The 56,446-nt window shown below is 62.2% G+C and carries 51 protein-coding genes, 2 tRNA genes and 1 pseudogene (2 of these 54 only partly in view); 23 read left to right on the forward strand and 31 right to left on the reverse strand.

The window, feature by feature from the left end:
- From ettA to RVAN_RS19475, 3 genes and pseudogenes are all read right to left on the reverse strand, one after another.
- A protein-coding gene (gene ettA / locus RVAN_RS03565) for an energy-dependent translational throttle protein EttA (protein WP_013418396.1) crosses the window boundary here: on the reverse strand, window positions 1-166 show its 5' portion. The gene continues 1,493 nt to the left of window position 1, outside the view; the window shows 166 of its 1,659 coding nt (coding positions 1-166); the start codon lies at window positions 164-166; the stop codon falls past the left edge of the window.
- Window positions 167-651: 485 nt separating this feature from the next.
- A pseudogene (locus tag RVAN_RS03570) lies at window positions 652-1,724 on the reverse strand (IS630 family transposase).
- 37 nt (window positions 1,725-1,761) lie between these two features.
- Window positions 1,762-3,180 carry an ATP-dependent nuclease gene (locus RVAN_RS19475; RefSeq protein ID WP_013418398.1) on the reverse strand — a complete coding sequence of 473 codons (1,419 nt, stop codon included), beginning with the start codon at window positions 3,178-3,180 and terminating at the stop codon, window positions 1,762-1,764.
- A gap of 432 nt (window positions 3,181-3,612) precedes the next feature.
- Here RVAN_RS19475 and RVAN_RS03575 point away from each other — a divergent pair, with 432 nt between their 5' ends.
- Window positions 3,613-3,828: a hypothetical protein gene (locus RVAN_RS03575; protein WP_013418399.1), complete on the forward strand. Its 216-nt coding sequence runs from the start codon at window positions 3,613-3,615 to the stop codon at window positions 3,826-3,828.
- Window positions 3,829-3,911: 83 nt separating this feature from the next.
- Here the strand turns inward: RVAN_RS03575 and RVAN_RS03580 are convergent, their stop codons facing one another.
- The 4 genes from RVAN_RS03580 to RVAN_RS03595 all read right to left on the reverse strand — a co-directional run bounded on the left by RVAN_RS03580 (window position 3,912) and on the right by RVAN_RS03595 (window position 6,663).
- Window positions 3,912-4,085 carry a DUF1328 domain-containing protein gene (locus tag RVAN_RS03580; protein WP_013418400.1) on the reverse strand — a complete coding sequence of 58 codons (174 nt, stop codon included), beginning with the start codon at window positions 4,083-4,085 and terminating at the stop codon, window positions 3,912-3,914.
- 67 nt (window positions 4,086-4,152) lie between these two features.
- Window positions 4,153-4,950 (reverse strand): metallophosphoesterase family protein, encoded by a 798-nt coding sequence (locus RVAN_RS03585; RefSeq protein ID WP_013418401.1) that lies wholly within the window; start codon window positions 4,948-4,950, stop codon window positions 4,153-4,155.
- Window positions 4,947-5,861, reverse strand: coding sequence for a diacylglycerol/lipid kinase family protein (locus tag RVAN_RS03590; RefSeq protein ID WP_013418402.1), 915 nt, complete (start codon window positions 5,859-5,861; stop codon window positions 4,947-4,949). Before RVAN_RS03590 ends, RVAN_RS03585 begins: the two co-directional genes overlap by 4 nt.
- Window positions 5,862-6,135: 274 nt before the next feature.
- Window positions 6,136-6,663, reverse strand: a complete 528-nt coding sequence (locus RVAN_RS03595) for a response regulator (protein ID WP_155942338.1) — start codon at window positions 6,661-6,663, stop codon at window positions 6,136-6,138.
- A 71-nt stretch (window positions 6,664-6,734) separates the two neighbouring features.
- Here RVAN_RS03595 and RVAN_RS03600 point away from each other — a divergent pair, with 71 nt between their 5' ends.
- Window positions 6,735-7,859 (forward strand): zinc-binding metallopeptidase family protein, encoded by a 1,125-nt coding sequence (locus RVAN_RS03600; RefSeq protein WP_013418404.1) that lies wholly within the window; start codon window positions 6,735-6,737, stop codon window positions 7,857-7,859.
- A gap of 6 nt (window positions 7,860-7,865) precedes the next feature.
- On the opposite strand, the gene RVAN_RS03605 is transcribed toward RVAN_RS03600, so the two are convergent.
- Window positions 7,866-9,767 carry a potassium transporter Kup gene (locus RVAN_RS03605; RefSeq protein WP_013418405.1) on the reverse strand — a complete coding sequence of 634 codons (1,902 nt, stop codon included), beginning with the start codon at window positions 9,765-9,767 and terminating at the stop codon, window positions 7,866-7,868.
- 241 nt (window positions 9,768-10,008) lie between these two features.
- Here RVAN_RS03605 and RVAN_RS03610 point away from each other — a divergent pair, with 241 nt between their 5' ends.
- From RVAN_RS03610 to hemN, 3 genes are all read left to right on the forward strand, one after another.
- Window positions 10,009-11,931 (forward strand): hypothetical protein, encoded by a 1,923-nt coding sequence (locus RVAN_RS03610; protein ID WP_013418406.1) that lies wholly within the window; start codon window positions 10,009-10,011, stop codon window positions 11,929-11,931.
- Between the two features lie 541 nt (window positions 11,932-12,472).
- Complete coding sequence (gene bchJ / locus RVAN_RS03615; protein ID WP_013418407.1) at window positions 12,473-13,129, forward strand: bacteriochlorophyll 4-vinyl reductase; 657 nt, start codon at window positions 12,473-12,475, stop codon at window positions 13,127-13,129.
- Entirely contained in the window at window positions 13,126-14,484 is a 1,359-nt protein-coding gene (hemN, locus tag RVAN_RS03620) for an oxygen-independent coproporphyrinogen III oxidase (protein ID WP_013418408.1), read from the forward strand. Before bchJ ends, hemN begins: the two co-directional genes overlap by 4 nt.
- 153 nt (window positions 14,485-14,637) lie before the next feature.
- Here hemN and RVAN_RS03625 read toward each other — a convergent pair whose 3' ends face one another.
- From RVAN_RS03625 to RVAN_RS03680, 12 genes are all read right to left on the reverse strand, one after another.
- On the reverse strand, window positions 14,638-15,093 hold the full coding sequence (locus RVAN_RS03625) for a GFA family protein (RefSeq protein WP_013418409.1): 456 nt from the start codon (window positions 15,091-15,093) through the stop codon (window positions 14,638-14,640).
- Between the two features lie 320 nt (window positions 15,094-15,413).
- Complete coding sequence (thpR, locus tag RVAN_RS03630; RefSeq protein ID WP_013418410.1) at window positions 15,414-16,022, reverse strand: RNA 2',3'-cyclic phosphodiesterase; 609 nt, start codon at window positions 16,020-16,022, stop codon at window positions 15,414-15,416.
- A gap of 183 nt (window positions 16,023-16,205) precedes the next feature.
- On the reverse strand, window positions 16,206-17,021 hold the full coding sequence (locus RVAN_RS03635) for an alpha/beta hydrolase (protein WP_013418411.1): 816 nt from the start codon (window positions 17,019-17,021) through the stop codon (window positions 16,206-16,208).
- A 106-nt stretch (window positions 17,022-17,127) separates the two neighbouring features.
- On the reverse strand, window positions 17,128-18,129 hold the full coding sequence (gene thiL, locus RVAN_RS03640) for a thiamine-phosphate kinase (protein WP_013418412.1): 1,002 nt from the start codon (window positions 18,127-18,129) through the stop codon (window positions 17,128-17,130).
- Window positions 18,130-18,236: 107 nt separating this feature from the next.
- Window positions 18,237-18,794, reverse strand: a complete 558-nt coding sequence (gene nusB / locus RVAN_RS03645) for a transcription antitermination factor NusB (RefSeq protein ID WP_013418413.1) — start codon at window positions 18,792-18,794, stop codon at window positions 18,237-18,239.
- Between the two features lie 117 nt (window positions 18,795-18,911).
- Window positions 18,912-19,370, reverse strand: a complete 459-nt coding sequence (gene ribH, locus RVAN_RS03650) for a 6,7-dimethyl-8-ribityllumazine synthase (RefSeq protein WP_013418414.1) — start codon at window positions 19,368-19,370, stop codon at window positions 18,912-18,914.
- A complete protein-coding gene (gene ribB, locus RVAN_RS03655) occupies window positions 19,367-20,527 on the reverse strand; it encodes a 3,4-dihydroxy-2-butanone-4-phosphate synthase (protein ID WP_013418415.1) in 1,161 nt (386 codons plus the stop codon). Before ribB ends, ribH begins: the two co-directional genes overlap by 4 nt.
- Window positions 20,524-21,126, reverse strand: coding sequence for a riboflavin synthase (locus RVAN_RS03660; protein WP_013418416.1), 603 nt, complete (start codon window positions 21,124-21,126; stop codon window positions 20,524-20,526). The genes ribB and RVAN_RS03660 overlap by 4 nt, the downstream gene beginning before the upstream one ends.
- Window positions 21,127-21,129: 3 nt before the next feature.
- Window positions 21,130-22,326, reverse strand: a complete 1,197-nt coding sequence (gene ribD / locus RVAN_RS03665; RefSeq protein WP_013418417.1) for a bifunctional diaminohydroxyphosphoribosylaminopyrimidine deaminase/5-amino-6-(5-phosphoribosylamino)uracil reductase RibD — start codon at window positions 22,324-22,326, stop codon at window positions 21,130-21,132.
- Complete coding sequence (gene nrdR / locus RVAN_RS03670) at window positions 22,323-22,802, reverse strand: transcriptional regulator NrdR (RefSeq protein ID WP_013418418.1); 480 nt, start codon at window positions 22,800-22,802, stop codon at window positions 22,323-22,325. Before nrdR ends, ribD begins: the two co-directional genes overlap by 4 nt.
- Before the next feature lie 38 nt (window positions 22,803-22,840).
- Entirely contained in the window at window positions 22,841-24,142 is a 1,302-nt protein-coding gene (glyA, locus tag RVAN_RS03675) for a serine hydroxymethyltransferase (RefSeq protein WP_013418419.1), read from the reverse strand.
- 204 nt (window positions 24,143-24,346) lie between these two features.
- Window positions 24,347-25,915 (reverse strand): hypothetical protein, encoded by a 1,569-nt coding sequence (locus tag RVAN_RS03680; RefSeq protein WP_013418420.1) that lies wholly within the window; start codon window positions 25,913-25,915, stop codon window positions 24,347-24,349.
- 511 nt (window positions 25,916-26,426) lie between these two features.
- On the opposite strand from RVAN_RS03680, the gene RVAN_RS19480 reads away from it, so the two are divergent.
- The 4 genes from RVAN_RS19480 (at window position 26,427) to RVAN_RS03700 (ending at window position 28,940) form a co-directional block, all read left to right on the forward strand.
- Window positions 26,427-26,960: a septal ring lytic transglycosylase RlpA family protein gene (locus RVAN_RS19480; protein ID WP_013418421.1), complete on the forward strand. Its 534-nt coding sequence runs from the start codon at window positions 26,427-26,429 to the stop codon at window positions 26,958-26,960.
- Window positions 26,961-27,294: 334 nt separating this feature from the next.
- Window positions 27,295-27,687, forward strand: coding sequence for a hypothetical protein (locus RVAN_RS03690; RefSeq protein WP_013418422.1), 393 nt, complete (start codon window positions 27,295-27,297; stop codon window positions 27,685-27,687).
- A 162-nt stretch (window positions 27,688-27,849) separates the two neighbouring features.
- Window positions 27,850-28,689 (forward strand): DNA/RNA non-specific endonuclease, encoded by an 840-nt coding sequence (locus RVAN_RS03695; RefSeq protein ID WP_013418423.1) that lies wholly within the window; start codon window positions 27,850-27,852, stop codon window positions 28,687-28,689.
- Window positions 28,686-28,940 carry a hypothetical protein gene (locus RVAN_RS03700; protein WP_210160453.1) on the forward strand — a complete coding sequence of 85 codons (255 nt, stop codon included), beginning with the start codon at window positions 28,686-28,688 and terminating at the stop codon, window positions 28,938-28,940. The genes RVAN_RS03695 and RVAN_RS03700 overlap by 4 nt, the downstream gene beginning before the upstream one ends.
- A 217-nt stretch (window positions 28,941-29,157) precedes the next feature.
- Here RVAN_RS03700 and RVAN_RS03705 read toward each other — a convergent pair whose 3' ends face one another.
- Window positions 29,158-30,378 carry a hypothetical protein gene (locus RVAN_RS03705; RefSeq protein WP_049779210.1) on the reverse strand — a complete coding sequence of 407 codons (1,221 nt, stop codon included), beginning with the start codon at window positions 30,376-30,378 and terminating at the stop codon, window positions 29,158-29,160.
- Between the two features lie 404 nt (window positions 30,379-30,782).
- Here RVAN_RS03705 and RVAN_RS03710 point away from each other — a divergent pair, with 404 nt between their 5' ends.
- Entirely contained in the window at window positions 30,783-32,246 is a 1,464-nt protein-coding gene (locus tag RVAN_RS03710) for a patatin-like phospholipase family protein (RefSeq protein ID WP_013418426.1), read from the forward strand.
- Between the two features lie 339 nt (window positions 32,247-32,585).
- Here RVAN_RS03710 and RVAN_RS03715 read toward each other — a convergent pair whose 3' ends face one another.
- Both RVAN_RS03715 and RVAN_RS03720 read right to left on the reverse strand, forming a co-directional pair.
- Window positions 32,586-33,296, reverse strand: coding sequence for a LutC/YkgG family protein (locus RVAN_RS03715; RefSeq protein ID WP_013418427.1), 711 nt, complete (start codon window positions 33,294-33,296; stop codon window positions 32,586-32,588).
- Window positions 33,289-34,731: a LutB/LldF family L-lactate oxidation iron-sulfur protein gene (locus RVAN_RS03720; protein ID WP_041787262.1), complete on the reverse strand. Its 1,443-nt coding sequence runs from the start codon at window positions 34,729-34,731 to the stop codon at window positions 33,289-33,291. Before RVAN_RS03720 ends, RVAN_RS03715 begins: the two co-directional genes overlap by 8 nt.
- Before the next feature lie 198 nt (window positions 34,732-34,929).
- Here RVAN_RS03720 and RVAN_RS03725 point away from each other — a divergent pair, with 198 nt between their 5' ends.
- Complete coding sequence (locus RVAN_RS03725) at window positions 34,930-35,520, forward strand: Dps family protein (protein WP_013418429.1); 591 nt, start codon at window positions 34,930-34,932, stop codon at window positions 35,518-35,520.
- Window positions 35,521-35,586: 66 nt separating this feature from the next.
- Here the strand turns inward: RVAN_RS03725 and mog are convergent, their stop codons facing one another.
- Window positions 35,587-36,108 carry a molybdopterin adenylyltransferase gene (mog, locus tag RVAN_RS03730; RefSeq protein WP_013418430.1) on the reverse strand — a complete coding sequence of 174 codons (522 nt, stop codon included), beginning with the start codon at window positions 36,106-36,108 and terminating at the stop codon, window positions 35,587-35,589.
- A 348-nt stretch (window positions 36,109-36,456) separates the two neighbouring features.
- Between mog and RVAN_RS03735 the strand changes: the two genes are divergently transcribed.
- A complete protein-coding gene (locus tag RVAN_RS03735; RefSeq protein ID WP_013418431.1) occupies window positions 36,457-36,894 on the forward strand; it encodes a molybdenum cofactor biosynthesis protein MoaE in 438 nt (145 codons plus the stop codon).
- 56 nt (window positions 36,895-36,950) lie between these two features.
- On the opposite strand, the gene RVAN_RS03740 is transcribed toward RVAN_RS03735, so the two are convergent.
- A tRNA-Asn gene (locus tag RVAN_RS03740) sits at window positions 36,951-37,026 on the reverse strand.
- A 259-nt stretch (window positions 37,027-37,285) separates the two neighbouring features.
- Between RVAN_RS03740 and RVAN_RS03745 the strand changes: the two genes are divergently transcribed.
- Both RVAN_RS03745 and RVAN_RS03750 read left to right on the forward strand, forming a co-directional pair.
- Window positions 37,286-38,500 (forward strand): glycosyltransferase family 61 protein, encoded by a 1,215-nt coding sequence (locus RVAN_RS03745; RefSeq protein WP_013418432.1) that lies wholly within the window; start codon window positions 37,286-37,288, stop codon window positions 38,498-38,500.
- Window positions 38,500-39,144 (forward strand): DNA-3-methyladenine glycosylase family protein, encoded by a 645-nt coding sequence (locus tag RVAN_RS03750; protein ID WP_013418433.1) that lies wholly within the window; start codon window positions 38,500-38,502, stop codon window positions 39,142-39,144. Before RVAN_RS03745 ends, RVAN_RS03750 begins: the two co-directional genes overlap by 1 nt.
- Before the next feature lie 172 nt (window positions 39,145-39,316).
- Here RVAN_RS03750 and RVAN_RS03755 read toward each other — a convergent pair whose 3' ends face one another.
- Entirely contained in the window at window positions 39,317-40,060 is a 744-nt protein-coding gene (locus tag RVAN_RS03755; protein ID WP_155942339.1) for a TorF family putative porin, read from the reverse strand.
- A 364-nt stretch (window positions 40,061-40,424) separates the two neighbouring features.
- Between RVAN_RS03755 and RVAN_RS03760 the strand changes: the two genes are divergently transcribed.
- From RVAN_RS03760 to RVAN_RS03780, 5 genes are all read left to right on the forward strand, one after another.
- Window positions 40,425-41,102 carry a Crp/Fnr family transcriptional regulator gene (locus RVAN_RS03760; RefSeq protein WP_013418435.1) on the forward strand — a complete coding sequence of 226 codons (678 nt, stop codon included), beginning with the start codon at window positions 40,425-40,427 and terminating at the stop codon, window positions 41,100-41,102.
- Window positions 41,103-41,171: 69 nt separating this feature from the next.
- Window positions 41,172-41,756 (forward strand): ubiquinol-cytochrome c reductase iron-sulfur subunit, encoded by a 585-nt coding sequence (gene petA, locus RVAN_RS03765; RefSeq protein ID WP_013418436.1) that lies wholly within the window; start codon window positions 41,172-41,174, stop codon window positions 41,754-41,756.
- Between the two features lie 223 nt (window positions 41,757-41,979).
- Window positions 41,980-42,156: a YgaP family membrane protein gene (locus RVAN_RS19485; protein WP_013418437.1), complete on the forward strand. Its 177-nt coding sequence runs from the start codon at window positions 41,980-41,982 to the stop codon at window positions 42,154-42,156.
- A 423-nt stretch (window positions 42,157-42,579) separates the two neighbouring features.
- A complete protein-coding gene (locus tag RVAN_RS03775) occupies window positions 42,580-43,752 on the forward strand; it encodes a Rid family hydrolase (protein ID WP_013418438.1) in 1,173 nt (390 codons plus the stop codon).
- Between the two features lie 46 nt (window positions 43,753-43,798).
- Window positions 43,799-44,479, forward strand: a complete 681-nt coding sequence (locus tag RVAN_RS03780) for a 2OG-Fe(II) oxygenase (RefSeq protein ID WP_013418439.1) — start codon at window positions 43,799-43,801, stop codon at window positions 44,477-44,479.
- Window positions 44,480-44,731: 252 nt separating this feature from the next.
- On the opposite strand, the gene RVAN_RS03785 is transcribed toward RVAN_RS03780, so the two are convergent.
- The gene (locus RVAN_RS03785; RefSeq protein ID WP_013418440.1) at window positions 44,732-45,250 is read right to left on the reverse strand and encodes a ferritin-like domain-containing protein; all 519 of its coding nucleotides are present in this window, start codon (window positions 45,248-45,250) and stop codon (window positions 44,732-44,734) included.
- A gap of 332 nt (window positions 45,251-45,582) precedes the next feature.
- Here RVAN_RS03785 and RVAN_RS18670 point away from each other — a divergent pair, with 332 nt between their 5' ends.
- Window positions 45,583-46,317 (forward strand): YceI family protein, encoded by a 735-nt coding sequence (locus tag RVAN_RS18670; protein WP_081449389.1) that lies wholly within the window; start codon window positions 45,583-45,585, stop codon window positions 46,315-46,317.
- 41 nt (window positions 46,318-46,358) lie between these two features.
- On the opposite strand, the gene RVAN_RS03795 is transcribed toward RVAN_RS18670, so the two are convergent.
- Together RVAN_RS03795 and RVAN_RS03800 are read right to left on the reverse strand one after the other, a co-directional pair.
- Window positions 46,359-48,707: a heavy metal translocating P-type ATPase gene (locus tag RVAN_RS03795; protein WP_013418442.1), complete on the reverse strand. Its 2,349-nt coding sequence runs from the start codon at window positions 48,705-48,707 to the stop codon at window positions 46,359-46,361.
- Between the two features lie 79 nt (window positions 48,708-48,786).
- Complete coding sequence (locus RVAN_RS03800; protein WP_013418443.1) at window positions 48,787-49,533, reverse strand: NAD-dependent deacylase; 747 nt, start codon at window positions 49,531-49,533, stop codon at window positions 48,787-48,789.
- 63 nt (window positions 49,534-49,596) lie between these two features.
- Here RVAN_RS03800 and RVAN_RS03805 point away from each other — a divergent pair, with 63 nt between their 5' ends.
- Both RVAN_RS03805 and RVAN_RS03810 read left to right on the forward strand, forming a co-directional pair.
- Window positions 49,597-50,655: a class I SAM-dependent methyltransferase gene (locus RVAN_RS03805; RefSeq protein ID WP_013418444.1), complete on the forward strand. Its 1,059-nt coding sequence runs from the start codon at window positions 49,597-49,599 to the stop codon at window positions 50,653-50,655.
- Window positions 50,656-50,780: 125 nt separating this feature from the next.
- Window positions 50,781-51,695 (forward strand): SDR family oxidoreductase, encoded by a 915-nt coding sequence (locus RVAN_RS03810; RefSeq protein ID WP_013418445.1) that lies wholly within the window; start codon window positions 50,781-50,783, stop codon window positions 51,693-51,695.
- A gap of 383 nt (window positions 51,696-52,078) precedes the next feature.
- Here RVAN_RS03810 and RVAN_RS03815 read toward each other — a convergent pair whose 3' ends face one another.
- Both RVAN_RS03815 and RVAN_RS03820 read right to left on the reverse strand, forming a co-directional pair.
- Entirely contained in the window at window positions 52,079-53,563 is a 1,485-nt protein-coding gene (locus RVAN_RS03815) for a DEAD/DEAH box helicase (RefSeq protein WP_013418446.1), read from the reverse strand.
- Between the two features lie 371 nt (window positions 53,564-53,934).
- Window positions 53,935-54,024: transfer RNA gene (locus RVAN_RS03820), tRNA-Ser, on the reverse strand.
- 431 nt (window positions 54,025-54,455) lie between these two features.
- On the opposite strand from RVAN_RS03820, the gene RVAN_RS03825 reads away from it, so the two are divergent.
- Window positions 54,456-56,446 carry the 5' portion of a hypothetical protein gene (locus RVAN_RS03825; RefSeq protein WP_013418447.1) on the forward strand. It continues 403 nt past the right edge of the window, so 1,991 of the gene's 2,394 nt are visible here — the first part of the coding sequence; the start codon lies at window positions 54,456-54,458; its stop codon lies off the right edge, out of view.

Here is a 56,446-nt window from a genome sequence, read left to right on the forward strand (position 1 = left end):
CCGCCATGATCTTGAGCAGCGTGGATTTACCCGAGCCGTTCACGCCGACCACGCCGATCTTCGCATCGGGCAGGAAGGACAGCGAGATGTTGTTCAGCACCTGCTTTCCGCCGGGATAGGTCTTGGAAAGCTTCTGCATCACGTAAACGTATTGCGGCGCGGCCATGGGCTTCTCTTCTTGTGTGCGTCGATGAATGGGTATCCTTGCCTCTTATGTAGCGCGGTTGCGCGCGCTTGTCAGCCTCGGGGTTGGTTCATCCCCGAACGAAACGAAGGGATGGCAATAGGTTCATTGGCAAACAAAATCATTTAGAGTGGATAGTATTTCAGATAGCTCTGGGCAAATTTCGTTTCGATTCATTTCGTCAATTATCATAGATATAGTTATGGTCGTCTTGTAATGTTTTTGTAGGTATGAGGAGAGCGCGCTAATAAAATCCTTTCCAGGAACTATTTGAAGTCGCAAATCTATATTCTTCCATTTATCTTCAAAAGCGGCGCTTACAGCTTTTATTATCGTTGCGTCGTCGACTCCGCTTCCTCTTTGAAATCTGGTTGCGTTGGTAATTAGCTGGCACCGAACGTCCTCTTTAAATTCCTCAGTTAATAAACAAATTATTTCATGGAGCGTTTGGTCACTAGTGCACTGACTCATTCAGAAGGTGCAGATTGAGGCGGTTGAGCTTGTCGAAGATTTCATCGGCGGTTTTGGTCCAGACGAAGGGTTTTGCGTTCCGGTTGTGATCGGCGATGTAGCGCTTGATGGCGTCTTCGAGGTCGGCGACGGATTTGAAGACGCCACGACGGATGCGCCGCCGGGTAATGGCGGAGAAGAAGTTTTCGACCGCGTTCAGCCAGGACGCCGAGGTCGGCGTGAAGTGAAAAACCCACCTCGGATGATCCGCCAGCCAGGCGTCCACCTTGGGATGCTTGTGGGTTCCGTAGTTGTCCAGAATGACGTGGATGATCTTGCCGGCTGGGACCTTGCGCTCCACGGCGTTGAGGAATTTGATGAACTCCTGATGGCGGTGGCGCTTCATGCAGCGGCCGAGCACGGTTCCATCCAGCACGTTGAGTGCGGCGAACAGCGTGGTGGTTCCGTTGCGCTTGTAATCGTGGGTCATGGTCGCGCATTTGCCGGGCTTCAACGGCAGGCCCGGTTGAGTGCGGTCGAGCGCCTGGATCTGGCTCTTCTCGTCGATGGACAGGACCACGGCATGGCAGGGCGGGCTCATGGAGAGGCCCACCACATCCTCGACTTTTTCGGCGAAGGCGGGATCGTTCGACTTCTTGAACGTGCGCAAGCGGTGCGGCTGAAGGCGGTGGGCTCCCCAGATGCGCTGCACCGTGCGCAAGCTGACGCCCGCCGCCTTGGCGACAGCGCGTCCGGTCCAATGCGTGGCGTTTCCGGGGGGCTCGGAACACGGCAGCGCCAGCACTTTCGCGACGCTCTTCGCTGACAAAGGCGGCTTGCCTGGCTTGCGGGTCTGGTCGCGCAACAGCCCGTCCACCCCTTTTTCGGCGTAGCGCCGCTGCCAACGCCATACGGCTGGCCGGCTGACGCCGCTTGAGCGGGCGACGTCGAAAACGGAACGGCGCTCAGCAGAATGAAGCACGATCTTTGCCCGCTGCGCGTGCTTCTGCGGGCTGTTGCGGTCCCCGATGACCGCCGCCAAACGTGAGCGGTCTTCGGACGACAGAAGGATGCAGACGGTTTGAGCCATGCCTGAAGCATCGCCTGCTTCGTCAGCTTTGTGAATCCTATGTTTGCGTCAGTGCACTAGGAGTGGCAACTTGATCTCTCGCGGAAATTTTTTTCCTTATTGTTCTTATTAGAACTCGAACGTTAAGTGCATAGTTTTCAATCTCTTTTCGTTTTAGTACGGCGCAGGCTATTCCTTCGTTTTTGATGGTGCTTATAAATTGCGCAATTTCTTCGCTGTGACGGTAATCGCGATCAAAAAGTACAAATATATTTACATCAAGTTTTAGCACGTTCTTAAACGTCCATGCAACTTCAACCACTCTCTTCCAGCCGCCGAAGCCGCCTACTCCAAAAATTAGGGCCTCTGGCATTTCAGTAAAATTAGCTGCGTTCAATTTCTGAGCGAATTTCCTGAGTATCTTTTTATCTTTTCCCTCGAAAAACACTATTCTCTTGGCTTTTGACAGACGAGAGATGTCAACATTTTCAACCGAACCTAGGTAGTTAAAAAGGGATTGCAGTCCTTCGTCTGTGGAAATGCGCTTCGCGCTTTTGAGATGAGAGTTTATCGAAACGATCTCTTGAGGTTCCGCGTCATTTATGATTTCAACAGAATGTGTTGCTACGATGTATTGGCAACCGCGCGATCTAATAAAACGCATCAGAGATTTTTGAATTTCTGAATGCAGATATATATCCGGCTCATCGATTATTAGTGTTGAATTTTCATCGCATCTCATTATGTGTGTTAACAACTGAAGCCAGATCTGAAAGCCAAATCCCGACCAGGAAAGCTCCCTTGCGATCCGGTTTTCTGTGTAAAACATATCGAGGTAGGTTTTTCCATCAGAACTATATCGAGAGGGCCGTTGGATTGAGACTCCATCCCAAGTTTCTGAAAGCATTTCATTGATTAATGAGTAGTCGGTTTCTGTCTTTCTAAGCCATATGTTTCTGAAATTCCTACTGGATAGTCGCGTTTTAGCGTTTGCATTAACAGTCTCATCCGATACAAGTATCTCTCTTTCCTCTACGGGACCAAGTGTCGGAACAACAAATATATTTGCTGGAAAACTACTAGAAAAAAACTTCGTGTTATATTGTTTATTGATATCTTTGACTATAATACATTTAGTCGATCTTTTAGGATGTATAAATATTTTAACTGATGTCCCATTTTGGTGCTTAAATGTAATTATGGCGTCATCATCGGTGTAGTTGTTTGTGGTATTCTCGACGGGAATCCAGAGCGACGAATCAGGAATTTGGTAGCCATAGCCAGACTGGTCATCCATTGAAATGTAAGTTGGCTTTCTGGATTTTGCGTAGCGCATACAACTCTCAAGGATACGTAGCGCGTCAAGAATCGACGATTTGCCGGAGTTGTTAGGACCGACAATAATATTGCGTTCTTGCAGGGAAATAGTGAAGTGCTTGAATCGCTTGAAATTAGAGAAAGTGACGCTGCGAATCAATTTGAGCCTCTAATGTGATCAAGTTCGACGTTAACATAATAACATAGAAGCTGCGCTCAAGCTGATTTTCCCCGCTTCCACAAAATGATCACCGGAACACCACGCCCCGCCATTCCTTCCCCTGTAAAAGGAGTGGCAACCATGACAGACCCATCAGCACCGGGCGCGGCGTATGGCCCGAACCGCCGGCTTGCCGAAGCCGCCGTCCCGCGGCGCGCCGGGGATAGCGTCCGGGCCGGGGCCTGTCGGGATGCCCGGCTGATGGTCTGGCGGGATGCCGCCGGGGAGCCCCGCGCCTGCGGGTCCGCCATCCGAAGGCCCCGACAGCGACATTGCGCCCGACGGCGACCGCATCCTCGACGATATCAAGGAAGGCACGCGTTAGCGCCTCGCGGGTTAGTATCGTGAGCGGCCAACCGCGAGGAGGAAACCATGAGCAAAGCGAAGACCGGCATCGGCTCCTACAAGGCGGAGAACGACAACGCGATTTCGCCCGAAGATCCAGACGCGAAGGTGGGCCAGAAGGCGTGGGACAAGCGCGACCGCGAGAAGCCGGACGAGTCGAAGATCGAGCGCGACCTTGAGAAGTACAGCGAGGAGATGGCCGAGGACGCGCCCGGAACCGGTACGCCGGAAGATAATCCGTAAGGTGCGGTTGCGAGCTGCGCGGGGCGCAAGGCGAAACAAAAAAAGGAGCCTTCGCGGCTCCTTTCTCTTTCATCGTGCAACACTCATATGTTGCCTCGTCCTCTCAGCAAGTAGCCGATCAGCGAAACGACGAGAAGCACGAGAAAGATGTAGAATATGATCTGCGCAATACCGGCCGAAGCACTGGCGATACCGCCAAAGCCAAAGACACCGGCAACAATCGCGATCACAAGGAAGGTCAAGGCCCAGCCTAGCATGGTTTTCTCCCTGTGAAATGCTTTCTCATATACCTCAACACGGGTGCGCCCCGCACGTTCCAGAAGATCACCGGCGAGCAAAGGATTTCGTCGGCGATGGCGAAAAGCGGTCGGTACGGCCCGGCGCGCCCTCGCGCAGCCATAGCGTGCAGGCTATCGCCGCCGCGTCGGCCTCGACCGTCCAGAAGCCGTTGGCCTCGCCCCGCATGCGCGCGGAAAGCGCCGTCGGCGCGCCGAGGGCCACGAGCCTGCCGCCGCCCACCTGGACCTCAACGGCGAAGCTTCGATGCGTATGCCCCGACATGAGCAGTTCGACGCCGCATCGCGCGAACGCCCGCAGCGCATCGCCTGCACGTCGCACCGGCCGCGCTCGCGGTTCGTCCCGCACGCGCAGAAACGGGTGATGCGCGGCGACGGCCTTGAACAGGCCCGGCGGCATCGCGGCGAACTCCGCTTCGGCCGCAGCAATGTCGCGCCGCCGAGCCGCACCTTCTTGCCAGCGAAGATGCGGTTGCCACGACCGCGCCGTGTTGAAGCCAAGAATCGCCCCGCCGCCGCCCTCGAACACCGGCATCAGATGCGGCGTGCCGGTCGCCTGGTGAAAGCGGTGAAACGGGTCGGCGAAGCGCTGGAGCAGATTGAAATAGGGCAGGTCGTGGTTCCCCGGAAGCACGAGCGCGGGCGTACGCAGCGCGGCGAGCCAGGTCTTCGCCGCCTCGAATTCGCGACGCCGCGCACGCAGCGTCAGGTCGCCCGCAACCACGATGACGTCGGGGCGTTCCGCTTCCATCGCCTCGCGTAACGCGTCTTCGAGGCCGATCGGCACGCTGCCGAAATGGAGGTCCGCGCAAAGGGCAATTTTCATCGCGCGTCTTTCGAAACCGGCGCCAGCACGGTGAGGGCTGCGGGCCGGACCCGATATCTGAGCGGCGTTCGCATCCGTACCACCTCGCCGTCGTTCGACAGGCGCAGCGTCTTTCTGCGCCGCGTCATGATCGTGACCTCCGAGGCGCTGAGCTGTTCGAGCCTGTCGTCGCCCCGCCAGAGCCCGAGCGCGGCGCGGGCGAGCACCCAAATCAAGCCCAGCCCGCTATGCGGTTTCGCGATGTAGACGCCGAGCTTTCCGTCCGACAGCGCCTTGCGCGAGAACACGAGACTCGGGCGCTCATCGTAGAGATTGTTCGAAACCGCCAGCGAAAACACCCTCACGCGCATGCGTTCCGTTTCCGCGCCATCGATGGCAATGTCGAGATGGCCGCGCGATGCGATCACGGTTTTCAACAGCGCGAAATAGCCGCGAAGCCGCTCGCCGAGGGGGTGGCCGCGCAGGGCCTGACGCTCGGCGCTGATTTTTGGCGGTAAGCCCAGCAGCGAGTTGCAGAGGAACGCCTCGCCGTTCACCTCGGCGACGTCGATCTTGCGGAACTCGCCCGAGGCCAGCGCATCGAGCGCCGCGTCTGGGGTAAGCGGAATGCCGAGATCGCGCGCGAGGCGGTTCACGGTGCCGAGCGGCAGGATGGCCAGCGCGATATCGGTGCCGAGCACCCGGCGCGCCGCGCTGGTGACGGTGCCGTCGCCTCCCCCCGCGAGCAGCACGTCGGGCTTGGCCGCAACCGCGCGGTCGAGCGCAGCGCCCATCGTGGCTGGCTCGACGAGGTCTGTCGTGATCGCGTGCCCCGCCGCTTCGAAAGCCGCTCGCGTCTTGTCGGCCAGACTTTCGCCCGATACGCCAAGTGCTTGCCCGGCACGGCTGTTGATTACGGCATGCACGCGCATTTCCGTCCCCCCGCGCTTCTAGCCACAGCTTCCCCAACACCGCAACCGGCTTGCGGTTCGGCGAAACGATTTTGCGGTGCGAGTGATTAAAATTACCTGCTCTCAGTAAGAGACACTATATCCTAAGTGCCCATGCCAATTTGAAAGAGGTCATCTGCGCGGGACGTCAAAAAATGCGCCGCAGCGGGAATAATTGGAGTAATTATGAAGGGTTGGCAGCAAGAATGAAATATTTCGTCTCCGATCCCGAAAAAGCGATCAGAGACGTTCTCTCTTATTCCGCTGGCTTCGCAAGAGCCTTTAGCAGAGCGGCGGCAAGATCGGCTTGCCCGAAGGGCTTGATGAGAAGAGGGCGACCGGCGAAGCGGTCATCGAGCACATTTCCGCAATAGCCGCTTGCGAAAATGAAGGGAATGCTGCGCCGTTCGAGCTCCTCGGCAACAGGCGTCACCGTTTCGCCTGCGACGTTGATGTCAAGAACCGCCACGTCGAATTTGACCTGCTCAATCTTCTGCAGGGCTGCACCGACCCTGTGCGCCGAAGCCGCGACGACGCAGCCCAACTCTTCGAGGAAATCCTCCATGAGCATGGCCACGAGCACCTCGTCCTCCACAAAAAACACGCGCACGCCTTCGATCGGATTCTCTGCTTTCAAATCGTCGCGCTCGGAGGCCGGTTCAGTCGGGAGGGAAGCCCGCATGTCTTGAAGCCCGTGGTTTTGATTGAGCTGAAACACTACCGTACTTTGACGAAAGCCGTCTATCGGCTTTTCTCTCAAAGTAAACGGGCCGCCGCGCAACAAAACCGGCGCTCGGGATCGAAAGCGGGGCGTCCGTGTTGATCGGGAGCGTTGCGCCTCCCGGGAGAGAAACGATGAAGCTTTTCGAGTGTCAGCATTGCGGGCTACTGGTCTATTTCGAGAACACCGTGTGTGAGCGCTGCGGTTATGCTCTAGGCTTTCTTCCAGATGTCGCGCAAATGACGGCCCTCAAGCCAAATGGCGACGGCATCTTCACGCCGCTCGCCGACAAGTCCCTCACCGTATCATACTGCGCCAATTTCGAACATGGCACATGTAATTGGCTCGTCGACAAGCCGGGCGAGCTATGCCGCGCATGCGTTCTGAACCGCACCATTCCTGACCTGCCCGAGAATTTGCGGCGCTGGCAGCGTATCGAGGTGGCGAAGCATCGCCTCGTCTACAGCCTGTTGAGGCTCGGCCTGCCTGTTGAAAGCAAGACCGAAGCGCCTGAAACCGGCATTGCCTTCGACTTTCTCGCGCCCCCGCCGGGTGAGGACGGGCAGGGCAAGATCCTGACGGGCCACGACAATGGCGAAATCACGCTGAACGTCATCGAGGCGGAAGATGCGGTCCGCGAGAAGATCCGCGAAAACATGCACGAGCCCTACCGCACGCTGCTCGGTCATTTCCGCCACGAGATCGCACATTATTATTTCGAGCGGCTCGTGAAGGGGCGGCCGGGCTATGCTCTGTTCCTCGCCACCTTCGGCGACGAGACGACGGATTACGGCGAGGCGCTGAAGAAGCACTACGCGAACGGTGCGCCTCCTGACTGGCGGGACAATCACATCACGTCATACGCGAGCGCGCATCCGCATGAGGACTGGGCCGAGACTTTCGCGCATTATCTGCACATGATCGACACGCTGGAGACGGCCTACGCGTTCGGCCTTCGCGTGCGGCCGCGTGCCGGACAGGACGACAACCTTGCCGCGAGCGTCAGCTTCGATCCATACACGCGCAAGGATTTCGAGACGATCATCGATGCGTGGCTTCCTGTGACCTTCGCGGTGAACAGCATCAATCGCAGCATGGGCATCGACGACCTCTACCCCTTCGTCATCTCGCCCGCCGTCATCGAGAAGCTTCGTGTCGTTCACGATATTGTCCGCTCGAAGGGCGCGAAGGCTGCTTCGGTAAAAGAGGCCGCCGAGCGCCCGAGCTTTGCCGGAAGTGTCGCGAGCCGCTCCGCCTGAGCCTCGTCAAATCTCGATGAACGTGCCGAGTTCGACCACATCTTCCGCCGGGATACAGAAGAAGTTCGTCGCGGTGGTCGCGTTCTTCGTGAGGATGATGAAGATCTGCTCGCGCACCTCCGACATTTCGGGCGAGGTCGACGGCACCGGGATCGCGCGGCCCACGAAATAGGACACGTCAGCGGCGGGATCGAAGAAAAGCTCCGCGCGCCGCTCCGCCGCCACCCGTCTCAGCGCGCGTGGCACGTTCGGCGATTCGGCAAAGCCAAACCGCAGGATCACGCGGATAAATCCATGCTGAAGTTGCTCCGCGTAGGCACGTCTTTCCTTCGGCACGCGCGGGATGCGTTCGGTGATTACCGTCAACAGAACGACGGTATCGTGAAGGCATTTGTTGTGCTTCACGTTCAGATGCAGCGACGGCGGAATCCTGTCAGGCCGGCTCGTGAGATAAACGGCGATGCCCGGCACTCTGCAAAGATCGGCCCCTCTGACCTCCTCCCAGAACGCCTGGAACGGCGGGTTTTCGCGTGCGATGCGCTGGTTCAGCACGACGCGGCCGCGCCGCCACGTCACCATCGCCGTGAAGATCCCCGCGCCGACGAGCACCGGCAGGAAGCCACCCTCGAAAAACTTGATGAGGTTCGCACCGAAGAAAGCGAGGTCGACGATAAGGAATAATGAAATGATCAGCCCCGTCTTGAGAAGGCTCCATCCCCAGATGTTGCGCGCCACGACGCCGACAAGCAGTGTCGATACGACCATCGTTGTCGCGACGGCGAGGCCGTATGCGCCCGCAAGTGCGCTCGATGATTCGAAATACAGGACAAGCCCCAGCACCGCCGCCGCCATGAGCCAGTTCGCCTGCGGAATGTAGATCTGGCTCGCCTCGGTTTTCGAGGTGAAGCGGATTTCCATGCGTGGCATGAAGCCGAGCGAGACGGCTTGTTGCGTGATGGTGAAGGCGCCGGTGATGACGGCCTGGCTCGCGATGATGGTCGCTGCGGTCGCGAGCGCCACGGCCGGATAGAGGAGCCAGTCGGCGAACAGATAGAAGAACGGGTTCGTCCGTGCATCCGGGTTTTCGAGCACGAGCGCGCCTTGACCGAAATAGTTGAGCATCAGCGCTGGCAGCACGAACGAAAACCAGTCGATCCGGATTACCTTGCCTTCGAAATGGCCCTCGTCGGCGTAAAGCGCCTCGGCGCCCGTTAGTGCAAGGAAGACGGAGCCGAGCACGTGAAAGCCGATCCAGCCGTGCGTCGCGATCAGGTCGAGGCCGTAAATAGGGTTCACGGCTGCGAGGATGTCGGGTCGCGCCACGATATGGGGTATGCCCGCCAGCGCGAGGACGGCGAACCAGACGACCATGACCGGGCCGAAAATGCGCCCGATGGAAGCTGTGCCCCGATATTGCACCATGAAGAGCGCAGCCAGTATGCCTGCCGCGATGGGTACGATGAACGGCTTGAACACGGGCGTGGCGACTTCCAGCCCCTCCACGGCGGAGAGAACCGAAATCGCGGGCGTGATGATACAGTCGCCGTAGAACAGCGCGACGCCGACGAGCCCGACGAGGACTGCGATTTCGCGCGAGCGCTCGGACTTCAGCGCATTGAGGGCAAGCGCCGTCAGCGCCATGACGCCGCCCTCGCCGTCGTTCGTGGCTCGCATGATGACGAGCACATACTTGATCGATACGACGATGATCAGCGCCCAGAACACGAGCGACACGCAGCCGAAGGCGATAGGACGGAGCGCGTCTACATCCCCGGCGGAAGCGAGCGCCTCCTTGTAGGCGTAGAGCGGGCTCGTGCCGATGTCGCCGAACACGATGCCAAGCGCGCCGATGAGCGCAGCGTTCCGGAGCGGCTGCGCCTCGGCTTTCGTCAGTGCTTCCGTCGCCATGCTGTGCCGATGCCCTCGTCGCCGCCGTTCAACCTTCAGGTTATCGCAAACACGTCTTCCTTTGAAACGATCCGTGTTCGCCTGAGATCCAGCTTTATGACAACGAAGTTACGGCTTTGATAGAGGCGACTGAGCGGCCGCGGGAAAGGGTTTCCGTCGCCTGCCGCGTAGGACATCTCCACACAAGATTCGCTCAAGCCACACAGTCTAGCCTGCGCCCGTCATCAGGAAGGGGGCTCCAGTGCTCTTAGCGCGCCGATTTCTTATCGCGAAGGTTCTGTTTCCTCTCGCGATCGCGATTCTGGTCTGTCTTCCGGCCGTCGCCGAGCCGAGCGCCGAAGGGTCTCAGCCTTGCGCCGAAGCGTCGGACATCGCGGTGCTGAATTCGCCGCTCGCCCCATGGAAAGGCGCGCCGCTGCGAGTCGTCCTTGCGTCGGAGAAGCCCCTCGATGGCGAATTGTCGCTCATCGCGCCCGATGGTGCGGTCGCCGTGAAAACGGCAGAGAGGCGCGGTGGGCCGCCCTATTTCTGGATACTGGAGGTCGCATCTCCTGCTGCGGGGTCGTGGAACGCGAAACTCGGTTCCGCAGGCGCTTGCGAAGCGGTTACGCGGGAAATCGTCGTGCGCGACCGCCAGCCCGCCGCTCCCCAAGCCGGGAACGCCGGCGTATGGCCGCTTCGCGCCACCTGGAATCGCGCGACGGAGAACCTCTATTCGGCCTGGATCGAGAAGCTTTTCGACGCCCCCGTTGAAGCTGCGCCGTCCTGGCCTGTCCTGCATGAGGTTCTGCGGGACCGCTCCCGCAATCTCCTGTTCAACCATCTTGGGCTGCGTGAGGACGAGAAGAACATCGTGATGCGCCCCGATTGCGCCGACCTGCCTTATTTCCTGCGCGCCTATTTTGCCTTCAAGATGGGGCTGCCCTTCGGCTTCTCGAAGTGCTCGCGCGGAGCGGGCGGCGAAGGGCCTCGGTGCTTCGAATGGTCGAACAGCCAGACGTTCGAGCCTGCGCGGCCGCCACGCCCGGAGACCGCATCGCCCCTGCCAATTCTTTTCCGCCAGCCCGCGCCGCAGTCGCGTCCCGCGCCGCAAAAGCTTGGCCTCGCGGCGTCGTTCGCGCGCTACCTCCCCGCCGTCGCCGATGGCGTACATTCGGGGTCGGCGCGAACCTCGGCGAACGACAGTAACACCGACTATTATCCGGTAGCGCTCAGCGAGCGGACTCTACGGCCAGGAACCATCTACGCCGATCCTTATGGGCATGTGCTCATGCTCGTGAAGCGTGTGCCGCAGTCCGGCGACGGGGCGGGCGTGTTCCTCGCCGTCGACGGACAGCCGGATGGGACGGTTGCACGCAAGCGCTTCTGGCGCGGTAATTTCCTGTTCGCGCAGAATCCCGCGCTTGGAAGCCCCGGCTTCAAGCATTTCCGGCCTATTGTGCGGGAGGCGGGCACCTTGAAGCGCCTTTCGAACGAGGAGATTTCGAAGAGCGCGGACTATGGCGATTTCTCTCTCGATCAGGCGCGGCTTGGCGTTGAAGACTTTTACGACCGAATGGAAGACGTGATGTCGCCGGAGCCGCTGGACCCGTCGCGCGCCCTGCTGGAGGTGATCGCCGCGCTCGAAGAGCAGGTCAAGGCGCGTGTGACGTCGGTTGAGAATGGCAGGAAATACCAGATCGCCAACCGCGGGGATGCCGACATGCCAGACGGCCCTTCGATCTTCGAGGCGGCCGGCGCGTGGGAAGATTTTGCGACTCCGTCGCGCGATCTGCGCCTTCTGATCGCGATCGATGTCGCGCGCGGCTTCCCGGATCGCGTCGCGCGGCGGCCCGACCGCTATGCCATGCCGAAGGACAAGAGCGCCGCGGATGTCAAGGCCGATCTTGAGAACACGCTCGCGTCGGAGCTTTCGACGCGCACATTCGCCTATACGCGAAGCGATGGGTCCGCGTGGACGCTCGCGCTCCGCGACGTGTTGGAGCGGTCCGTCGCGCTGGAAATGGCGTATAATGTGAACGACTGTGTTGAACTGCGTTGGGGCGCGGCGGAAGGAACCGACGAGGCCTCCACCTGCAAACGTCGCGCGCCCGCCGCCCAGCGAACGAAGATGCAGGACTATCGCGCGTGGTTCCATGAGCGGCGGCGTCCCGCGCGGGCTTGAGCTTCGCAGAGGTATGCCTCCGCAACGATTTTGAAGCCGGGCTATCGCCGCAAAAGCCGCGCGCCGCGCCTATAGCCACCATCGCAATCAGGAGGCGTGCTTTCGTGCGTAGGCGCTGAGCCGCTGCGCATCAAACCGCAGGCAATGCTCGGGGAGTCGTCACCGTGGCGCGCCGGACGCCTCGCGCTCATGCACGCCTTGTCTGCGTCTGCCCGACAAGCTTGAGACGAGCGCCAGTCAAGCTCCAGCCCGGCCTGCGCAGTTTCCATCAACGCGGGGGTGCGTTGCGTTCGCGCGGCTCCCAAAACCGCGCTTGATTTCGCAAGAAAAATGCGCGATTGCTTGAGGCAAGCTGCATAAGCCTCTGATCTTCTGCGACATAGTCTCGAAAAATCCTTGATCTAAATCAAAACACTGATATGCAGTAGGAGTAAGGTTTGCTTGACACATCTATTGTCAAGCTAGACTGACATAAGCGGCATCCAGCGCGCGCACCGCCTGCGGCTGCGCCCGGTTGCCATATAACAAGAAGGCGCGCTTTATGGCGCATGCGAATGCGGGCCTTATTGGTCCCAATGCCATAATCCGGGTCGCCGAAACGCTCCGCGAGCGGTTGGGCGACGATGCGGCTCACAATATCTTCGCTCGCGCGAAGCTTGAGGCGCGCCTCGCGACGCCGCCCGAGAGCATGGTCCCGGAAACCGAGGTTGGCGCGCTTCAAACCGCGCTGTTCGAGGGCCTCGCCGGAGAAGACGCCAAAAGAATTTCCTTCGAGGCAGGGCTTCGCACGGGCGACTATCTCCTCGCGCGCCGCATTCCGAAATTCGCGCAGTTCGTGCTGAAGCGCCTTCCGCCACGCATGGCCGCGCGCACGCTGCTTTCCGCAATCGGCAAGCACGCCTGGACTTTCGCCGGAAGCGGAACCTTCGAAGCGAAGGCTGATTATCCGGTGCTTGTTTCGATCGCGAATTGTCCGCTGTGCCGTGGCCGCCACGCCGATGAGCCGCAATGCGATTTTTACGCTGGCACGTTCCAGCGCTTGTTCGAAACGCTCGTCAGCCGCAACACCACCGTGCGCGAGATCGAGTGCGAAGCGGCGGGCGGTAGCGCCTGCATCTTCGAAATTGAATGGCCGAAAAACGCGGCCCAAAAAGCAGAACACGCCCCCGCAGCCCACCGTCAACGGGAATTAACATGATGATTCCAGGTATCGCGAAATACTTCCATGCACGGGTACCCCGCTACACGAGCTATCCGACTGCGCCGCACTTCACCGGCGAAGTGGACGCGAAGCGCTACGGCGCGTGGCTCTCGCGGCTCGACCCGGACACGGAGCTTTCGCTTTATCTTCACATCCCGTTCTGCCGTCGCATGTGCTGGTATTGCGGCTGCAACATGCGCGTCATCGCGCGTTATTCGCCCGTGACTGAATACGTCGAGACGCTGATCAAGGAAATCGACCTCGCCTGCGAAAAGCTCCCGAAGGGTAGCATGAAGGTGCGTCACATCCATTGGGGTGGCGGCACGCCGACGGCGCTGAACGGCGAAGACATGGTGCGTATCCATGAGGCGGTGGCGAGCCGCTTCGACATTCTGCCGAACGCCGAAATCGCCGTCGAGATCGATCCGCGCACCTTCACGCAGGACAACGCGGACGCGCTCGGCAAGATCGGCTGCACCCGCGCGAGCCTCGGCATTCAGGAATTCGACATCACGGTTCAGGAGGCGATCAATCGCGTCCAGCCGATGGAGGTGATCGAAGACACGATCCGCATGCTGCACGAGCAGAACGTGAAGGGTCTCAACTTCGACCTCATGTATGGCCTGCCGCATCAGACCGCCGAGATGCTCACCCGCACCGTGGAGCAGGCCGCGACGCTCAAGCCGGATCGGATCGCGCTGTTCGGCTATGCGCATGTGCCGTGGATGGCGAAGAACCAGCGCATGATCCCCGAAGACGCGCTGCCGACGGCGCTTATGCGCTTCGAGCAGGCGACGGCGGCGGGCGACGCGCTGGAAGCCGCCGGTTATGTGCGCATCGGCCTCGACCACTTTGCCAGGCCCGAGGACAGCATGGCGATCGCGCTGCGCGAAGGCCATCTGCACCGCAATTTCCAAGGCTACACAGACGACCTCGCGGGGGCCATCGTGGCCTTCGGGGCGAGCGCCATCTCGGAAACCCCCGAGGGCTTCATGCAGAATATCGTCGAGACCGGTGCCTATTCGCGCGCGGTCAACTCGGGCGAGCTTCCGGTCGCCAAGGGCGTGACGTTCCGCGGCGAGGACAAGCTGCGCTCTGCGATCATCGAGCGCCTGATGTGCGATATGGAGGTCGACCTCGACGAGATGCGCCGCCTTCATGCGCCGAACCGCGACGACTTCTACGATGAGCTTGCGCAGCTTCGCGCACTGCAGGACGAAGGCTTGTGCGAACTCGACGGCAGCAAAGTGCGCGTGCCGGATGCGGCGCGGCCAGCGCTTCGCGTCGTCTGCTCCGTTTTCGACGACTACCTCCAGCACAACCAGGGGCAGCGGCACGCCGCAGCGGTCTGACGGGCGCAAATCGCGAGAATACGAACGAAGCACCATCTGCTTCGTTCGCAACGCTTGTGGTTGGACGCTCGCGCTTCAGCGCGGGGGTCGGCGGAGCGTAGGTTGAACGGTGCGAGCCACTCGCTTGGGGTTAGCGCCCGCATGGATGCAGACTTAAAAGGCGCGGCCGACCGTGACCGGCGCGGCTTCCTCCAGGGCATTCGTTGCCGCTTCCTCGTGCCACTGCTCGTAAGCCGGGAGGTCCATTTCCGCCTCGGCCCAGGACACTGCGTGCGACATCCACATGCGCTGGCTCGGGCGTGCGCCCGGATCGTCGTCTAGCGTCGCAACGCGCAGCGTCACATAGGGCTTGTCGGGGTATTCGGCGACGACCTGCGAACCGCAGATCGAGCAAAAGCGGCGGAATTTGCCCGGCGAGGATTCGAAGCAGGTGAGTTTGTCCTGCCCCGAGATCCAGTGAAAATGCTCGCGCGCCACCTTGGCCGATACGTTGAACGCTGAGGCGTGCGCCTTTCGGCAAGTGCGGCAGTGGCAGACGCGGATCGGCGCGTCCAGGTGTTCGACCTCATAGCGCACGCTGCCGCAGAGACAACTTCCCTTGATGCTCATTGCTACCGTCCTTGAGGCTCTCCCGCCGCTTGCTTGAACGCACAGGCGGTCTCCCGATCCTGACACGTTCCTCACGCGATCATAGCGCCGAAACGCTCCTGTTGTTTCCAGCAAAGTTCGCGGCGGGGGCCAAGGTTCCATCGCCACCATACGATTATTGCGGCGAGCGACAACTTTGCCGTCCCATGCGCTTCCGAACGCCGGAGGGCCGCCGGCGTTCCTTCCAGCGCTCGCACTTTCCGCGCGCCGCCGCTAGAGCGGTGAATTTTACATTCGATTCCGTGGCACCGTCATCAAAACGAAACTGCACGGACAGAGCCCTAGCGTGATTGCGTACTCGGGAAAACGTGGCCGTGCGGATGCGCGAAAAGTTCCTCATCCTCCGCGAAATGCGCATCCCATGCCGAATAGGCCTCCTCCACGACGTACGGGCCGCCGCCCTGATTGGGCCGCGAGGAGAACAGCACAAAACGGCTCACGGTGAACGGCTCGCAGGCGAAGCCGCCATGGCGCGCGAGATAATCGGCGGCGGCGAAGGGGCTGACATTGCGTAGCCGGGCGAGCGTCACGTGCGGCGTGAAATTGCGCGGCTCCGGCGGCAAACCTGCCGCGCGCGCCGCCCGCTCATGCGCCTTTTGCAGCGTCTCCAGCGCCGGTGATGCTTTCACCCCCGCCCAAAGCGAGCGCGGCTTGTGTCCACCGAAACTGCCGAGCCCCGAAACCGCGATGTCGAAACTTTCGAAACGGATGTCCGCCAGCGCGTCCGCGAAGTCGTTCGCCTGAGCGTCGGTGATGTCGCCGACGAATCTGAGCGTGATGTGATAGTTTTCCGCGTCGATCCAGCTTGCGCCCGAGAGACCAGCCCGAAGGCCGGAAAGATGTCCGACCACATCGTGAGGCAGTTCGAGTCCGGTGAAAAGTCTAGGCATAGGTGGGCCTCCTGTGCGGAAAGGAGCGACGGGCCTATGGCCTGTCAGCCTAGCAGCATAGGGTTGTGGCGGTTCGTGTTTTATTCAAGGCGCACGAGAAGCAGAATCACGGCTAATAGTGCGTTACGGGCGCCGAAGCGCCTCGCAGCAGTGCGCTATACGGTCGGGCCGCAAGACACAGGCTTACGCAGCGCTGCCGGACGCGCCTCGGAATTCCTGCGCGAGCCAGCCCGCGATCGGTTCCGCCGCATCCTTCCAGTTCGAATCCATCATGATGGCGTGGCCGCCGCCCTTCACGATGATGGATCGCGCGCCGTAATAGATCGCGGTGAGACGCACATCGGCGGGCGGCACGAACTCGTCCTTCTCGCAGCCGATCACCATCAGCTTCGGCATGCCCCAAGGCAGCGGCGCGAATGGCGTAAAGCCGTAAAGCTGGCGGCTCGCGCTTTCGGCGATATCGTCCATGCGCTCGAAGAAGAGGCGGCGGAGTTGCGGCGAGGGCGGCTCGGCAAACAGGCCGTCCTCAATGATGTCGAGGTTGGCGTTCCGAATGCCGCGTTCGAGCACGCGCTGCAATTCGCGGAAGAGCGTCGGATTGCGGATGAAAAGTTCCGCCGACGAGCGCATCAGCCCATGCGGCGGCGCGGCGCACATCAGCACCACGCCCGCAGCGCGTCCGCCGCGCTTCACATAATTCTGCACGACGCCGCCGCCGAGCGAATGGCCGACGATCACGACGGGGCCGCCGATCTCCTTCACGGCCCATTCCACGTCGTTGGCGAAATCGCGGAGGCCGAAACTGCGCACGCGCTCGCGGCCCTCGCTTTCGCCATGGCCACGAAGCGAGAGCGCGGACACGTCGTAGCCGAGGCTCGCGAAATAGGGGAGGAAGCTTTGCCGCCAAACCCACGCGCCGGTACAGATGCCGTGGATGAACAGAAGTTTTACCGGCTTTTCCGGAGCGGCGGGCGGCAGGCGAACGAGTTCGAGTGTCATATGGGTCCGGGTGCGGGTTGAAACGAAAGGCGAATGGCGGGTCAGGTCGGCTCAGCGACACGAAGCCGAAGCGGCACTTTGACGCGAAAGCGCGGCAGAGAAAAACTCAAAGTGCGAAATGTTCGAAGCCTTTGGCCGAAAGGATGAGCGGTTCGCCCGATGGGCCGAGAAAGGCAGGGGGTGACGCGCCTTCCGCGAGCGTTCCGATGCGGAAGACAGGGCAACCGGCGTCGCGGGCGGTGGCCTCGAAGGCGAGCGAATGCGATGCGGTGTCGGGCGGCACGGCCGCGAGGATTTCGTAATCGTCCCCGCCGGCGATGATCGCTTCGATGAGGGCCGGGCAGGCGGCGACTGCAGAGCGCGCGGCTTCGGACAAGGGCAGGGCGCTCGCATCGACCGAGGCTGTCACGCCCGAAGCGGTACAAAGCCGCGTGAGATCGAGCGCAAGCCCGTCCGACAAATCCATCGCGGCTGAAGCGTGCGCGGCAAGCGCGGGCCGAAGTGAAACGCGCGGCTCGGGATAGAGATAGCGGCGCGCGAGATGTTCCGTCTCATCCGCAGAAAGCGCCCCGGCGAAGTCGTCAAGGCCGAGCCGCATCTTGAGGCCGAGCGCCGCGTCGCCGAGCGTGCCGGTGACATAAAGCACGTCGCCGGGCCTGCCGCCGCCGCGGACAAGCGGACGCGCCGGGGCATCGCCAAGCGCCGTCACCGAAAGCCACCACGGGCCTCGCGCCGTTACCGTATCCCCGCCGATGAGGCTCACGCCAAACGCAGCCTGCGCGCGGGCGAGTCCCTCCGCGAAGGCACGCGCCCAATCTTCGGTGGGCGCGGCGGGAAGTGCGAGCGTCAGAAGATAGGCGAAGGGCTTTGCAGCCTTGGCAGCAAGGTCGGACACATTTACCGCGACCGCCTTGTAAGCCGCATCGCCCGGATCGTCGTTCTCGAAGAAATGCACACCAGCGACGAGAGCGTCGGTCGTCATCACAAGCCCGTTCGGCGGCAGGTCGGATAGATGCGCCGCGTCGTCAGACAGGCCGAACGCGCCCGGATGCGTCGCGAGCGGCGCCAGTATCTCTGCGATGAGCGCGTTTTCACCGAGCCTGCGCATGCCACACCGTACGAGACTGCGCCGCGCCGGAAAGACGCACAGAAGCTGATCGACAACAGAAACTTGCAGCGTCGAGCCGCGTGCGATTTGTGGTACGCTGCACCGTCTCAGTTCTCGCTCGAATCATCCCCGAACCTGGTTGCGGCCTTTGTCGGGCCGCCCTTGCCGCCGGATTTCCTGCCGAATTCGCGCGATCGCTTTGCTCGCGCCACGCGGTCGAGAACGCCGTTCACCACGCCCGGTTCCTCGCCGCCGAAGAAATCCTTGGCGATCTCGACATATTCGTTGATGACAGCGCGCGCGGGGACATCGTTGCGGTCGGTCAGTTCGTAAACGCCCGAACGCAGGATCGCCCGCAGGATGCTGTCGATGCGCGACAGCTTCCAGCCCGAGGCGAGATGGGCCGCGATTTCGAGATCGATCTTCGCCTGTCCGCGCGCGATGCCCTCCACGATGTCGCGGAAGAACGAACGGTCCGCGCCCGCATAGATTTCCACGGTCTCGAAACGGCGGCCGAGGAACTCCTGAAGCACGAGACTGAGGTCGCGCTGCGTCATTTCCATCTGATAGAGCGCCTGCACGGCAGCAAGTCGCGCGCGCGTTCGAGGCTGTCCTGCCGGCAGGTCCGCTTTCGGGCCTGCGTCGTGACCGTCGTCCAAGTCCATCTTCCAAAGCTTTCGTTAAATCGGCGAGTCGCCCGCGCAACTCGCGTCGATCATATCAGACCCGCAATCCGCAAAAGCGGCGTGGGGATGCGTTCAAGTATCGCGCAAGAGTCGCGCTTACCGGCGAAACGCACGCTTCAGGCGAAGCACCTCAAGGCACGCCAGAACGGCCTCGCGGCCCTTGTTCTTGCGGTTAACGTCAGCCCGAGCAAGCGCCTGCGCCTCGTTCTCGACCGTCAGGATCGCGTTGCCGAACGGAATGCCGTGCCGGATCGCGAGCGAAAGAAGTTGATGCGCCGATTCGTTCGCGACGATGTCGTAATGCGAGGTTTCGCCCCGGATCACGCAGCCGAGCGCCACGCAGCCGTGAAAAGGCCGGTCGCCGCCCTCGTCGAAGAGATCCGCATCCTTGGCGAGCGCCAGAACCTGCGGAATTTCGAGCGCGCCGGGGACCGTCTTCACTTCCCACGTTGCGCCGGCTTCGTCGAGCGCGCGCGTCGCGCCCTCAAGCAGCGCATCGCCGATGTGGTTATAATAGCGGCCTTCGATGATGAGGATATGAACGGGTTTTGTCATTGGTCTTCGATGGGGCGTCGCGCGATGATGTTGAGGCCGTAGCCTTCGAGTCCGACGACTTTCGGCGTCGGTGAGTTAGACAGAAGGACCATGTTCTTGACGCCGAGATCAAGCAGGATCTGCGCGCCGATGCCGTAATCGACAAGACGGTTCTCGGGCGCCTTGCCTTCGGCGATGGCAGCGACGTTCGACAGCCTCGAACGGATCGTGCCCTCGCGCACATCGCGGATGACGACGACCACGCCGCGCTCCTCCTCGCCGATGCGGCGCATGGCGCGCTCGACGAGCGAACGGCGGTTGTCGTCGTTCCGGCCAACACCGAACAGATCTTCGAGGATGTTGACCGCGTGCATGCGCACCAGCACCGGCTCGGGGCCGGACACGTCGCCCTTGATAAGCGCGAGATGCTCGGTGTTGTCCACCTCGTTCACATAGACGCGGAGCTTGAAGGCTCCGCCGTATGGGCTGTTGATGTCGCGCTCGTCCACCTGCTTCACGAAGCTTTCGGTGCGGCGACGATGGGCGATGAGGTCGGCGATGGTGCCGATCTTGAGGCCGTGCCGCTGCGCGAAGGCGAGCAGATCCGGCATGCGCGCCATGGTGCCGTCGTCGTTCATCACCTCGCAGATGACGCCCGCCGGGAGCAAACCCGCGAGCCGAGCGAGATCGACGGCGGCTTCGGTGTGGCCCGCGCGCACGAGCACGCCGCCTTCCTGCGCGATGAGCGGGAAGACGTGGCCGGGGCTCACGATGTCCTGGAAATCCTTCTCCGGATTGATGGCGACGGAGACGGTATGCGCGCGGTCGAAGGCCGAAATGCCGGTGGTGATGCCTTCCTTCGCCTCGATGGAGACGGTGAATGCGGTGCGATTGCGCGAGCGGTTCGAGCGCGCCATGTGCTCAAGGTGCAGCACGTCCGCGCGCTCCGGCGTGATCGCGAGGCAGATCAGCCCGCGCCCGAACCGCGCCATGAAGTTGATCGCATCGGGTGTCGCCATCTGCGCGGGGATGACGAGGTCGCCTTCGTTCTCGCGGTCCTCGGCGTCGACGAGGATGAACATGCGCCCCTGCCGCGCGTCTTCGAGGATTTCATCGATCGAGGCGAGCTGGTCGCGGATGACGGCGGGGTCGAGAACGCGCAACTGGTCGGGTTTCATGAGTTTTCAGCCTGTTGTCCGAGCAGCCGCGCCACGTATCGCGCGATAAGGTCGACCTCCATGTTGATGGAGTCGCCCGGCTGCTTCCCGCCGAATATGGTGACTTCGAGCGTGGTCGGAATGAGATTGATGGTGAAAAGCGAGCCGTCCACATCGTTGATGGTGAGCGACACGCCGTCGAGCGCGACCGATCCCTTCGGCGCGATGAATTTTGCGAGCGCGTCCGGCGCGCGGATGGCGAAGATCTTCGAGAAGCCCTCCGGCGTGATGCTCTCGATGCGGGCGACGCCGTCGACATGGCCCGAGACGAGATGCCCGCCCATTTCATCGCCGAAGCGAAGGGAGCGTTCGAGGTTGATCTTGCGCCCCTTGGCCCATCCTCCGAGCGTGGTCTTCGACAGCGTCTCGTTGGAGACGTCGACGCGGAAGATCGAGCCGCCGCCGAACGAGTCGACGCCGGTAACGGTGAGGCAGCATCCGTCGCAGGCGATGGACGCCCCATGCACGATGCCCGTGGCCTCCCACGGACAGGCGATGGCGAAGCGGCCGTTATCGGCCTCAAGGACAGTGCCTTGTGCGGTGATGATTCCGGTGAACATGCGTCAATTCTGCCAGTGTGCGGTTGAGCGATAAATGGAAATCGTGTCCGCGCCCGCTTTTCTTTTGTCGAACAGCGTGAATTGGGGCGAGGCGGCAACGAGGTCGAGGCCGCGGTCGCCGAAAGGCGGCATGCCCGCCTGCGGGTCGAGGGTTTGGGTGCCCTGCATGATGATGACTTCGTCGGCAAGCCCCGCGTCGATGAAGCCGCGCGCGGTGGATGGCCCGCCTTCGACGAGAAGGCGCGTGATGCCTTCCGCTGCGACCCGCATCATCGCGAGCCGGAGATTGAGGCGACCCGTCAGCGATGCGCCGATGTCGAGCACGCGCACGCCGGGGCGGCCGAAGAACGCGGCGCCCTCCGTCGAGTCGCCGCAGACGATCCACACCGGCGGGCGCTCATTGGCGAAGAGTTTTGCTGCGGGCGGGACATTGCAGCGAGAGGCGAGCACCACGCGAACCGGCGAGCGGTCGGCGAGGCCCGGCAGGCGGCATGTGAGTTCGGGGTCGTCGGCTTCAACCGTCTTGCGGCCGACGAGGATGGCGTCGGCGCGGGCGCGAAGCAGATGCGCTGCGGCGCGGGCGACATCGCCGGTGATGAACACGGGCTTGCCGTTTCCGAGGGGTACAAAGCCTGCCGCGTCGACCGCGAGTTTGACCTGAACGAAAGGCCGCCGCTCGGTCACGCGTAAGGAGTGGCCGAGGTGCAGCCAGTCGCAATCGCGCACGAAAGCGGGCGTGCCACGTGTTGCGCGTACGCCGTGTTGCGCCACATAGGTCAGGCCTCGGCCCCCGACGCGCGTGTCGGGGTCTAGAGAGCCGTAGATCAAATGAGAAATGCCAGCGTTCACGATGCTATGCGCGCATGGAGGCGTCGCGCCGAAATGGCTGCACGGCTCAAGCGTGGTGATGATGAGCGCGCCTTTCGCCCGGTCGCCCGCCTCGCGAAGCGCCAGCACCTCCGCATGAGGACGCCCGCCGCGCGCTGTCGCCGCGCTGGCGATGATCTCGCCGGTTCGCGCGTCTGCCACAACCGCGCCGACGCTCGGGTTGGGCGATGTCGCGCCGATGTTGGTTTGCGCAACGAAAAGAGCGCGGCGGCAAAGTGCGTCGATGACCGGCGATGAAAGGGGCAACGGCGCGGCGTTATCCGGCGACGTCGTTGGCGTTGCGTTAAGGGAAGTTGCGGCACGGTCGTTCATTTGTCGTCCGAGGCGCGTACGAAGGCGGCGCTGTCAAGCTCGCCCAGCACGCGGTGGAAGTCTTTCGCCTCGCTGAAATCGCGATAAACGCTCGCGTAACGGACGTAGGCCACGCCATCGAGCGCCTTAAGCCCCTCCATCACGTGGCGGCCCACGATCTCGGAGGGGATTTCCGACTCGTTCGAGATTTCGAGCTTGCGCACGATTTCGCTCACGAACTGCTCGATGCGATCCTCGCCGATGGGGCGCTTGCGCGTCGCGATCTCGATCGAACGACGAAGCTTCTCGCGGTCGAACGGCACGCGCCGTCCGCTCCGCTTGATGATCGTCAGTTCGCGAAGCTGGACGCGCTCGAACGTGGTGAAGCGCGCCCCGCATTCGGGGCAGGACCGCCGCCGCCGGATCGCCGTGTGATCCTCCGACGGGCGGCTATCGCGCACTTGGGTATCAAGCGCACCGCAAATAGGGCACCGCATGGTTCGGCCTGCTCTGGCGGGTTGCCCGCCGCTTGTCTTTACGCCTTGATGCCCGGATAGATCGGGAAGCGCTCGCACAGCGCCAGCGCCTCGGCCTTGACCTTCTCTTGTGCCTTGGTGGCAGCATCGCCGCCAGTCTTCAGGCCTTCCAGCACATCGACGATCAGCCCGCCGATCTTCGAGAACTCGGCGACGCCGAAGCCGCGCGTGGTGCCAGCCGGTGAGCCGACGCGAATGCCGGAGGTGATTGTCGGCTTCTCGGTATCGTAGGGAACGCCGTTCTTGTTGACAGTAATGTGGGCGTGCCCGAGGGCCGCTTCCACAGCCTTGCCGGTGAGGCCCTTGGGGCGCAGGTCGACGAGCAGCAGGTGATTGTCGGTGCCGCCGGAGACGAGATCGACGCCGCCTTCCTTCAGGCTCGCGCCGAGCGCCTTCGCGTTGTCGACCACGGCCTTCGCGTATTGCTTGAATTCCGGCTTCAGCGCTTCGCCGAACGCCACCGCCTTCGCGGCGATGATGTGCATCAGCGGGCCGCCCTGAAGGCCGGGGAAGATCGCCGAATTGACCTTCTTCGCGAGGTCGGCGTCATTCGTCAGGATGATCGCGCCACGCGGACCGCGCAACGTTTTGTGCGTGGTGGTCGTGGCGAAATGCGCGTGCGGGAACGGGCTTGGATGCTGGCCGCCCGCGACGAGCCCGGCGAAATGCGCCATGTCGACAAGGAGCAGCGCACCCACTTCGTCCGCGATCTCGCGGAAGCGCTTGAAATCGAACTGGCGCGCATAGGCGGACCCGCCCGCGATGATGAGCTTCGGCTTGTGCTCCTTCGCGAGGCGCTCGACCTGCTCGTAATCGATGGTGCTGTCCTCGCGGCGCACGCCGTAATGAATGGCGTTGAACCACTTGCCCGACTGGTTCGGCGCGGCGCCGTGGGTGAGATGGCCGCCCATGTCGATGCCCATGCCGAGGATCGTGTCGCCGGGCTTCAGGACCGCGAGAAACACGCCCTGATTGGCCTGGCTGCCGGAATGAGGCTGCACATTCGCGAAGTCGCAGCCGAAAAGCTGCTTGGCGCGGGCGATGGCGAGTTCCTCGGCCACGTCGACTTCATGGCAGCCGCCGTAGTAGCGCTTGCCCGGATAGCCTTCCGCATATTTGTTGGTGAGAACCGACCCTGCGGCCTCGATCACGGCGCGGGATACATAGTTTTCGGACGCGATCAGCTCGATTTCATCGCGCTGTCGTTCAAGCTCGCGGCCGAGCACTTTATAGATGTCGGGATCGGCGTCGGAAAGCGGCGCGGAAAAAAACGATGCGACGGCGGAAGATGCGGTGGACATACGGCCTCTGAGTAGCAATGGGTGCTGCGCGCTGGGCAGTATAGAAACTTCCGGCGAGATTGCAATCAAAGGGGCCGATTTTGCGAGGGTCGCCGCTTGCGATTGCAATTCGACGGCAATTTTCCCGCACCTCCACCCAGACGGAAAAGCCACGCTTTGGCCTCCGGGGAAAACGCTCACTTTATATATATAGTCCTCGCTCGATCACTCCGAAACGCGCGAATATTCGCGGTCGTTGCCTGAGCCGTTGGCGTGCCCGTTGGCGCGCGGCGGTGGAGCCGACGCCGGGATCTTGAGCTGCGGGCGAGGCTGCTCCGCGCGGGGCTCAATGTGCATCGACGCCTCGATATCCTGCCAGACCTGCCGCAGGCGCTGAACGTGCAGATCGTCGAGGATCACCCGCACGAGATGCTCGATGACCTCGATATTGACCCAGGACGACAGCGCCTTGTCGAAATCGCGATAGGTGGCTTCGAGCGGCCGGATGCCGAAATCGCGCATGATGTTGGTCTTGCCGTCGTTCGCGAGCAGGACCGAGCCGACCATGTGCTTCAGACCCATCGGGGCCGCCGGATCGAGCACCGCGTGTTCGAGATCGAAAATGGTGCGGAGGTTGAGCTTCCTTAAAAGGAGAAAGCGCTGCGGCCCGACAGCGGCGCATAGCTGCGCCTGCGCGATCCAGTCCATTATAATAAAGACACAGAATGGCGTCTCGACATGCAGCATGATCGGGTTGGCGGTCGCGAGGTTCTGCACATTTGCGATGCGGCGTTCTTCAAGGCGGTAGGACGTCATGAAGTCGATGCCGTCGATGACGGTGAGCGGCGTGATGGCGTTGTGCTTTGAGCCGGAATAGCGGCGATCCAGCGTGAGGCGTGCCTTTCGCGCCGCCCAGGTGAAGGCCGCATCCGGCACAAAGCCGATGGCGAAGGCGAATAGAAGCCAGATTTTCGGCAAGGGAGCGGGCAACGCGGGTATGGCAGTCGCTTCGGCGGCGGCCTGTGCCTTGTGCTCGGCTGCGAGTTGCTGCGACGAAGTCGAAAGCATGCTCGTGACCGTTTTCGTCTCGGGAGCGACGCGCCAGATTACCACCGCGAGCATGACCGCGAAGAGGATGTGAAAGAAGGCGCGCAGCGGCGTTATCACGGAGAAGTCGAACGAAATCAGCGATTTGATGAATAGTCGGACGCTGTAGAGATACGCACCGGCGAAAGCGAGCGATGCGATGGTGACCACGTTTTCGTAGTCCTTCGGCGTGGGTGCGCTGAGGCCACCGATGCTGAACACATTCGCGCCAAGCGAGCCGCCGAGGATATCCGGCAATTGGTCGGCGGGCAGGAAGAGGACGAAGAAGCCTGCAGCGGTGAAGAGCACGAAGGGGAGGCATGCCACGGCAATCAGCCAGTCATGCAGCGTCGTGAACGGATAAGGCGCGGGTGTGGTTTGTGCGGGCGCGGCTCGTGCGGGCGCGGCCTGGGTCGCCTGCGCCTCATCCTCGCGCGTGACGTATTTGCGCTTCAGGAATTCGAAATAGAGGTCTGTGCGCGGGCCGGGATCGAGCGTTTCGCGAATGAGGCCTGCGGTGCGAAGCCGATCGAGGCGTGTCTGATGCCGAACGATCATGAAGACGGCGGGGAGAAGCAGCGCGAAAAACAGCCCCAGGATCAGGGCGAGGCTTACGGGCACCGGGTGTTGCTGGATTACCAACCACAGGGCGAGGGTCGAGAGCAGCCCGAGCGAAAGGGCGCTCATGCTCGCGGGTGAGTACTTCATACAAGTCTCCCGGCTTTTACTTGCTTAGGATTTCAAGGAAGCCAATACACAACTGTTCTTCGCAACAAGCCGCAAGTTATCTTTGAGATGTTCGTGGACAGAACGCGCAGCCTTTCCGAACCCGGTCGGGTGTGTGTCCTGCGGGTCACTTTGCGGAGCATTTCGGTCGACAGCTTTTTTTGTGAGCGCAATCGAAATTTCGCCGAAAGCGCCTTGGAAAATGATGCCGTTTAAGTCTTAAACATTCGTGCGCTGGTTTGACGCACAAACCGTTGAAGTCGAGTGTGTCAAACGGTGAAAACTTTTTACAGGTTCTGACATAAGCCGTTACATTTAAAAAGATTAACGCGGGTCATTACAATTTTAATGGCCTGTATCCGTTGGCGGATAATGAGGCTCTACAGCGTGGTATGCAAAATATGCATGCCAGCCAATCGCGGGGTGCTTCCTAATTTACGCCTTATTTACCCTCTCAATCGCGCCGGTCGGAAGTTGACAAGGAAAGGTTGTGATGAACAACGTGAAGCGTATCCGTGCGGTTGTCCTGATGGCTGCGATGTCTCTTGCCAGCCAGCAAGCGTTTGCCGAGTGCGGCATTGCCTCCACCTACTCGGAGGGCTCGCGCACCGCGAACGGGGAAGCCTACAATCACATGGGCATTTCCGCAGCTCACAAGACCCTGCCGTTCGGCTCACGCGTCGTGGTCCGCAATCAGCGGACCGGACGCAGCATTACCGTGCGGATCAACGACCGTGGTCCATTCGTGGGCGGGCGCATCATCGACCTGTCCACCGGCGCGAAGAACGCGCTCGGCATGGACGGTCTGGCGCCGGTTTGCCTCGAAGTCGTGAGCTTTGGCAGTAGCCGCACCGTTAAAAGCGCGGAACTCCGCGAGCCTGTCGAAATGGTCCGGTCAAGCAATACCCGCACAGTGCGGGTTCGCAATAGTCGATCCGCCAAGGCGGGCGGCAAGGCGCGTTACGCGAAGTCTGGCAAGCGGTCGCGTCATGCGGGCAGCGGACGGCGCAGGGTCGCCTCCCGCTAAGCAAGCCTCCGGTGAAAGCGGCAGCGCGACAGTTCCTCGGCGCGCCGCTTTCTCCGCATCCCTCGCGGCCAAAGCCGCTTGTCTGGCCGCCTCGTCGGCGCATCTCCGCAGTCGATGAGCGTGGGATTCACTCGATCCTCAAGCGCGACCTTTCCCGGCAGTCGAAGCGCCTCTCGGGCTCGCGCCGCGGTATTCGGAAAAGTTGAGAAGAATTCATTTTGGGAGTCGCGAAATCGCCGCCATTTCTTGGCAAGGATCGTGGCCAATCGATCAGGCACCCCCGGCTTCGATCTCGCTGCATTTCCAAGATCCATACCGTCCAGGAGCTCCTTTCATGAACATGAAATTCGCCGCAGCCATCGCGGTTTTAGCTGCCTTTGTTTCCACGTCCGTCCTCGCGCAGCAGAAGGAAGCGCCCGCGAAGGAACCGGCGCAGAAGGAAGAGCCTGCGGCGCCGAAGGCGACCAAGGCCGACATCCAGAAGGTCGTTGACGGCATCAAGGCCGACAAGGCCAAGACGACGCAGTTCTGTAAGCTTGTGAAGCTTCAGGACGACTTCACAGCCGCCGCCGAGAAGAAGGACGAGAAGAAGCTCGAAGCGCTCGACAAGGAGATGCAGGACGGCGCGAAGAAGCTCGGTGCGGACTTCGAAAAATACGTGATGGATTCCGAGATGGACGAAGATGCTTCGACCGTGCTCGACGGGCTCGCGAAATCCTGCAAATAACGGTTCGACGCAAATCTTTGACGAAGATGGTCGGGTTTCCGGCCATTTTTTTTGCTCGCGCGAAGGCGTGGGATAAGCCAGCCACCGCTCGCCCAACCCGTAGGGCGTGCTTTGCGAATCGCGTACCTCGGAAGAGCTCATGCTCTTATTCCGGGGTTGTCGATGCCATTGCTTCGCCGCGCGCAGGCGCTTTTGATCCTCCTCTTCGCGGCTCTTGCCCTCGGACAGTACGCGACACCGGGGCAGGCGCAGGAAAGAGGCTGCGACGCGCAGCTTTATCGCGGTGGCTTCCCCGCCATCAAAAGCGAGCAACTCGCGCGGGAAACCTACGGCCTGTGCTTCTCCGAAATCGCGGTGCTTTATTCGGGCGTATCGCGGACGCCGCTCTGGGCGGCCGAGATGCTGACGCCCGCTCGTGTCGCCGCCGCCAAGACCCTCACGCGCGTCAGCTCGAACGCCTTCCACGACGAGACGATGCTCCCGTCGGAGGTTCGAGCCGAGCTTGCGGACTACAAGCGCAGCGGCTTCGACCGGGGCCATATGGCGCCCAACGGCGATATGTCGACGCGGAAGGCGCAGGAGGAGTCGTTCTCGCTGGCGAACATGATCCCGCAGCACCCCTGTAACAACGAGGTGCTATGGGAGGGCATCGAGTCTGCCGTGCGGGATATCGCGGAGAGCGAGACGGTGTATGTCGTCACTGGCCCGGCCTTCCTCGGCTCGGAACTCGAAAGCCTGAAGGGCCGCGTGCTGGTGCCGACGCATGTCTTCAAGGCGATCTATGTGCCGTCGCGCAACGCGGCAGCCGCGTTTTTCGCGCCGAACGACGATAGTCAGGCCTGGGAAACGCTGTCCATCGACGAGCTTGAAGCGAAGGTTGGTGTCGACGTTTTCCCGCAACTTGACGGCGCGGTGCGCCGGCGTGCTATGATCCTGCCAAGGCCAACGCCGCACTACGGATGCCGGCTCCAGACCTCCGAGGCCGCCGGCCGGAGACGATGATGAACTTTTCGCCTTTCAGGAACGAGACGGACGCGATCACCCTCGGTGGGCTCACCATCGAGAACCGCGAGGACCGCGTTTCGGTGTATGGCACGCTGGCGATCACCCGCGACCGCGCCGGGCTTCAGGCCGCGAAGGTGCTGAAGGAGGCGGTGGACCGGATCGTCAAGGAGCTTGAGACGGGCGGCGACCTGCCCACGGTGGTTGCCTCCGCCGAACCGCCCGCGAAGGTGAAGAACCCCTTCGCGTAGCGTCGATTGGACGACGCGCATCGGCTGGCGACGGGGCCGACATTACGGTGAGGGCTAGCCGTACCGCCTGTTCATTCCGCGAGGATACCCTCGGAGCGCTGATCGCTTATTGGTGAAACGAACGTGCCTTACAGCATCGTAAATCAGACTCTGCACGACGCTTTAAGTTTCTTTATCAGCTTGTCCGCGTCTAATCGGTCCGATTTAACGCACTGATCTAGCGCGAGAATGGATTGAGGAACGACAAGGGCGATTGCTCGGCCGTGCTGCTTTGCGCGTGTCCGCCTTGCAAGCGTCCGCCTTCCGCGAGACGTCGCTGGATGCGGTCGAATATGGCGGCGAATTTCTGCGCGCCTGGCTTCTGGATGTTGCGATCCATGATCTCGTCGAGCTTCGCCAGCAATTCCGCGCCGGTCCTCTCGTGCACGACGGGGTTCCGCTCGTAGCCGCCGCGCTCAAAGAAGTTCGAGGTCGGCATATCGCGACCGGGTGGCACCAGCATTTCGAAGCCGCTGCCGGGCCCGGCGAGGTTCATGAGTTCGAGCTGCGCGCCGTTGAGCCTGCCGAGGCCCTTTTTCCGCGCATATTCGACCACGCTGCGGAGCTTTACCACCTGCATCCACGGGCCGATGTCGCCGTCGAGGTTGAGCGCATGCATGGCGAGCCCCTTCGGCGTCTTGGCGTATTCGACATGCGCGGCCCAGCCGTCCCGCACGCGTCGGGCGTCGGCGTTCATGCGGCGGACGAGCGCCGCCTTGTAAAGCAGCGACTGCGCCTTGTCGCGCGGCACGCCTGGCTCTTGCGCCAGCCGTTCGAGCCGCGAAGCGAACTCGTCGCCCTCCTTGCGGACTTGCTCGATGGAATTCGCCGCGAGAAGCTGCGCGTAGCCAAGCGCCGTCGAAGCGGCCCGACCGGTCCTCGGATTATAGCCGGATTGCAGATCGTGCGTGCCCATGCCGCCCGTTTCCAGCGCGTAGACGCGCACCACCTGATCGCGGCTGAGGCCGAGCTTCACGGCTTCGAGCGCGTAGGCGATCATGAAGTCGTCTTCAGGCACGCGATCCGGGCGGAAGCCATAGGTCGCCTGCGCCTCGCGCAGAAAATCGGAGACGACCGGGATGGGCGTCGGCGCGTCCTTTACGGGTGGTTTCGGCGGCTTCGGCAGCATCGCCATAATGTCGGCTGGGCGCTTCGGGCCGTTATAAACGGGGGGCTGCTCGGCGACGTAATCGTCGAGCGTCAGGGGCAGGGAACGCGCGATCTTCGTCTTGCGCCGCTTGCGCTTCATCTCCACGCGCTTCCAGTAGGCATCCACCGACTTCGCATAGGCGATGCGCGCGGATTCGTAGGCGTGAAGGATCGCCTGCTGCTGCGGAGAAAGGCGCGCAATGGCCTCCTGAAGCGGCGTCTGAGCGTAAGATATTGCGGCGAATGGCAAACAGAGAGCCAGAGCGAGCACGCAAATGCATGCGCGGGAAAACCCTCGCAGACGCGAAAGAGTTAACCGTGAGAAAGGCTTAGACATCGGCCCCACTATACCCGAAACGGCGATCCGAGACATCTGAAAACACCCAGCACTCCTATAAGCCACGAGCCCTGTCCCGCGCTGACCGAATTTGTGCGACGCCACATTTTGGACGTGTCCTTGATGCAACTCACTTGGCTGATGATTTCGTTTCCGTCGCGCATTGGCGCGGGTTCCGGAGACGGTGAAGCCGGTCAGCGAGACTGGCCAATGCCTTTGGAAGGCGCATTAGTGGTCCTCGCGATTCCGACATTTGCTCGCGAGTGCGCCGTAAAACGATGCAAATGTCGGAATCGGACCACTAGAGGGTAGCGATTTTGCCGCCGTTTTTTGCCATTCGTGCCGGAGTTACCGCGCGGGTTAGCGTCCTTGCCGCAGCCGCTGTGTGTCTTGGAGCCGCTGTCGCGCTTTCGGGCTGCGCCGGGCTCAGCATCCGCAATGCCCCGATCAACTCGGCGCTGACCGACAGCGCGGAAGCCGCCGAGACGGGCGATTTTGTCCAGTCCGCGAGCCCGGCCGGCACAGGCGACACCTCCGACACGGTGATCGGCCTCAGCTTCTCGGGCGGCGGCACACGTGCCAGCGCTTTCGCCTTCGGCGTGATTCAGGAACTCGCCCGGACGGAAGCGCGCTCGAAGGTCGGATCGCAGTCGCTCATCGATCAGGTTTCGCTCGTCTCGGGCGTGTCGGGCGGGTCCGTCACGGCGGCCTATTTCGCGCTCAAGGGGCGGGATACGCTCTCCGATTTCCGCAAGCGCTTTCTGGTGCAGGATGTCGAGGCTTCGCTTTCGACCTCCGTCAACCTGCCGAACCTGATGCTGCTTGCGAAGGGCGGTGTCAACGACCGGTCGGGTCTGCCGACGTGGCTCGAAAAGAATCTTTTCCGCGGCGCAACCTTCGGCGACGTGATGCGCCCCGGCCGCCCGCAGCTCTGGATCAACGCGTCCGACATCTATAACCGCACGACCTTCATCTATAACCCGACGAACTTCGGCGCGCTCTGCTCGGACCTGCGCCGCTACCCGCTTTCCGAAGCCGTGGCTGCGTCGGCGGCGGTGCCGTTCGTGTTCGCGCCGATCGTGATCGAGAATTACGCCGACCGTTGCCGCTTCGACATGCCGGACTGGACCTATTCGGCAGATCGCGCGGGCGCTCCGGCGATCCTGCGCGCGTCGGCGGGGGCGCTGAAGCGCTACCGCGAGAAGACCGACGTGCAGTTCGTGAAGCTCCTCGACGGCGGCATGACGGACAATCTCGGCCTCTCGGGCTTCGTGCTCGAACTCGCGGCCGCGACGAAACCTTACGAGCCGTTGACGCCGAAGCAGGTGGTGAACCTCAAGCGCTTCCTGTTCGTGGTGGTCGATGCGGGCCGCCCGCCCGGAGGCGATCTCGCGAAAAGCGCCGAGTCGCCCGAGCTGATGGACCTCATTCAGGCCGTGTCCGATACGGCGGTCGACGCGAATGTGCGCGCGGCCTACGACGCCTTCGTCGCGCAAATGGAAAACTGGCGCGACCGCATGATCGAATATCGCTGCGGACTGACGCCGCCCGAGGTGGTCTCGTATCGTGGCACGACGGAAGGCTGGGATTGTCGCGACCTCACGCTGACCGTGTCGAAGGTGAGCTTCGACCAGATGCGCGAGGCGTCCGTGCGTGCGCGGCTCGAAAAGATCCCGACGCGCTTCAAGCTGCCGAAGGACGACGTCGATTTGCTCATCTCGTCGGCGGGGAGCCTGCTCCGGCAGAACCCCGGCTATCGCGAGTTCATGGCGACGTTTTAGATCGCAGAGATGCTGCGGGGTCGTGCCGCCCCGACGCCGAGCGCGCGGCGCAGTGCATCCGTCGTTCCTCCCCGGTTCGAGCGATCACGAGCGGGGGGGAAGGGCCCGGTGCGGGGTTTGGCCGTGCCCTTCCCGGAGGTATTTCGCCTCCAGTATCCCACCATCGCGATGTCTCATGACAGGTGTGTGGCAGTGGCGCTACAAAGTGCGCTGCGGGCGGCCCTGGAGCGGCAGCTTGCCAAGGGACGTGAAATCGCGCGCGGAGAGTGTCGCCCGATCCCGACGCCTTGATGAGCATGACCTTATCGCAACCGATGCCCCGCTTTTGCGGGTCACGCTCTACTCGCGCGCGGAGCCAACGATGAACACCACAAGGCTCTTCGGGCCGTGCGCGCCTTTGACGATGGTCTGCTCGATGTCGGCAGTGCGCGACGCGCCGCTGATGAGGTTCACCGTGCGCGGCATCACGCCCGCGCCGAGAACGCCCCGCAGCTTCGCCCAGCACTCCTCATACGACCCGAAGACGTCGCTGGCGTCGATCAGCACGAAATGATGCTCGGGCAGAAAGTTCAGCGTCGACGGGTTGTCCGGCCCGGACGCGAGGAACAACGTGCCGGTTTCCGCCGCGCCCGCGAAGGCATGGCTGAGGCCCACGAGGTCGGTTGCCTCCGCCGCGCCGCCGAGGATTTCGAGCAGGCCCGGCTCGGCCTCGAACGTCCTGAAGAAGGGGTCGCCGCCAAGGCGCACGCGGCTCGGCAAATTGCGCTCGCGAAGCGCGGATGCGACCGCTTCCGGCACGCCCTTGTAGGTGCGGACGCGAACGACGCCAGTGCCGCCATTTTCGAGCATGGTCTGGAACTGCTTCACGAGTTCCGGCTTTGTGCCTCTGGCGCGCTCCGGTATGAGGTTCGCGACGGGATTGCGGAGCCGTGTCTGCACGACGCCGCGCCGCCCCGGCTCGTCACCGCGCACGCCAAGCCCCTTGCGCACGCTGGACATGATCGCATCGCGCGCGCTTACCGTCTTTTCAGTCGAGACTTTTTCAGCCATGACGTGGCCTTTCCCGGCGCAGCTTTTCCTGCTCCCGCGCTTGCCATTGCGCGAGGAAGGGGCGCGGGGCAGGCTTCGGCAGGACACGATAGGGCGTCCAGCCCTTGCCAAGCGGTAGCTTCGCCAGTATCGAGCGGGGGAGCAGCGAGAGCAGACGCCCCTGCGCTGCGGTGGCGAAACGGTAAAATCCCGGTCGCCTCGCGAACCAGGCCCAGGCCCTGATCGCGAGTTTCGGCGTGGCAAGCGCTGACTGGGCCGCGAAATCGCGCTCGCGCCAGTGGCGCATCATCTTCGGCAGCGGGATATGCATCGGACACACAGCCTGACAGCGCCCGCAGAAGGTTGACGCATTCGGCAGGTGTGCCGCGTCGTGGATGCCAGTGAGTTGCGGCGTCAGCACCGCGCCCATCGGCCCGGGATAGACTGAGCCATAAGCGTGCCCGCCGACCGCCGCGTAGACCGGGCAGTGGTTGAGGCAGGCACCGCAGCGGATGCAGCGCAGCATGTCCTGAAACTCGGTGCCGAGCATCTCCGAGCGGCCATTGTCGAGCAGCACGACGTGATAGGCGTCCGGCCCATCGGGGTCGTCATCGCGGCGCGGGCCGGTGGAGAAGGTCGTGTAGCTCGTCATCTCCTGCCCGGTGGCGGAGCGGGCGAGCACGCGCAGAATGGTGGACGCGTCTTCGAGCGTCGGCACCAGCTTTTCGAGGCTCGCGATGACGATATGCGTGCGCGGCAGAAGCTGGGTCAGGTCGCCATTGCCCTCGTTCGTTACGATCACCGAACTGCCGGTCTCCGCGATGAGAAAGTTCGCGCCCGTGATGCCCACGTCGGCGGCGAGAAATTGCTGGCGGAGCACGGTTCGCGCCTCGCCGACGAGTTCGACGATCTGCGAAAGGTCGCGCTCCGGCGGCAGGTCCACATGCGCGGCGCGGAAGTCGCCCTCGATCTGGTCGCGGTTCAGGTGTACGGCGGGCGCGATGATGTGGCTCGGCGTCTCGCGGCGTAGCTGGATGATGTATTCGCCGAGGTCGGTTTCCACGGGCCGGATGTTCGCCGCTTCGAGCGCGGCGTTCAGGCCGATCTCCTCCGACACCATCGACTTGCCCTTGGTGACGGTCTTCGCACCGGCCTCGCGGCAGATGGCGAGCACGATGTCGCGCGCCTCCGCTGCGTCTCTCGCCCAGTGGACGTGACCGCCCGAGGCCAGCACGCGGCGCTCATATTCCTCAAGGTAAATGTCGAGATGGTCGATGACGTGAGTCTTGATCGCGGTCGCCTCGTCGCGCAGCGCGTCGAACTCCGGGAGCGCAGCACGAGCCGCCGCGCGCTTCAGGATGAAGCCTGTCTTCACGTTGCCCAAAGCGCGCTGAAGCTGGGGATCGGCGAGGGCGCGCGCGGCGTTTTCCCGGAAATGCAGGCTCATCTGTTCCATGGCGACCGTTTTCGGACTGTCCTCATAACAATCAAATGCACGATGGCGGCAAGACATATTTGCCTTCAGGCTCGATCAATTTACCTCGCCATGCAGGCATATCATTGCCACCATGCGCGCAAGCCCAAGGCCACGTCGGAACTATTTTCGCCTTCCAAGCTTGTCCGAGAAACTTTCCCAACGAACGAGGCGATAGCCATGAGCGACAAATACGCAGCGAAGCGGGTTGTCCGCGCGCCCGAAGCGCAACCGCATCTCGATCTGGACAAGGGGCAGGAGACGCAACCCTGGGGAACGCTGACGGACCTTCCCATCTCGCTCGGCGAGAATGTGCGCGCGCAGAGCATCGAGACGCTGAACCAGGTGCTCGCCGACACGATCACGCTGCGCGACATGTACAAGAAACACCATTGGCAGGTGAGCGGCCCGACTTTTTACCAGCTCCATCTTCTTTTCGATAAGCACTATGGCGAGCAGAACGAGCTTGTCGATACCATCGCCGAGCGCATCAGCGGCCTTGGCGGCGTGCAGGTAGCGATGGCGCCCGATGTGGCCGAGATGACGATGATCCGCCGTCCGCCCAAGGGCCGCGAGAACCCCGCGAAGCAGATCACGCGTTTGCTGGAAGCGCATCGGCACATTCTGGCGGAAGCGCGCGAGGGGGCGAAAATTGCGGCCGAATCGGGCGACGACGGCACGAACGACCTTCTCGTCAGCGAGTTGATCCGCCTGCACGAACTGCAGGTGTGGTTCCTGTCTGAGCATCTCGTGTCGGCGCGCCTCGACTAGGATCTCGCGCTGCGCTGCGGTTGGAGCTGAAAGCGGGCGGCGTTTGCGGCCCGCTTTTCGCGACCGTCAGCGCGGGCGGAAGGCGGCGCACAGAGCGGGGTCCGTTTCGAGGCGTCCGCCGCCTATGAGATCGATGCAATAGGGGATCGCCGGCATGATGGCGCGAAGGCAAACGTCGATCGCGGCGGGCTTGCCGGGCAGGTTCACGATCAGCGAGTGGCCGCGAATGCCTGCGGTCTGCCGCGACAGGATCGCGGTCGCCACGGCGTTGAGGCTCTCGCGGCGCATCATTTCTCCGAAGCCCGGCAGCATCTTTTCGCACACGGCGGCGGTCGCTTCCGGGGTGACGTCGCGCGGAGCAGGGCCGGTGCCGCCGGTGGTCACGATGAGCGCGCACCCTTCGTCATCGGCAAGCGCCCGTAACACCGCCTCGACGCGCGGTTGGTCATCCGGCACGAGGCGCGACTCGGCCCGCCACGGCGAGACGAGCACCCGCGACAGCCACGCCTCGATGGCGGGGCCGCCTTCGTCGCGATAAACGCCCTGCGATGCCCTGTCCGAAACGGTGACGATGCCGATAGGGATCATAAGTCGGTCTCCCGGATGTTCCGCCGTTTCAATCTACAACGGTTTCCGGCTGGGCCGCGTTCGCTTTCGCGCGAACGGCCTTGGCCGGAGGGCAGGCGCACCCATATTTCCGCGGAACACGCGAAAGCGACCACCGGCTTTGCGATAAGACATGCTCCAACCGACTCTGAGTGCGTATGCGATCAGTGCTCTGGCGCGTACATGCGATACAATTTGCATGCGCGCAGGCCAAACGCTTGTGGCGCCTCAAGAGCGCTGGCAACTTATTGTTCCTTTGCACTTTTGTATTGATGCGGTGCCAATTGAACACCAATAGCGTGGATGAAATGCAAACTACAGGGAGGCTGTATGATCCGGGTCCAAACCGACATATTCGATCCGGGTGAAGAAATGGCCCACCTCGGCCGCGCGGCGGGGACAGGTGCGATTGCAACCTTTGTCGGCCTCGTCCGCGACGAAGGCGGCACCCTTTCCGCGCTGACGCTCGAACACTATCCCGGCATGACGGAGCGCGCGCTTGCCGCTCTCGCAGAGGAGGCGAGGGGGCGCTGGTCGGTCCGGGACATTCGCATCGTGCATCGCGTGGGCCGCATGCTGCCTGGCGAGGTCATCGTCTTTGTGGGGGTGGCGGCGCGGCATCGCGCGGACGCATTCGCGGCCTGCGAATTTCTCATCGACCGCCTCAAGACAGACGCGCCGTTCTGGAAGTTCGAGGAAAGACGTGAAGGTGGGCGCTGGGTTGATGCGCACCAGACCGATGATGTCCGCGCCGAGCGTTGGCGGTGACACATGAGCCGGCCTTATCGAAGCCACGTCCTGAAATATCAACAGAAACAGGAAGGTGGCTCCCCGGGCCGGACTCGAACCAGCGACCCAGCGGTTAACAGCCGCTTGCTCTACCGACTGAGCTACCGGGGAATAGCGGACAGCGCGAGTGGCGTCCGCATTCCGTTTACATAACACATGATGCCGGTCGCACAAGCACATTTTCGGGTTTTCAGGCGGGAATTTCCGGCGCGTACCGATGGCCATCGGAGCGTGGCAGCGGCGAGGGGAGGCGCGCTGGCGGCTTGCCATCCGTCCGCGTCGAACCTTCCGCAGCGGGTGTCCGCGCCGGAATTCGCTTGCGCGCCAACATCTGGATGCTTATGCACGAAGAAAATGCGGAGCCCGAACGATGGTTTCCCTCCAGTACAAAGGCCGCATCCACCGTGGAAAGTTCACGGCGCGAAGCCTGCGCTATATCCTGTCGGATCAGGCCGCGCGGCTCTTCCCGACGCTCCAGCGCCGGTGGCTCCTGCCGGTCGACTCGCAGCCGATATGGGACGTCGCATCGGGCGATGTCGCCCTGCCGTCAGTCCATGTCGAGGCCACGCTTCCGGATGTGCACAGGACGCTGCGTCTCGTTCCGCCGACACCGCTGCAACTGACCGACCACATCTACACGATCGAGGACGTCATCGTAACGGGCTGGGCTGGCGCGATGATGAAGGACAGCCTGCTGCTCACGGTTCGGCCCCAGCACAATTGGGTGAGCGGCCTTCGCGCGCGTCCGCACCATCTGCGCACCCTCTCCGCCGAGCGCCCGTGGTTCAACCTGATGACGCCCGTGCCTGCGCGCGGCCACATCTTCCACTGGCTCTGCAATTATATCCTGCCCTTGATCTCTTACCTGGAAAGCGGGCGGGCAGATGAGACGCCGGGGCTTCTCGTCAACGCGAATCCGAGCCCGTTTCAGGAGCGCACCGTCGCTTATCTGAAAGAACGCTACGGGATCGATGCCATCGAGACACTAGGCCCCAATGAGGCGGCCAGGGTGCCGCGCCTTTTGGCGGACGTTCCGGTGCCCAACAGTCCGCGCGGACTTCAGTCGCCGCTGGGGCTCGCAAGGCTCGACGATCTCGGGCGGTTCGTCGCGGGCGGCTCTGAACGGCCCGACGATCCGAAGCGCCTCTACATCAGCCGCAACGATGCTCGCTTGCGACGCGTGCTGAACGAGCACGAGTTGATGCCGATTCTCAGGAGCTTCGGTTTCGAACGGGTCGTGCTCGGCAAGCTTCCCATAGAGCGGCAGGTGGCACTATTCCGCAATGCCGAGGCGGTCGTCGCACCGCACGGAGCAGGGCTTGCGCATATCGCCTGGGCGAAGCCGGGAACGAAGGTTGTCGAATTTTTCCCGGACATCGACGCGCGCGGACGACGGGTCAAAAATGCAACCTACAATTTCTGGCTCATTTCGCAGCTCGTCGGGCATGACTATGGCGTCTATCTCGCGGGCCCGATCGAGACGAAGGCGGACGGCTTCAGGATCGACGAGGCTCTCCTCCGCGACGTGCTGGCGAACGCCACGGCCGTTCCCGCCTCCGCGCCTTTCGGAGCGCCGCAGTCCTGATGCGTTTCATCCGTTCGGACGAGGATCTCGCTCAACACATCGCAGAGCTGGTGCGTGTGCATCCTTCCTTCATGCCGCTCAAGGAGGCGGCGGGCCCGGTTCCCGTGCGCTGGCTGGACCGGGGCTTCAAGGGCCTCGTCTTCGTGATCACCGGGCAGCAGATTTCGGTCGCCGCGGGGCGCGCGATCTTCGGCAGGCTTGAGGGCGCGCTCGGCGACATTACCGCCGAAACGCTCGCGGCAGCGGACGACACGATCTTGCGCGAGGCGGGATATTCGAGGCCCAAGATGCGCACCTTGCGCGCGCTTCAGGAGGCGGCGCTGGCGGACGGCCTCGACCTCGTTGCCATCGAAGCGATGGACGCGGAGCGCGCTATCATCAAGCTTTCCGCGATCAAGGGGATCGGGCCATGGACGGCCGAAGTCTACCTGCTGTTCGCGGCGGGGCACCCCGACATTTTCCCGGCCGCCGATGTCGCGCTTCAGGAATCGATGCGGCTGGCGTTCGACCTCGATGCGCGGCCTTCGACGCAGGCGTTGCGTGAGATTTCGGATGCGTGGACGCCGTGGCGCAGCGCCGCCGCGCGGCTGCTGTGGGCGTATTACAAGGTGCGCAAGGGCGGGAAGCTCGTCACGCCGGTCTGAGCATTCGCTCTTCATGGAATCATGCGCGCGCTCTGAGTTTTTCCCTAGGCAATCCACGTTGCGCCGATTTGAGCGCGGACGGCGGGCACTTCTGGGAATCGCGATTCGCGCGAAAAAAAAGGCCGGGTTGCCCCGGCCTTTTCGATAGATTCGGAAGGGGTCGCTGATGCTATTAGTACGTGACCTTCGCGGTCGCGACGAACGCCGAACCGGCCTGGAAGACGTCGGCCGCAGCAGGAGCTTCGTTCTCGTCGAGGGTCGTGTTCCAGTAGCGCAGGTCGAGCGAGAACGCCTTGTAGGTCGCCGTAACGCCGACGTTGCCATAGGTATAGTCGGTCAGCTTCACGCCTGGCGCAGCAAAATCTTCTTCGAACGTCTGGTAACCGACGGTGCCGCTCAGCGTGAAGTCGACGTCGGAATACTTGTAGATCGGCTTCGACAACGTGCCTTCGATGGCAAGTGCGCCGCCGAGTTCGCCCGTGTAGTCAGGCGAGTAGAAGAACGTCACACCGCCGGTGATGTCGCTGAACAGGGTCTTGCTCGCGCCGGCCTTGAACTCCACGAAGTTCAGTTCCGGAAGGGCGTTCTTCTGATTCGGATAGTTGTAAGAGATCACGCCGAAGTCGAAGGTGATGCCGTTCCACACCGGCTTGATGCCGCCGTAAACGTCCACTTCGAGATGCGCGTCCGGGCCACCCGCAATGGTGGAATCGAAGTTCACGCCCGAAAGCGCCGTCCCGACATAGAAGATGCCGTAGGAAGCGTCAGCGCCGCCCTGAAGCGTGCCATCGCGGCGGTTCTGCGAGATGCCGCGGAAGATATAGTCGCTGGTGCCGCCGGCCCAGACCGACCACGTGAACGGGTTGACCGCAACCGGGCCGTCCTTCAGACCACCGCTGTACAGGTCAGCCGACATAGCCGTCGTGGAAGAAAGAGCAAGCGCCGCGCCAGCCAGCAAGCCCGCCCCAATTTTCGAAATACCCCCAAGTGCCACTTTTATATACTCCGTCTTGAATTGCCCAATGCACCCGTCGGAACTATTGCGCGGCTATAGGGCAGCCGCAACGGCGACATAGCGATTCCTTGCCTGAAGCTTGTCGAGAGTTGCATTTGTGTGACGATGCATCGGTTTTCACCAACTTGCCGGCAAGTTGGGGAGGTATGTGCCTAAAATATGTGCACCGACGTTTGATCTAAATCGGTGCAGAGCAGCAAAATTGGCTATGTAATCGGCCTTCGCCAGACGCGCCGGCACGTCCGCTACAGAAAGACGGCTCTTGATGACCGACTGGATTGGCCAATTTCCGGCCCTCGATGACCTTCCCGCCGCCCTCCGGGCCCGGCTTGTGAATGAAAGTCGGCTCGCGGCTCTGCCCGAGGGCACGCGCATTTTCGGACCGGGACAGGCGCCGTCCAGCTTCCTCATTCTATTGAGTGGCAGTGTCCGCGTTCAGCAGGTGTCGGAAAACGGGCGCGAGATCGTGCTCTACCGCATCTCGGCGGGCGAAAGCTGCGCGCTCACGACGGCGTGCATTCTCGGCTACGAGGATTACCGCGCGGAGGCCATCGCCGAGACGGCCGTCGAAGCCATCGCCACGCCGCGCGCGACGTTCGAGGATCTCATCGCTCAGTCGCCTCCGTTCCGGCGGTTCGTTTTCAAGACCTTCAGCGACCGCATCACCGACCTGTTTCGCATCATCGACGAGATCGCCTTTTCGCGGGTCGATATCAGGCTCGCGCAGAAGCTCGCGCAGCTTCGCAACGCGAATGGCGACGTCGAGGCAACGCATCATCAGCTCGCGACCGAACTTGGCACGGCGCGCGAGGTCGTGAGCAGGCAATTGCAGGAATTTCAGCGCCGCGGCTGGGTGAAGATCGGGCGCGGGCTGGTTTCCGTGCCCGCCGACAGCGCGCTTTTCGACTTTGCCCGCTCGAACGATCACGGTTCTGTGACTTAGTCACAGACATTCGCGCATTAGAAGCCCACCTTCCTTCAATCGTTTCATTCGAGAAGGAGGGTCGCTCTTATGAACGCGACTGTTGAAGATATCGAGGGCGACGTATCGCGCCGGGACTTCATCTACCTTGCCACCGGCGCGTTCGCTGCCGTGGGGGGTGCGGTTGCGTTATGGCCGTTCATCGACCAGATGAACCCCGACGCTTCCACCATGTCGCTCTCTACGATCGAGGTCGATATCTCACCCGTGCAGACGGGGCAGGCCATTACCGTTCTCTGGCGCGGCATGCCAATCTTCGTGCGCAATCTCACGCCGGAGGAGATCGGAAAGGCGAAGGCCGTCGACGTGGCCGACCTCAAGGATCCGGTCGCCCGGTTATTGGGATCGACCGCCGAGATTCCCGCAAGTGCAGCCAATATCACGAAGCCCGGTAAGGAAAACTGGCTCATCGCTGTCGGCATCTGCACCCATCTTGGCTGTGTGCCGAAGGGCCAGAGCCCTGGCGATCCTCGCGGTCCGTACGGCGGCTATTTCTGCGTTTGCCACGGCTCGATCTACGACACGCTCGGCCGCGTGCGGGGCGGTCCCGCGCCGCGCAATCTCGACATTCCGCCCTATGAGTTTACCGGCGAGGCAAAGATCAAGCTCGGCTGACGCTTAACGGCATCGTTCCGGCAACGCGTTCGCAAGATTGGAGACCGGTTGGATCAGATTGCACGCATCTGATCGAACCGGTTTTTTTATCGGCGACAGAATGAAGCGGACGCTTCCGCAAGAAGAGCGAAACCTCGGGTCGCGTGACTAAGTCACAGACCGGCCGGGAGAGAACGCATAGCTTCCATTCATCAGACAGCATCAAGAAATGTGGAGGATTTACATGACAAGCAATGTCGGCGGACTTGATCGCATCCTGCGGATCGTTGTGGGCCTGGCGCTTATCTCGCTCGTTTACGTCGGGCCGCAGACGCCGTGGGGCTGGCTGGGCGTCATTCCGCTCACAACCGCGTTTATCGGCTTCTGCCCTGCCTATCGCCTGCTCGGTATCAGGACGTAATACGGCGAAAGCATCGCAAGGGCACTCTGATTCCATCACGCTCAGGGGCGTCGCGCCAAAACCGGCACGGCGCCCTTTTTTAGCCCGCCAAGCGACCTGGCGAGTGCACATTGGGCATTCACCGCCTGCTGAGCAAGCTGTTGACAGGCTGGGCAAAACGCCGTTTCTCCCGTCCGCCCGCAAGGCCCCCGCAAGCCCATCCCTTTAGCCATGACCGATGGCAAGAGCAAATGGTCGCACGCCGCTGATCAGCCGGGGGAGCGCGGCGCGCTTCACTCTCTCGCTCCATGAGGGGAGCCGCGACGATGTTGTTTTCGCTTCGGCCCGGCGCAGCCTGCGACCCCGGCAGGGGATGTCAATTCCGGTCCGTGAAACGGCATTCCGGGATGCGCCGTCGCCGCTGCCGATGGCGGGAGAACAGGCATGCTGAAGGTTATTGCGCGAGACGGCGTCAGCTTTAAGCGCTTTTGCGGCGATGATGGCGACGAAGAATATCAGATCGTCATCTTGCCTCCTGGGCATCTCACCTTCGAAGCCCAGTTGCATCATGTTCAGGCCGCCTATGACGACGTTCAGAGATCGCTCGGGCTCGACCTGGGGAGCGCAGTTTTCCGGCGCATTTTCCTCAGCGATGCGCTGAATCAGATGGCGCTCGTCAAGGACAGCGACCTCGCGGCGAACCGGCGCGACAATCCCGTCGCCGTTTCCATCGTGCAGCAACCGCCACTGCCCGGCGCGAAAATCGCGCTGCTCGCCTATCACATCGACAGCAGGACGCCGATGACGAAGACGCGGCTCGCGGCGCGGCACGTGCTCGTCACCCGAAACGGCCGCCGTCATTTGTGGAGCGCTGGCCTTGGAGCCCATCCTGCCGATCTGGAACCCTCGGCGGCGGAGCAGACGCGCGCCATTTTCGCGACGCTCGCAGACATGCTGCGCGGGCTCGACGGCTCTCTCGCCCAAAACTGCATGCGCACATGGATTTATCTGCGGAACGCGGATGTTTTCTACCAGGGCATGGTGACGGCGCGGCGTGAGTTGTTCGAGAGCGCGGGCCTCACCGCGGAGACGCATTATATCGCGAGCACCGGGATCGAAGGCGGCTCGCCCAACCGCCATGACGTGATTTCGATGGACGCCCTGTCACTGCTCGATCTCAAACCGGGGCAGGTCTCCTACCTCAACGATTTCGACATGCTATGCGCGACGAAAGATTACGGCGTCACCTTCGAGCGCGGCACGAAGATCGCGTTCGCCGATCGCGCCCATCTCTACATCTCGGGAACCGCCAGCATCGACCACGCCGGGCGCGTGCTTCATCCCGGCGACGTGTGCCGTCAACTCGACCGCGCCATAGCGAATGTCGACGCGCTGCTCCGCTCGGGCGGCGCTGCCCGCGAGGACATGCAGCATCTGATCGTCTACCTCCGCGATGCGTCGGACTACCCGCGCGTAAGCGGCATGCTGCGCGAAAGTTTCCCGGATGTGCCGACCGTCGTGGTTCACGGTCCGGTTTGCCGGCCGGAGTGGCTTGTCGAAATCGAGGGCGTCGCGGCGGTCGGTCGGGAAAACAATCCCGTGCTGCCGGCTTTCTGAGCTTCTGCGAATGAACAACGAAAACATACACAGGGAGAACGAGTCGATGACCTATCCCCGCCTTCCCGAGCCGTCCGAGGTTGCCGAGCACTTCGCGGCGGCCCTGTCGCGACCAGAAATCATCGAAGAACCTTATCGCCGCTGGCGCATCCTGAACTGCATGCCGGAAGCCATGTGCACGGGCATCCTCACGCTTCCAATCGCGCCGCCGGTCGTCACCATCGACACGAAAGGCGCGCGCGATACCTTCAACAATCAGCGGATTTTCTTCACACCGAAGATGCGCGAGCTATTTCCCGCCATGTCGGTGCTGAGCGACGCGATGCAGTCACCCGCCGTCGCCCGGCAGTTCGCGGAAACCTGCCGCGTCGATGTCGAAGGCGCTTATCTGCGCATGGAGTACATTCAGGATCTCGACGGCATGTGGCTCGAGCCGCATCGCGATATCAAGGAGAAGCTGTTCTCCATGGTGATCTACCTTTGTACCGGGCCCTTCGCCAAGGATTGGGGCACGGACATATACGATCACGACAAGCAGTGGTGCGGGCGCGGAACGGCCGAGTTCAATTCGGCCGTCATTTTTATTTCCGGCCCGCATAGCTGGCATGGTTTCGAGCCGCGTCCGATCCATGGCGTCCGCCGCCTGATGGAAATCAATTACGTTAGCCCGACGTGGCGCGACAAGGATCAACTCGCGTTCCCGGATCGCCCGATCTCGCTCGGCTAGTGGAGCGAATTTGACATTTGAGTTCCGGTTGCAGCGAGCTCTCGTTCAAATGTCAAATTCAAAAGCTCCACTAAATCATCACGTTGCTAGTGGTTCTTGTGATTCCGACATTTTCTCACGAGGTGCTGCGAACGGATGCAAATGTCGGAATCGGACCACTAGAGCCTTCGACGGAAGCGAAGTAGCGCGCCTTCGATGCGAATCGAAAGCGCGCGCCATGCCGGTTGCTACCAGAAGGCCGGCGATTGCCGACTAAAGCCCGGCCTTCTCGTTCGCCGCATAACGATGCAAATAGGTCGATGTCACCTGCGGGAGATGCTGGTCGAGCCATAGCGCCATCTGCTCTTCTTCGCGGAGCGATTGTTCGAGCGGCTGCTTCGCTTCCGCCTGACCGGTCAGATCGGCAAGTTCGAGAAGCGACTTGTAAGACGCGATCTCGAAATTCTCGAAAGCGAAGTTTGCGATCGAGTTCTTGATGATCTCGTCCTGGGTGAAGGCATGCGTGATCGCTGCCATGTTACCGGTGATGGAAAGAAGATTATCCTTCAGGACCGATCGGCTCTGCCCACGCTCTTCGAGGATCTTCTCCAGCCGCTCGATCTGCCCGTGCGTCTCTTCGATATGCTGTTGCAGCTTGGCTTTGATGTCCGGATAGTTTTCGATCCGTTCAATCTGCCGATTCATCAATTCGAGTGCCTGGTTTTCCAGTGCATGGGCATTTTGAAGTCCGGTAATGAACACGTCCTTTGCGCGCTCGGCGTCTTCTGCCATGGTAATACCTCCGTATGGGCTTTCCATGACAATGATACCGGCACGCGCATGTTCCGTTTTACGGACACTGACGGATTAAAGCGCACCGCCAGTCGATGCATTGCAAAACTATTGCGTGGACTGTCTCTTCAGGGCTCAGGTTATTCAAGCTGAGCCGAGCCCCCGCCAGCGGGTGCTTATGGTGCATACACCGTAATCGGACCACCCGCACACGGGCGCGCGCGCCCTTCCGTCTCAAAACTCCGGCTCACGCGTGCTGCTGCGCGGCATGACGCCGAGGGCGATCATTCGGTGTCGATGTCCAGGCTGACATTCGTTTCGTCCACCGCCGAATGCAATTTATCCAGTCTTTGCTTGAGCCTGCGGCGATATTGTCATCCAGAATTCACCGCATATATGCTTTTTCCCATCATGGTCATCACGCGTTGTCGCCCACGAATTGCGCACGCTCATTTTTGAGGATTGAAATGTCTGGCATGATGCGCAACCCCAAATCGCTCGCCCTTGTGCTCCTGGCTGCGGCGGCGGGCATTCTCTTGCTCGCAAACCGCCAGGATGGCATCAGGCCTTGGGACAGAGATGTCGCCTTCGTGGCTGGCGCGGGCGGCTTTACCGCCGAGGGCAGCGTGAAGGATTACAAGAGCGTTGTCCAATTCAACCCCAACGCCCCTGAGCAGGCTTCGATTCACCTGACCCTCGACATGCGCAGCACCACGACCGGATTTAGAGCCGCGGACGAGGTGGCCCTGTCGGAAGAGTTTCTCGACGTGGAACGCCACCCCACCGCCAAGCTGACGGCAAAGGGCGCAAAGCTGATCAGCGACGGCAAATATGTCATGGATGCCGAACTGACGCTCAAAGGCGTGACGAAGACCGTTCGTATTCCACTCTTGGTCCAGATCAAGGAGGGCGCGCCTGTCCTGAAGGGTGCGGCGTCCGTCAACCGTCTGGATTTCGGCGTGGGAGCGGAAGAATACAGGGGATATGCGCTGGACAAAGAGGTTCAGCTTGCCTTCGCCCTGGTCGGCGAGAAGCTCAACGAAGCGATCAGCCCGCCGAAACCTTGAGCTGGTTGTCGAGGCGCGCGCCAACGCGGTGCGCCAGAGCGTTACAGCCGCGCATTGCGTAGTCGGAGCGCGTTCGCGATCACGCTCACCGAAGACAGCGCCATGGCGGCCGCCGCGATCATCGGCGAAAGCAGGACACCGAAGGCGGGATAAAGCACGCCCGCCGCGATGGGTACGCCCGCCGCGTTATAGATGAAGGCGAAGGCGAGGTTCTGGCGGATGTTCGCGAGCGTCGCCTCCGACAGCCGCCTTGCGCGCACGAGCCCCATCAAATCGCCCCTCAGGAGCGTAATTCCGGCGCTCTCCATGGCGACATCCGCGCCGGTGCCCATGGCGATGCCGACATCGGCGGCGGCGAGCGCGGGCGCGTCGTTCACCCCATCGCCAGCCATGGCGACGACGCGGCCTTCAGCGCGCAGCCGCTCGACCACCTTCGCTTTATCCTGCGGAAGCACGTCCGCCTCGACCTCCTCGATGCCCAGCTTTCGGGCGACGGCACGCGCGGTCGCGGCGTTGTCGCCCGTCAACATGACGACGCGGATGCCGTCGGCCTTCAGCGCGGCAAGAGCCTCGGGCGTGCTCGCCTTGATCGGGTCGGCGATGGCGGCAAGGCCGGCGAGCGCGCCGTCTATGGCGATGAAGACCACCGTCGCGCCTTCGGAGCGCATGCTCTCCGCGTCGGCTTCGAGCGCGTCCGCGTCGACGCCCGCCTCGCCCAGCATTCGCGCATTGCCGATGACGACGCGGCGGCCATCCACCGAGCCGCTGACGCCCTTGCCGGTCGGGGCGTCGAAATCCGTCGCGTCGGCGAGCAACAGTCCGCGCGCCGCTGCCGTCTTCACGATGGCCTCGCCCAGCGGATGCTGACTCGCGCGTTCGAGGCTAGCGGCGAGGCGCAACACCTCAGCTTCATCGAAGCCCGGCGCCGCATGCAACGTGACGAGCGCGGGCCGCCCTTCCGTCAGGGTGCCGGTCTTGTCCACCACGAGCGTGTCGACGCGCTCCAGCCGCTCCAGCGCTTCGGCGTTCTTCACCAGCACCCCCGCCTCGGCGCCGCGACCGACACCCACCATGATCGACATCGGTGTCGCGAGGCCAAGCGCGCAGGGGCACGCAATTATCAGCACCGATACGGCCGCGACGAGCGCGAAGGTGAAGCGCGGCTCCGGCCCGAACAGCGCCCAAGCGGCGAACGCCGCCGCCGCCGCCGCCAGCACGAGCGGCACGAACCAGCCGGAAACGCGGTCGACGAGGCGCTGGATCGGCGCGCGGCTTCGTTGCGCGGTCGCAACCATGGCGACGATCTGCGAGAGCAGCGTGTCGCGGCCGACCTTCTTCGCGCGCATGACGAAGCTGCCGTTCTTGTTGATGGTGCCGCCGATGATTTTCGCGCCCGGTTCCTTCGAGACCGGCATCGCCTCGCCCGTGACGAGCGATTCGTCCACTGCGCTCGCACCTTCGATCACCTCGCCGTCTACGGGCACGGCCTCGCCGGGGCGAACGCGCAGCCGGTCGCCCTTTGCCACGAGGTCGAGCGCAACATCTTCCTCGCTGCCGTCCGCGCCGATGCGGCGGGCGTGCTTCGGCGCGAGGTTGAGCAGTGCGCGGATCGCACCGCCCGTTGCCGCGCGAGCGCGCAGTTCCAGCACTTGGCCTAGTGCGACGAGCACTGTGATGACTGCCGCCGCCTCGAAATAGACGGGCACCGCGCCGTCATGCGCCCGGAACGCAGGCGGGAACAGCCCCGGCGCGACGGTGGCGACGACGCTGTAGGCATAAGCGACGCCGGTGCCGATGGCGATCAGCGTGAACATGTTGAGATGGCCGGTCCGAACCGACTGCCAGCCCCGCGCGAAGAACGGCCAGCCGCACCAAAGCACCACCGGCGTCGCGAGCGCGAATTGCAGCCAGTTCAGGCTTTGTCGGTCGAGCGCGTGCCAGCCGAAAAAATGCGCGCCCATTTCGGTGACGAACACAGGCAGCGTCAGCGCGAGGCCGAACCGCAAGCGGCGCGTCATGTCGATGAGTTCGGGGTCGGGGCCGGTATCGACGGCGGGCATTTCGGGTTCGAGCGCCATGCCGCAGATGGGGCAGGAGCCGGGACCGATCTGGCGGATTTCCGCGTGCATAGGGCAGGTGTAGACCGCGCCCTCCGGCACGGGCACAGGCGCGGGCGGCGCACTGTCCTTGTCGAGCCAACGGCGCTGGTCGGCCTCGAACTTCGTCTTGCAGCCGTCGCAGCAGAAATAATAGTCGCGGCCTTCGTATTTGGCGCGGTGCTTCGCGGTGTGCGGGTCGACGCTCATGCCGCAGACGGGATCGACGGCGCGCGTATCTTCCGCGCCTTTTTTTCCGCCGCAACAAGAATGTGCGCCCGCGCCCTCGGCCATATTTCGAACTCCTTCGGTCATGCACCGAAGGTAATACCCCTATGGGGTATTCGTCAATGGCGGCACGCGGGATCGCTTCTCAGCTCCGCGCCTGTTTGAGCAGGCGCTCGACATAAGCGGGCACGACCTCGGTCGCCGGGCCGTGGATCGCGTCGATAAAGCGGCTGATGCCATGCGACGGCTCAAGATTGAGCTCGACGGTGTGCGCGCCCACGCGAAGGGCCTCTTCCACGAAGCCCGCCGCTGGATAAACCGTCCCGCTCGTGCCGATGGAAATGAACAGGTCGCAGCCGAGGATCGCGCGATAGATGCGCTCCATCTCATACGGCAACTCGCCGAACCAGACGACATCCGGGCGGAGCACGCCCGTTCGCCCACAGGACGGGCAGACGCTTTTCAGGGTGATGTCATCATGGATGCCATGCCGCGTTGCGCAAGCCGCGCACAGCGCCTTCATGATTTCGCCGTGCATGTGAATGAGCTTTTTCGAGCCCGCCATTTCGTGCAGCGGGTCGATGTTCTGCGTGACAATCAGCACGCCGCCCGGATATTCGGCTTCGAGGCGGGCGAGCGCGAGGTGCGCCGCGTTCGGCTGGACGCCCGCGTTCTGCCTGCGCCGCTCATTATAGAATTGCAGCACGAGTTTCGGGTTGCGCTTGTAGCCCTCGGGCGTCGCCACTTCGCGGTAATCGTATTGCGCCCAGATCCCATCCTTGTCGCGGAATGTATGCAGGCCAGATTCGGCCGAAAGCCCCGCACCGGTCAAGATGACGATGCTGTTATAGCGGCTGATCGAAGAGGCTTGTCCCCTTGACTTGTGCGGCATGCGCAACCCACCTCTGCAAGACGGTATTGTTATGAGACTAACCGATTTTCCAGAGGAGACGACATGTCAAATCGGCTTGAGGGGGTCGCGCATCTTGCGGGGCAGACGCTTCGAACGGTGAGCTATGCCGCGCTCTACCGATATACGACGCGACGTTCACTCGCGCTTGGCGCGGATGTCGGCAAGGTGCAGCTTACGAAACCGGCGCCGGGTCTTTTCCCGTTGGTGCAGGACGTGCTGAAGCTTCAGGCGAGGGACGCGAAAGCTGTGGCCGACGGGCTTTATCCGATTCCGCAGGAGGAAAGCGGATCGTTCGCCGAGCGGATCGAATCCGTGCGCCGCATGCTCGACGACCTGCCGCAATCGGCGGAGCGGCGCGCGGAGAAGCGGTTCGACGAGGCGGCGTCGCTTCCCGAGGCGCAGGGGCTGCCCGCCTATTACACGCAGAACTTTCACTATCAGTCCGGCGGTTGGCTGACGGTCGATTCGGCGAAGCTTTACGACATTCAGGTGGAGACGCTGTTCATGGGGGCGGCGGGTGCGATGCGGCGACAGGCCATTCCGCCCATCGCCGATTTCGTGAAGGGCCGCGACCAGCGCCGGCTTCGTCTCGTGGATGTCGCATGCGGCAGCGGTCGCTTCCTTGGGCAACTCGCGCAGGCGTTTCCCGCGCTGCCGATAACCGGCACGGACCTCAGCCAGGCTTATCTCGACGAGGCGGCCCGCTTCCTCAGCGATCGGCGGACCATCGGCTTCCGCCAGGCGAACGCCGAAGCGCTTCCCTTTGAGACGGGGAGCTATGACATCGCGACGTGCATTTATCTTTTCCACGAACTGCCGCACGACGTGCGTCGACGCGTGGCGGGTGAGATTGCCCGCATCCTGAAGCCCGGCGGGTTGTTCGTGTTTGTCGACTCGATCCAGTGGGGCGACGTTGACGGCTACGACGGCCTGCTCGAAGCCTTTCCGCAGCGCTTCCACGAACCGTATTTCCTCGATTATTGCGCCGACGACCTCACCGGCGCGACCGGGGTTTTCGCCGAATCGGGCTTCGAGGTTCGCGACGCGTTTCCGGCCTTCCTGTCGAAGGTCGTGGTGTGTGCGAAGAAGAGCGCGAGCTAGCGATCAGGCGCATACCTTTGGCGACCTTGAGAAACAACATCGTGGCGGTGGCGTAAGCGCTCGCTCACCACATATATACGAATGAAAAGTAGATATATAACACGACAGTGTTTCGGGAGACGCGCATGAGAACCCCGCTCAATCGGAAGGAAAAGCGGCCCGTCCCGAGCCAGGCCGGGAGAACCGCTATCGTAACCGGCGCAAGTTCCGGCATCGGCCTTTATACTGCGCTCGGCCTCGCAAAGGCGGGGGCGAAAGTGATTCTGGTCTGCCGCAGCCAGGCGCGCGGCGAGGATGCGAAGCGGCTGATCGCGCGGCAGAGCGGCAACGAACCGGATCTGGTGCTCGCGGATTTTGCGAGTCTGAAGTCCGTTCACAACGCGGCGAAGCGCATCGCCGATGGTTATAATGAAATCCACATCCTCGTGAACAATGTCGGCGCCTTCGCGCCTATCCGTGAACTGACGGTCGACGGCTACGAAACGACCTTCGCCGTGAATCACCTCGCGCCGTTCTTGTTCACGAACACGCTCATTCCGACGCTCGCGGGCAGCGGCGAGGAACGCCGCAAGGCGCGCATCGTGACCGTGGCCTCGAACGCCTCCAATCGCGCCTCCATCGATTTCGGCGACCTCATGGCGAGCCGCCGCTACAGCGTGTTCGGCGCCTATGCGCAATCGAAGCTGGCGAATGTGCTTTTCACGGTGGAGCTTGCGCGCCGCCTTCCACCGAAGCCCGTGACGGCGAACTGTCTGCATCCGGGCGTCGTTGGGACGGGTATCGGCAATCTGGGCGGTGTTATGGGTGCGGCGTGGTCGCTTTTGAAGCCGCTGGTGCTTACGCCAGAGCAGGGGGCGGAAAACTCGCTCTATGTCGCGACCGCGCCGGAAATTGAAGGCAAGAGCGGGCTTTACTTCGTGAAAGAGCGCCCAGCACGGCCGAACCCCATCGCGGAAGACGCCCACGCCGCGCGGCGGCTGTGGACGGAAAGCGAGCGTCTCGTCGAGGCCGCGCTTGAGAAGACGCATGCTTCGGCGTGAGCTTGGCGGGCGTTGGGAGCGAACGCTGAAGCACGAAAGACGCCCAGCGCTTTACGTCGGGCGTCGCAGCCTGAGGACGCGATCAGGATCGTTATCGCGCCCGTGAGATTCGGAAGCGGGTTTTAAACCCTCGTGCCGTAAACACACGCGGCGCAACGCTGGAAGTATTCCGTCGTCGATCAGCTTTTCTGCCTCAAAACCGAATTTCTTCAACGCAGGGCGATCTAGTGGTCCAATCAGTCTCGAACGCCAACGATAATCAGCATCCCTTTCAAGCAGCACTTGAGTGACCTTACGACCACTAGCATAATTCTAGAGAAGCTTCGATTTGACATTTGAGCGGGAACTCGCGTTACCGCATCTCAAATGTCAAATTCGCTCCACTAGCTCGCGACGCGAACCGGGCGCATCAGGAAGGCTGGCACATGATCGCCAAGCCCGACGACCGGGGCGGATGTTGCGGGCGGGAGCAGTTCGCGATGATAGCGCGACACGCTCGAACCATCGCCATTGCGTCGGTTGCGCGCGGGGCGCTCTGCGGTTGCAGCGGCGGGTGCCGAGCGAACTTCACCAGCCGGTTCCGCACGTTGACGGATCGGGCGAACCTCAGCGGTTTCCCGCGGCTCGGTGGTTGCGACGGCGGCTTCCTTGCTCCGACCTCGTCCGGCACCGCCGCGTTCACCGCGACGTGACCGCTCGCGGCGTTCGCTGAAGTCGGTGGCTGCGAGGTTCTCGGTCGAAGGCTCGCCATCGATCCACTCGATCTTCGCCTTGCAGAGATTTTCGATGGCGCGAACGCCTTTCATCTCCTTCGGCGTAACGATCATGGCGGCGTATCCGTCGCGGCCCGCGCGGCCGGTGCGGCCGATACGATGCACATAATCCTCAGGGCTGATCGGCACGTCGAAGTTGAACACGTGGCTCACTTCGGGGATGTCGAGGCCGCGCGCGGCGACGTCGGACGCCGCCAGGTAGGTGATTTCGCCCTTCCGGAAGGCTTCGAGCGTCGCCGTGCGTTGGCGCTGGTCGAGATCGCCGTGGAGAGCACCCGCGTTGAAGCCATGCTTGACGAGGGACTTATGAAGAACGGCGACATCGCGCTTGCGATTGCAGAAGATGATCGCGTTCTGGATCGTAGAGACCTCGGATCGCATCAGCTCGCGGAGCACGTGGCGCTTCGTCTTCGAATCGGCGGGGGAGAATTTGAGCTTCTGCGTGATGTTTTTCGCCGCAGTAGCCGGGGCGCTGACGCGGACCTGCTCGGGGTTCTTGAGGAACTGGTCGGTCAACTTCTGGATTTCTGGCGGCATGGTCGCCGAGAAGAACAGCGTCTGCCGCGAGGGCGGAAGCAGCTTGCAGATACGCTCGATGTCGGGGATGAAGCCCATGTCGAGCATGCGGTCCGCTTCGTCGATGACGAGGTAATCGACCGCGTTCATGAGAAGCTTGCCGCGTCCGAAATGGTCGAGCAACCGTCCCGGCGTTGCGATGAGAATGTCCGCACCGCGTTCGAGCTTCTTTTCCTGATCGTCGAAGGACACGCCGCCGATGAGAAGCGCGACCGTGAGCTTGTGCTGCGAACCGAGCGTCTCGAAGGCTTCGGCTACCTGCGCTGCCAGTTCGCGCGTCGGCTCAAGGATGAGCGAGCGCGGCATGCGGGCGCGGGCGCGCCCCTGTTCGAGCATGTTCAGCAGCGGTAGAACGAAGGAGGCCGTCTTGCCAGTTCCCGTCTGGGCGATGCCGACGACATCGCGGCCCTCTAGGGCGAAGGGGATTGCCTGGGCTTGAATTGGGGTGGGTGTGGTATACCCTGCTGCATCGATGGCAGCCAGCACTTTGTCGCTGAGCTTAAGGTCTTTAAAAGTCATATCCCGTTGGGTTTTTGGAACCACGTCATCATGGGTTCAGTGAGTATCATCCGCACAATGCAGATCGATGACAGCATGCGTCAGGCACTAGTATCCAGCGTCGCATTAGCGGGCAGATTGCGACCCACATCGGATTACCATGCTGCCTGGAAGTGCTGCGATGGCAGAATTTCAAGATTCTGCCTTGACGCTTGACGCGAATATGATCGCAACGCCAACCGCAGTCAACCCCGTAACCGGCCGTTTAAGCCCGCGAGTTCCGCTTCGATCAAAAATATGCGAGGGGTGTTGCAAACCGAGAAGAGAGTTCGGCGTCAACCTGACGCTGGGGGCTGGCGAGGGCGGATATTCGATCAAGCTTTGGCTCGGGCTGGCGGAGAGAGAGGGATTCGAACCCTCGAGACGGTTTCCCGCCTACACACTTTCCAGGCGTGCGCCTTCAACCACTCGGCCACCTCTCCAGACGCGCCGGACGAACCGAAGCCGAAGCAGCGCGAGGCCGCACTATAGCGATCAGTGAGACGCCCGCAAGGCCCGATGCGTGGTTTTTTATCGCTCTGTCCGCTTCTTTTTTTGGGGGATGGAGTGGCGATTGGCAATCCGATGGCACCGCTTCTCAACGGTCCCTGCGTCGGCCTCAGGTCGGCGCGTCTCATTGCGATGTGGCATTAAGAAAACAGTCGCAAAGTCGCCGCATTCTTTTTTCGAAGCCTTCTAAAAAGGCCCTCATATTGCCACAACCGAAAGGCCATCTTCGCGCAAGGCTCCCGGCTCCCGGTTGTTGGATTTGACGACGATAGGCTGCGTCACGAGGCGCAGATTTCTCGTAACAAAAAAAGACAAATTAGGGTTGCACAAGCGCGCATCCTTCTTTTTCGGGATCGGCAGTCAAATGAAGTTACGGTATCTCGGCGGCTACACTGCGGCATTCATCGCGGTCGCGTTCGGTTGGTTCATCTTCTCATGGCCATGGCTGTCGGGGGACGTCACGATCCCTTATGACGCGAAGGCGCATTTCCAGCCGCAGCTTCAATTTCTGGCGAACGCGCTCCATACGGGGCAGTCGCCGTTCTGGGCGCCGAATGTGTTCGGCGGATCGCCGCAGATTGCCGATCCGCAATCGTTGATCTTTTCGCCAGCCTTCCTGCTCGCCTACTTTGACGCCGCCCCGAGCTTCAGGCAACTCGATTTCTATTGCTTTCTGTTGCTGGGGTTGAGCGCGGTTTCGGTGCTCATGCTGTTTCGCGACCGGGGCTGGCACCCAGCGGCGGCTGCGGTGGCGGCGCTCGGCGCGGCGTTCGGCGGCTCGGCGATCTGGCGCATCCAGCATATCGCACAGATCGAAGCCTTCGCGTTCTTTTTGCTCTGCCTGTGGTTGCTGGCGCGCGCGCTCGACCGCAAGTCGATCCTCTACGGCACGCTTGCCGGTGTCGCGGCTGCGGGAATGGTCATCCAGCCCGGACAGATCGCGCTGATCGGCGCCTATGTGCTGCTGGGCTACGCGATCCATCACTGGGCGACGGCGCCGCGCTTCTGGCAATCGGTGCGGCAGAGCATCTTGCCGCTCGCTGGGGGAACCATCGCGGCCACGCTCATCGCGGCGGGGCCGATCCTGCTCGCTCTCCTGTTCGTGGAGCATTCGAACCGGCCTGAAATCCCGTTCGACGAGGCGGCGCGCGGCGCGCTGCACCCGGCGTCGCTCCTGACAACGCTCATCCCCGATCTTTTCGGCGTAAAGACCGAGGAGCCCTATTGGGGCCCGGCGAGCATCGAGTGGCCCGCAGACTGGCTCGCGATGACGGAGAACATGGGCCAGCTCTATATCGGCGCGCTGCCGGTGCTTCTGCTGCTCGGCGTCGGCTTCCTCAAGGGGCGCATCTTCGCGCGTGAAATCCGCTTCTTCACGCTCGCCATCTTGGGCCTTCAGCTTTACGCGCTCGGCCGCTATACGGGCGTTTTCACACTCCTCTATTATTATCTGCCGGGCGTGGACATGTTCCGCAGGCCCGCCGACGCGACCTATGCGCTCTGCGCCATGACGGCGATCCTCGGTGGCTACATGCTTCACCGTGTCCTCACCGGCGCGGATGAGTTCACGCGTGAGCAGACGAAGTGGCTCGCGTTCGGGATCGCGGGCTTGTGCCTCACGGGACTTGGTGTCGCGGCTTTCCATGAGCATTTTCGCGACGCGTTGGAGCCGGTGGCGATGGCGCTCGCCGTATTCGCGGTCGGATGGGGCACGCTTGTCTTCGCGCGACGGCATGCAGCAGGGCAGGGCGCGTTGGCCGTCCTCGCTCTTGCCGGTTTCATGACGGCAGATCTCGTCATCAACAACGGTCCCAATCGCTCGACCGCGTTGCCGCCCTCCACCTATGACGAGTTGCGCGTGGATTCGAAGAACGAGACGCTCGCGCTGCTGAAGGAGCGGCTGTCACAGCCTCCCGGATCGGCGCGGCGCGACCGCGTGGAACTTGTCGGTCTCGGGTTCGAATGGCCAAACACGAGCCTCGTTCACGGCTTCGACCACTCGCTCGGATACAATCCGCTGCGCATAGCGGAGTTCGTGGAGGCGATGGGCGACGTGGAAACGACCGCGGAAACCTATCAGCGCGACTTCACGCCGCTGTTCCCATCCTACCGCTCGACGCTCGCCGACATGATGGGCATTCGCTATATTGCCATCGACGAGCCGATCGAGCACCTCGACAAGCAGTTGAAACCGGGTGATGTCCAACTCGTTGCGCACACGAAAGATGCCTACGTTTATGAGAACCCGCGCGCGTTGCCGCGTGTGCTCTTCGCCTTCGACTGGCAGCCCGCGAACTTCACGCAGCTCAAGAAGGATGGCCGCTGGCCCGTCTTCGATCCACGGCGCACGGTGCT

The organism is Rhodomicrobium vannielii ATCC 17100 (assembly GCF_000166055.1).
Lineage (GTDB): Bacteria > Pseudomonadota > Alphaproteobacteria > Rhizobiales > Rhodomicrobiaceae > Rhodomicrobium > Rhodomicrobium vannielii.

Bases quoted from the DNA above. Each gene is read 5' to 3' on its own strand.
- RVAN_RS03575 (WP_013418399.1), top strand. From the start codon at position 3,613: ATGAGCAAAGCGAAGACCGGCATCGGCTCCTACAAGGCGGAGAACGAC.
- RVAN_RS03580 (WP_013418400.1), bottom strand. From the start codon at position 4,085: ATGCTAGGCTGGGCCTTGACCTTCCTTGTGATCGCGATTGTTGCCGGT.
- RVAN_RS03585 (WP_013418401.1), bottom strand. From the start codon at position 4,950: ATGAAAATTGCCCTTTGCGCGGACCTCCATTTCGGCAGCGTGCCGATC.
- RVAN_RS03590 (WP_013418402.1), bottom strand. From the start codon at position 5,861: ATGCGCGTGCATGCCGTAATCAACAGCCGTGCCGGGCAAGCACTTGGC.
- RVAN_RS03600 (WP_013418404.1), top strand. From the start codon at position 6,735: ATGAAGCTTTTCGAGTGTCAGCATTGCGGGCTACTGGTCTATTTCGAG.
- RVAN_RS03605 (WP_013418405.1), bottom strand. From the start codon at position 9,767: ATGGCGACGGAAGCACTGACGAAAGCCGAGGCGCAGCCGCTCCGGAAC.
- bchJ (WP_013418407.1), top strand. From the start codon at position 12,473: ATGGCGCATGCGAATGCGGGCCTTATTGGTCCCAATGCCATAATCCGG.
- hemN (WP_013418408.1), top strand. From the start codon at position 13,126: ATGATGATTCCAGGTATCGCGAAATACTTCCATGCACGGGTACCCCGC.
- RVAN_RS03625 (WP_013418409.1), bottom strand. From the start codon at position 15,093: ATGAGCATCAAGGGAAGTTGTCTCTGCGGCAGCGTGCGCTATGAGGTC.
- thpR (WP_013418410.1), bottom strand. From the start codon at position 16,022: ATGCCTAGACTTTTCACCGGACTCGAACTGCCTCACGATGTGGTCGGA.
- RVAN_RS03635 (WP_013418411.1), bottom strand. From the start codon at position 17,021: ATGACACTCGAACTCGTTCGCCTGCCGCCCGCCGCTCCGGAAAAGCCG.
- thiL (WP_013418412.1), bottom strand. From the start codon at position 18,129: ATGCGCAGGCTCGGTGAAAACGCGCTCATCGCAGAGATACTGGCGCCG.
- nusB (WP_013418413.1), bottom strand. From the start codon at position 18,794: ATGGACTTGGACGACGGTCACGACGCAGGCCCGAAAGCGGACCTGCCG.
- ribH (WP_013418414.1), bottom strand. From the start codon at position 19,370: ATGACAAAACCCGTTCATATCCTCATCATCGAAGGCCGCTATTATAAC.
- ribB (WP_013418415.1), bottom strand. From the start codon at position 20,527: ATGAAACCCGACCAGTTGCGCGTTCTCGACCCCGCCGTCATCCGCGAC.
- RVAN_RS03660 (WP_013418416.1), bottom strand. From the start codon at position 21,126: ATGTTCACCGGAATCATCACCGCACAAGGCACTGTCCTTGAGGCCGAT.
- ribD (WP_013418417.1), bottom strand. From the start codon at position 22,326: ATGAACGACCGTGCCGCAACTTCCCTTAACGCAACGCCAACGACGTCG.
- nrdR (WP_013418418.1), bottom strand. From the start codon at position 22,802: ATGCGGTGCCCTATTTGCGGTGCGCTTGATACCCAAGTGCGCGATAGC.
- glyA (WP_013418419.1), bottom strand. From the start codon at position 24,142: ATGTCCACCGCATCTTCCGCCGTCGCATCGTTTTTTTCCGCGCCGCTT.
- RVAN_RS03680 (WP_013418420.1), bottom strand. From the start codon at position 25,915: ATGAAGTACTCACCCGCGAGCATGAGCGCCCTTTCGCTCGGGCTGCTC.
- RVAN_RS19480 (WP_013418421.1), top strand. From the start codon at position 26,427: ATGAACAACGTGAAGCGTATCCGTGCGGTTGTCCTGATGGCTGCGATG.
- RVAN_RS03690 (WP_013418422.1), top strand. From the start codon at position 27,295: ATGAACATGAAATTCGCCGCAGCCATCGCGGTTTTAGCTGCCTTTGTT.
- RVAN_RS03695 (WP_013418423.1), top strand. From the start codon at position 27,850: ATGCCATTGCTTCGCCGCGCGCAGGCGCTTTTGATCCTCCTCTTCGCG.
- RVAN_RS03700 (WP_210160453.1), top strand. From the start codon at position 28,686: ATGATGAACTTTTCGCCTTTCAGGAACGAGACGGACGCGATCACCCTC.
- RVAN_RS03715 (WP_013418427.1), bottom strand. From the start codon at position 33,296: ATGGCTGAAAAAGTCTCGACTGAAAAGACGGTAAGCGCGCGCGATGCG.
- RVAN_RS03720 (WP_041787262.1), bottom strand. From the start codon at position 34,731: ATGGAACAGATGAGCCTGCATTTCCGGGAAAACGCCGCGCGCGCCCTC.
- RVAN_RS03725 (WP_013418429.1), top strand. From the start codon at position 34,930: ATGAGCGACAAATACGCAGCGAAGCGGGTTGTCCGCGCGCCCGAAGCG.
- mog (WP_013418430.1), bottom strand. From the start codon at position 36,108: ATGATCCCTATCGGCATCGTCACCGTTTCGGACAGGGCATCGCAGGGC.
- RVAN_RS03735 (WP_013418431.1), top strand. From the start codon at position 36,457: ATGATCCGGGTCCAAACCGACATATTCGATCCGGGTGAAGAAATGGCC.
- RVAN_RS03745 (WP_013418432.1), top strand. From the start codon at position 37,286: ATGGTTTCCCTCCAGTACAAAGGCCGCATCCACCGTGGAAAGTTCACG.
- RVAN_RS03750 (WP_013418433.1), top strand. From the start codon at position 38,500: ATGCGTTTCATCCGTTCGGACGAGGATCTCGCTCAACACATCGCAGAG.
- RVAN_RS03755 (WP_155942339.1), bottom strand. From the start codon at position 40,060: ATGTCGGCTGACCTGTACAGCGGTGGTCTGAAGGACGGCCCGGTTGCG.
- RVAN_RS03760 (WP_013418435.1), top strand. From the start codon at position 40,425: ATGACCGACTGGATTGGCCAATTTCCGGCCCTCGATGACCTTCCCGCC.
- petA (WP_013418436.1), top strand. From the start codon at position 41,172: ATGAACGCGACTGTTGAAGATATCGAGGGCGACGTATCGCGCCGGGAC.
- RVAN_RS19485 (WP_013418437.1), top strand. From the start codon at position 41,980: ATGACAAGCAATGTCGGCGGACTTGATCGCATCCTGCGGATCGTTGTG.
- RVAN_RS03775 (WP_013418438.1), top strand. From the start codon at position 42,580: ATGCTGAAGGTTATTGCGCGAGACGGCGTCAGCTTTAAGCGCTTTTGC.
- RVAN_RS03780 (WP_013418439.1), top strand. From the start codon at position 43,799: ATGACCTATCCCCGCCTTCCCGAGCCGTCCGAGGTTGCCGAGCACTTC.
- RVAN_RS03785 (WP_013418440.1), bottom strand. From the start codon at position 45,250: ATGGCAGAAGACGCCGAGCGCGCAAAGGACGTGTTCATTACCGGACTT.
- RVAN_RS18670 (WP_081449389.1), top strand. From the start codon at position 45,583: ATGCAATTTATCCAGTCTTTGCTTGAGCCTGCGGCGATATTGTCATCC.
- RVAN_RS03795 (WP_013418442.1), bottom strand. From the start codon at position 48,707: ATGGCCGAGGGCGCGGGCGCACATTCTTGTTGCGGCGGAAAAAAAGGC.
- RVAN_RS03800 (WP_013418443.1), bottom strand. From the start codon at position 49,533: ATGCCGCACAAGTCAAGGGGACAAGCCTCTTCGATCAGCCGCTATAAC.
- RVAN_RS03805 (WP_013418444.1), top strand. From the start codon at position 49,597: ATGTCAAATCGGCTTGAGGGGGTCGCGCATCTTGCGGGGCAGACGCTT.
- RVAN_RS03810 (WP_013418445.1), top strand. From the start codon at position 50,781: ATGAGAACCCCGCTCAATCGGAAGGAAAAGCGGCCCGTCCCGAGCCAG.
- RVAN_RS03815 (WP_013418446.1), bottom strand. From the start codon at position 53,563: ATGACTTTTAAAGACCTTAAGCTCAGCGACAAAGTGCTGGCTGCCATC.